This is a genomic window from Burkholderia sp. BCC1993, assembly GCF_905339865.1.
Taxonomy (GTDB): Bacteria; Pseudomonadota; Gammaproteobacteria; order Burkholderiales; family Burkholderiaceae; genus Burkholderia.
In genome coordinates, this window is sequence record NZ_CAJPGZ010000015.1 from 1 (window position 1) to 57,671 (window position 57,671).

The 57,671-nt window shown below is 65.8% G+C and carries 46 protein-coding genes (1 of these 46 running past the window's edge); 22 read left to right on the forward strand and 24 right to left on the reverse strand.

Features of this window, described 5'->3' with window-relative positions; all coding sequences use genetic code 11:
• The 5 genes from U4Y91_RS24465 to U4Y91_RS24485 all read right to left on the reverse strand — a co-directional run.
• Positions 1-126 (reverse strand): porin (locus U4Y91_RS24465; RefSeq protein WP_156429891.1); only part of this gene is annotated, 126 nt, incomplete at its 3' end.
• Between the two features lie 66 nt (positions 127-192).
• The gene (locus tag U4Y91_RS24470) at positions 193-612 is read right to left on the reverse strand and encodes a DoxX family protein (protein WP_321807232.1); all 420 of its coding nucleotides are present in this window, start codon (positions 610-612) and stop codon (positions 193-195) included.
• A gap of 178 nt (positions 613-790) precedes the next feature.
• Complete coding sequence (locus U4Y91_RS24475) at positions 791-2,068, reverse strand: cytochrome c (protein ID WP_321807233.1); 1,278 nt, start codon at positions 2,066-2,068, stop codon at positions 791-793.
• A gap of 2 nt (positions 2,069-2,070) precedes the next feature.
• Complete coding sequence (locus U4Y91_RS24480) at positions 2,071-3,690, reverse strand: GMC family oxidoreductase (RefSeq protein WP_321807234.1); 1,620 nt, start codon at positions 3,688-3,690, stop codon at positions 2,071-2,073.
• Entirely contained in the window at positions 3,690-4,196 is a 507-nt protein-coding gene (locus U4Y91_RS24485) for a sugar dehydrogenase complex small subunit (RefSeq protein ID WP_044843286.1), read from the reverse strand. The genes U4Y91_RS24480 and U4Y91_RS24485 overlap by 1 nt, the downstream gene beginning before the upstream one ends.
• Before the next feature lie 304 nt (positions 4,197-4,500).
• Between U4Y91_RS24485 and U4Y91_RS24490 the strand changes: the two genes are divergently transcribed.
• The 3 genes from U4Y91_RS24490 (at position 4,501) to U4Y91_RS24500 (ending at position 13,635) form a co-directional block, all read left to right on the forward strand.
• Positions 4,501-10,539: an alpha-2-macroglobulin family protein gene (locus tag U4Y91_RS24490; RefSeq protein WP_321807235.1), complete on the forward strand. Its 6,039-nt coding sequence runs from the start codon at positions 4,501-4,503 to the stop codon at positions 10,537-10,539.
• A gap of 10 nt (positions 10,540-10,549) precedes the next feature.
• Entirely contained in the window at positions 10,550-12,799 is a 2,250-nt protein-coding gene (pbpC, locus tag U4Y91_RS24495; RefSeq protein ID WP_321807236.1) for a penicillin-binding protein 1C, read from the forward strand.
• 143 nt (positions 12,800-12,942) lie between these two features.
• The gene (locus U4Y91_RS24500; protein ID WP_321807237.1) at positions 12,943-13,635 is read left to right on the forward strand and encodes a hypothetical protein; all 693 of its coding nucleotides are present in this window, start codon (positions 12,943-12,945) and stop codon (positions 13,633-13,635) included.
• 37 nt (positions 13,636-13,672) lie between these two features.
• On the opposite strand, the gene U4Y91_RS24505 is transcribed toward U4Y91_RS24500, so the two are convergent.
• On the reverse strand, positions 13,673-14,920 hold the full coding sequence (locus tag U4Y91_RS24505; RefSeq protein WP_321807238.1) for a multidrug effflux MFS transporter: 1,248 nt from the start codon (positions 14,918-14,920) through the stop codon (positions 13,673-13,675).
• Between the two features lie 461 nt (positions 14,921-15,381).
• On the opposite strand from U4Y91_RS24505, the gene U4Y91_RS24510 reads away from it, so the two are divergent.
• On the forward strand, positions 15,382-16,242 hold the full coding sequence (locus U4Y91_RS24510; protein WP_321807239.1) for an urea carboxylase-associated family protein: 861 nt from the start codon (positions 15,382-15,384) through the stop codon (positions 16,240-16,242).
• An 85-nt stretch (positions 16,243-16,327) separates the two neighbouring features.
• Positions 16,328-17,002, forward strand: a complete 675-nt coding sequence (locus U4Y91_RS24515; protein WP_321807240.1) for a GntR family transcriptional regulator — start codon at positions 16,328-16,330, stop codon at positions 17,000-17,002.
• A 90-nt stretch (positions 17,003-17,092) separates the two neighbouring features.
• Here U4Y91_RS24515 and U4Y91_RS24520 read toward each other — a convergent pair whose 3' ends face one another.
• The 4 genes from U4Y91_RS24520 to U4Y91_RS24535 form a co-directional block, all read right to left on the reverse strand.
• Entirely contained in the window at positions 17,093-17,488 is a 396-nt protein-coding gene (locus tag U4Y91_RS24520; protein ID WP_044843279.1) for an ectoine synthase, read from the reverse strand.
• Between the two features lie 61 nt (positions 17,489-17,549).
• Positions 17,550-18,893 (reverse strand): amidase family protein, encoded by a 1,344-nt coding sequence (locus tag U4Y91_RS24525; protein ID WP_321807241.1) that lies wholly within the window; start codon positions 18,891-18,893, stop codon positions 17,550-17,552.
• A gap of 23 nt (positions 18,894-18,916) precedes the next feature.
• Positions 18,917-20,419 (reverse strand): amino acid ABC transporter permease/ATP-binding protein, encoded by a 1,503-nt coding sequence (locus U4Y91_RS24530; RefSeq protein WP_321807242.1) that lies wholly within the window; start codon positions 20,417-20,419, stop codon positions 18,917-18,919.
• A gap of 72 nt (positions 20,420-20,491) precedes the next feature.
• The gene (locus tag U4Y91_RS24535; RefSeq protein WP_321807243.1) at positions 20,492-21,334 is read right to left on the reverse strand and encodes an ABC transporter substrate-binding protein; all 843 of its coding nucleotides are present in this window, start codon (positions 21,332-21,334) and stop codon (positions 20,492-20,494) included.
• Here U4Y91_RS24535 and U4Y91_RS24540 point away from each other — a divergent pair.
• On the forward strand, positions 21,333-21,470 hold the full coding sequence (locus U4Y91_RS24540) for a hypothetical protein (RefSeq protein ID WP_321807244.1): 138 nt from the start codon (positions 21,333-21,335) through the stop codon (positions 21,468-21,470). The two genes, U4Y91_RS24535 and U4Y91_RS24540, sit on opposite strands and share 2 nt — an antisense overlap.
• A gap of 335 nt (positions 21,471-21,805) precedes the next feature.
• Here U4Y91_RS24540 and U4Y91_RS24545 read toward each other — a convergent pair whose 3' ends face one another.
• A complete protein-coding gene (locus U4Y91_RS24545; protein ID WP_321807245.1) occupies positions 21,806-22,702 on the reverse strand; it encodes a glutamate/aspartate ABC transporter substrate-binding protein in 897 nt (298 codons plus the stop codon).
• 418 nt (positions 22,703-23,120) lie between these two features.
• On the opposite strand from U4Y91_RS24545, the gene U4Y91_RS24550 reads away from it, so the two are divergent.
• The 3 genes from U4Y91_RS24550 (at position 23,121) to U4Y91_RS24560 (ending at position 29,101) form a co-directional block, all read left to right on the forward strand.
• Complete coding sequence (locus U4Y91_RS24550) at positions 23,121-24,767, forward strand: S8 family peptidase (RefSeq protein WP_321807246.1); 1,647 nt, start codon at positions 23,121-23,123, stop codon at positions 24,765-24,767.
• A 732-nt stretch (positions 24,768-25,499) separates the two neighbouring features.
• The gene (gene mgtA / locus U4Y91_RS24555) at positions 25,500-28,289 is read left to right on the forward strand and encodes a magnesium-translocating P-type ATPase (protein WP_321807247.1); all 2,790 of its coding nucleotides are present in this window, start codon (positions 25,500-25,502) and stop codon (positions 28,287-28,289) included.
• Between the two features lie 68 nt (positions 28,290-28,357).
• The gene (locus U4Y91_RS24560) at positions 28,358-29,101 is read left to right on the forward strand and encodes a transporter (RefSeq protein ID WP_321807248.1); all 744 of its coding nucleotides are present in this window, start codon (positions 28,358-28,360) and stop codon (positions 29,099-29,101) included.
• Between the two features lie 72 nt (positions 29,102-29,173).
• On the opposite strand, the gene U4Y91_RS24565 is transcribed toward U4Y91_RS24560, so the two are convergent.
• The 3 genes from U4Y91_RS24565 to U4Y91_RS36785 all read right to left on the reverse strand — a co-directional run bounded on the left by U4Y91_RS24565 (position 29,174) and on the right by U4Y91_RS36785 (position 30,884).
• Positions 29,174-29,458 carry a transcriptional regulator gene (locus U4Y91_RS24565; protein WP_321807249.1) on the reverse strand — a complete coding sequence of 95 codons (285 nt, stop codon included), beginning with the start codon at positions 29,456-29,458 and terminating at the stop codon, positions 29,174-29,176.
• A gap of 71 nt (positions 29,459-29,529) precedes the next feature.
• Positions 29,530-30,405 carry a LysR family transcriptional regulator gene (locus U4Y91_RS24570; protein WP_321807250.1) on the reverse strand — a complete coding sequence of 292 codons (876 nt, stop codon included), beginning with the start codon at positions 30,403-30,405 and terminating at the stop codon, positions 29,530-29,532.
• A 185-nt stretch (positions 30,406-30,590) separates the two neighbouring features.
• Complete coding sequence (locus tag U4Y91_RS36785; RefSeq protein WP_415750490.1) at positions 30,591-30,884, reverse strand: hypothetical protein; 294 nt, start codon at positions 30,882-30,884, stop codon at positions 30,591-30,593.
• A 391-nt stretch (positions 30,885-31,275) separates the two neighbouring features.
• Here U4Y91_RS36785 and tssF point away from each other — a divergent pair, with 391 nt between their 5' ends.
• Positions 31,276-33,087: a type VI secretion system baseplate subunit TssF gene (gene tssF / locus U4Y91_RS24580; RefSeq protein ID WP_321807251.1), complete on the forward strand. Its 1,812-nt coding sequence runs from the start codon at positions 31,276-31,278 to the stop codon at positions 33,085-33,087.
• Positions 33,088-33,137: 50 nt separating this feature from the next.
• Here tssF and U4Y91_RS24585 read toward each other — a convergent pair whose 3' ends face one another.
• Genes U4Y91_RS24585 through U4Y91_RS24615 form a run of 7 tightly spaced genes read right to left on the reverse strand, consistent with a single transcriptional unit; the run spans position 33,138 to position 42,090 of the window.
• Positions 33,138-33,389 (reverse strand): PAAR domain-containing protein, encoded by a 252-nt coding sequence (locus U4Y91_RS24585; RefSeq protein WP_321800506.1) that lies wholly within the window; start codon positions 33,387-33,389, stop codon positions 33,138-33,140.
• A gap of 11 nt (positions 33,390-33,400) precedes the next feature.
• The gene (locus U4Y91_RS24590; RefSeq protein WP_321807252.1) at positions 33,401-34,132 is read right to left on the reverse strand and encodes a putative type VI secretion system effector; all 732 of its coding nucleotides are present in this window, start codon (positions 34,130-34,132) and stop codon (positions 33,401-33,403) included.
• Positions 34,133-34,153: 21 nt separating this feature from the next.
• Entirely contained in the window at positions 34,154-34,885 is a 732-nt protein-coding gene (locus U4Y91_RS24595) for a putative type VI secretion system effector (RefSeq protein WP_321807253.1), read from the reverse strand.
• A 21-nt stretch (positions 34,886-34,906) separates the two neighbouring features.
• The gene (locus U4Y91_RS24600; protein WP_321807254.1) at positions 34,907-35,638 is read right to left on the reverse strand and encodes a putative type VI secretion system effector; all 732 of its coding nucleotides are present in this window, start codon (positions 35,636-35,638) and stop codon (positions 34,907-34,909) included.
• Positions 35,635-38,535, reverse strand: a complete 2,901-nt coding sequence (locus U4Y91_RS24605) for a T6SS effector BTH_I2691 family protein (RefSeq protein ID WP_321807255.1) — start codon at positions 38,533-38,535, stop codon at positions 35,635-35,637. The genes U4Y91_RS24600 and U4Y91_RS24605 overlap by 4 nt, the downstream gene beginning before the upstream one ends.
• A gap of 43 nt (positions 38,536-38,578) precedes the next feature.
• Positions 38,579-39,553 carry a DUF4123 domain-containing protein gene (locus U4Y91_RS24610; protein ID WP_321807256.1) on the reverse strand — a complete coding sequence of 325 codons (975 nt, stop codon included), beginning with the start codon at positions 39,551-39,553 and terminating at the stop codon, positions 38,579-38,581.
• A gap of 5 nt (positions 39,554-39,558) precedes the next feature.
• Positions 39,559-42,090: a type VI secretion system Vgr family protein gene (locus tag U4Y91_RS24615; RefSeq protein WP_321807257.1), complete on the reverse strand. Its 2,532-nt coding sequence runs from the start codon at positions 42,088-42,090 to the stop codon at positions 39,559-39,561.
• Between the two features lie 392 nt (positions 42,091-42,482).
• Here U4Y91_RS24615 and U4Y91_RS24620 point away from each other — a divergent pair, with 392 nt between their 5' ends.
• From U4Y91_RS24620 to U4Y91_RS24640, 5 genes are all read left to right on the forward strand, one after another.
• The gene (locus U4Y91_RS24620) at positions 42,483-43,562 is read left to right on the forward strand and encodes a serine hydrolase (RefSeq protein ID WP_321807258.1); all 1,080 of its coding nucleotides are present in this window, start codon (positions 42,483-42,485) and stop codon (positions 43,560-43,562) included.
• A gap of 46 nt (positions 43,563-43,608) precedes the next feature.
• Positions 43,609-43,857, forward strand: coding sequence for a hypothetical protein (locus U4Y91_RS24625; protein ID WP_321807259.1), 249 nt, complete (start codon positions 43,609-43,611; stop codon positions 43,855-43,857).
• A 193-nt stretch (positions 43,858-44,050) separates the two neighbouring features.
• Positions 44,051-44,506, forward strand: a complete 456-nt coding sequence (locus U4Y91_RS24630) for a MarR family winged helix-turn-helix transcriptional regulator (protein ID WP_321807260.1) — start codon at positions 44,051-44,053, stop codon at positions 44,504-44,506.
• A gap of 70 nt (positions 44,507-44,576) precedes the next feature.
• Positions 44,577-45,140, forward strand: coding sequence for a cysteine hydrolase (locus U4Y91_RS24635; protein WP_321807261.1), 564 nt, complete (start codon positions 44,577-44,579; stop codon positions 45,138-45,140).
• Positions 45,137-46,591 (forward strand): DHA2 family efflux MFS transporter permease subunit, encoded by a 1,455-nt coding sequence (locus U4Y91_RS24640; protein ID WP_321807262.1) that lies wholly within the window; start codon positions 45,137-45,139, stop codon positions 46,589-46,591. Before U4Y91_RS24635 ends, U4Y91_RS24640 begins: the two co-directional genes overlap by 4 nt.
• A 34-nt stretch (positions 46,592-46,625) precedes the next feature.
• Here U4Y91_RS24640 and U4Y91_RS24645 read toward each other — a convergent pair whose 3' ends face one another.
• Positions 46,626-47,222 (reverse strand): LysE family translocator, encoded by a 597-nt coding sequence (locus tag U4Y91_RS24645; protein ID WP_124489625.1) that lies wholly within the window; start codon positions 47,220-47,222, stop codon positions 46,626-46,628.
• A 95-nt stretch (positions 47,223-47,317) separates the two neighbouring features.
• On the opposite strand from U4Y91_RS24645, the gene U4Y91_RS24650 reads away from it, so the two are divergent.
• Positions 47,318-48,193, forward strand: coding sequence for a LysR substrate-binding domain-containing protein (locus tag U4Y91_RS24650; protein ID WP_321807263.1), 876 nt, complete (start codon positions 47,318-47,320; stop codon positions 48,191-48,193).
• A 43-nt stretch (positions 48,194-48,236) separates the two neighbouring features.
• Here U4Y91_RS24650 and U4Y91_RS24655 read toward each other — a convergent pair whose 3' ends face one another.
• Positions 48,237-49,955, reverse strand: coding sequence for a SulP family inorganic anion transporter (locus tag U4Y91_RS24655; protein WP_321807264.1), 1,719 nt, complete (start codon positions 49,953-49,955; stop codon positions 48,237-48,239).
• 312 nt (positions 49,956-50,267) lie between these two features.
• Between U4Y91_RS24655 and U4Y91_RS24660 the strand changes: the two genes are divergently transcribed.
• Positions 50,268-51,509: a mechanosensitive ion channel family protein gene (locus U4Y91_RS24660; RefSeq protein WP_321807265.1), complete on the forward strand. Its 1,242-nt coding sequence runs from the start codon at positions 50,268-50,270 to the stop codon at positions 51,507-51,509.
• Positions 51,510-51,576: 67 nt separating this feature from the next.
• On the opposite strand, the gene U4Y91_RS24665 is transcribed toward U4Y91_RS24660, so the two are convergent.
• Positions 51,577-52,998, reverse strand: coding sequence for a PLP-dependent aminotransferase family protein (locus U4Y91_RS24665; RefSeq protein ID WP_321807266.1), 1,422 nt, complete (start codon positions 52,996-52,998; stop codon positions 51,577-51,579).
• A gap of 153 nt (positions 52,999-53,151) precedes the next feature.
• Between U4Y91_RS24665 and U4Y91_RS24670 the strand changes: the two genes are divergently transcribed.
• From U4Y91_RS24670 to U4Y91_RS24690, 5 genes are all read left to right on the forward strand, one after another.
• Positions 53,152-55,476 carry an FdhF/YdeP family oxidoreductase gene (locus tag U4Y91_RS24670; protein ID WP_321807267.1) on the forward strand — a complete coding sequence of 775 codons (2,325 nt, stop codon included), beginning with the start codon at positions 53,152-53,154 and terminating at the stop codon, positions 55,474-55,476.
• A 12-nt stretch (positions 55,477-55,488) separates the two neighbouring features.
• Positions 55,489-56,409: a bestrophin family protein gene (locus tag U4Y91_RS24675; protein WP_321807268.1), complete on the forward strand. Its 921-nt coding sequence runs from the start codon at positions 55,489-55,491 to the stop codon at positions 56,407-56,409.
• Positions 56,410-56,573: 164 nt separating this feature from the next.
• Complete coding sequence (locus U4Y91_RS24680) at positions 56,574-56,903, forward strand: hypothetical protein (protein ID WP_044843255.1); 330 nt, start codon at positions 56,574-56,576, stop codon at positions 56,901-56,903.
• A gap of 247 nt (positions 56,904-57,150) precedes the next feature.
• Complete coding sequence (locus U4Y91_RS24685; protein WP_321807269.1) at positions 57,151-57,483, forward strand: sugar ABC transporter ATPase; 333 nt, start codon at positions 57,151-57,153, stop codon at positions 57,481-57,483.
• Between the two features lie 139 nt (positions 57,484-57,622).
• Positions 57,623-57,671: the start of an ABC transporter substrate-binding protein gene (locus U4Y91_RS24690; RefSeq protein WP_321807270.1), read on the forward strand. It continues 1,541 nt past the right edge of the window; only the first 49 of its 1,590 coding nucleotides appear in the window; the start codon lies at positions 57,623-57,625; its stop codon lies off the right edge, out of view.

Sequence of the window (57,671 nt, forward strand, 5' to 3'; positions counted from 1 at the left end):
GGTCGCGATGTGGTTCAGGTATTCGACGCCGCCGTCGATCCGGCCGTACAGCGTCACGCTCGTCTGCGCGAACGCGGCCGCCGGTGCGGCGGCCACGATCAGCCATGCGAAATGTTTGAGTCGCAAAATGATGCCCCCCCTCGAAGTCTCGACCGTCCGGCACACGCCCCATGCGCGCACCGGCGTTGCCATTTACCCGCGATCGATCGAAAAACGCCCGGGGCCCGCCGCGCAAAGCGCGAGCAGGCCGCCCGAGATCGCGATGTTCTTGTAGAAATGAATCATGTTGTTGATCTGCTCGCCGCCCGTCATCGTCCAGTAGTGGTGGCCGATGAAGCCGGTGCCGATCGTATACAGCGCAAGCAGCAGCGCGAGCGGCCGCGTCTGGAAACCGACGAGGAGCGCGATGCCGGCGAACAGCTCCATCACGACGGCGATCGCCGCCGAAATGATCGGCGCCGGCGCGCCCGCGCTTCCCATGTACGCGATCGTGCCGGAGAAGTCGGCGATCTTTTTCCAGCCGAACATCACGAACAGGATCACGAGCAGGATCCGGGACAACAGCAGCAGCACATCGCGCTGGGACGCGAGAAACGGTTGATTCGGTGTCATGGTGTGATCAACGAAAGCGGTGCGCGAACCGCGCGCACCGGATTGCCAACGAACCAGGACGGGCGGCCGCCAAAGCCGCCCACCCCGCTCTGCAACAACCGGCATCGGGGCCCGCCCGATGTGCTGTGCCTCCTCTTCTTGTCAGTGTTGCCCTGCCTTTACTGCATCGTACCCGGCCTCAACGCGCCTTCGCGACGTCCTGCTCGGTCACCTTCGCGGCCGGGTTGCCGAACTGGCCGGTCAGGTAGTTCGTCAGCGCGGCGATCTGCGCATCCGACAGCTCGTTGCGGAACGCGGGCATCCCGACATCCTCGCTGCCGGCCTTGCGCTGCACGCCGTTCAGGATCACCTGCACCAGGTTCGCCGGATTCGTCGCACCCACCGTCGAGTTGTGGAACAGCGACGGGTAATAGCCGTCCGGCGTGCCCTTGCCCTGCATCTGGTGGCACGTCGCGCAGTTGCCGAGATACAGCCGCGCCGGATCGATGCCCGACGACGCCAGTGCGACGCCACGCAGCTTCAGGCCGTCTTCCGCCGGCTTGCCCCACGACGAGCGCGACTGCTTCGCGTCGCCGCTGGCGACGGCCGGCACCGTACGGATGTACGTCGCGATCGCGCCGATGTCGGCGTCGGTCATCTTCGAGAAGCTGTGCTCGACCGCCTCGGCCATCGGACCGGCTGCCTGCGCGACACCCGGCACGCTGCCGGTACGCAGGTACTGGACGAGCTGCTGCTGCGTCCAGCCGCCGACCCCCGCGTTCGGGTCGGACGTGATGTTGTAGCCGTCCCAACCCGCCAGCACCGAGCCCGACAGGAAGCTGCCGCCGGTTTCGTCGAGCGACTTCTCCTGCATCGCAATGCCGCGCGGCGTGTGGCACGTGCTGCAGTGCGCGAGGCCCTGCACCAGATATGCGCCGCGGTTCCACTCGGCGCTCTGCGTCGGCTTCGGCTGGTATGCGCCGTCCTTCAGGAACAGCCAGTTCCAGATCTTCAGCGGCCAGCGCATGCTCAGCAGCGCGGGGATCTCGTTCTTCGGCGGCGTCTGCTTGACCGGTTCGACACCGTGCATGAAGTACGCGTACAGCGCCTGCACGTCGTCGTCGTTGAGTTTCGCGTACGACACGTACGGCATCGCCGGATACAGGTTGTCGCCGTTCTTCGACACGCCGTGACGCACCGCGCGCTCGAAGTCGTCGAACGTCCAGTTGCCGATGCCGGTATCCGGGTCGGGCGTGATGTTGCTCGTATAGATCTTGCCGAGCATCGGCACCGGCATCCCGAGGCCGCCGGCGAACGGCTTGCCGCCCTTCGCGGTATGGCAGGCCATGCAGTCGCCCGCGACCGCGAGATATTCGCCGCGCTTGACCTGCGCGGGATCGGCCGCATCAGCCGCGCGTGCGAGACCCGGCAGCGCGAGGCAGCCGGCGGCGAGGAAGGTGAGAGTAGATTTCCGCACGGTCAGACTTCCTTCTTCAGCGTGTCCGACATCCGCAGCGCCAGCGCCGCGATCGTCAGCGTCACGTTCACGGTACCGACGGTCGGCATCGTCGAGCTGCTCGAAATGAACAGGTTCGGATGGTCGAACGTGCGGCAGTCCTTGTCGACGACCGAGTCGCGCGCATCCGCGCCCATGATCGTCGCACCCGTGATGTGGTTGTTCGGCGCGAACTCGTCGTTGAACACGACGTCCGTACCGCCCAGCACCTTCGCCGCGGTCGCATAGACCTCGCGCGTATGCACGGCGCCGCGTTTCACGTAGTCGTCGATCGCATACGTGATTTCCGGGCGCGGAATGCCGACCGCGTCGGTGGCCGTCTTGCTCGGCACGATGCGGTTCTCGGGCTGCGGCAGGATTTCGTGGAAGCAGTCGAACTGCACGTAGCGCGCGGAACGGTCGCGGATCTGCGCGTCGAGCTCGTCGGCCTTCATCAGCTTGCCGGCCTTGAAGATCTTCTGCGTTTCCTGGTTGATGCGCGACATGTTCGACAGGTGGATCTTCTTCGCGGCTTCGGTCGCGCGGAACGGGCCGTCGCGGAAACCGATCAGCGACGTCATTTCCTGCGGGCCGCGGCCCGGCCACAGCTTCTCGCTCGCGTAGAACGACACGCCCGTGCCCGGGTGGTCCATCAGGTTGCGCCCGACCATGTCGGAGCTGTTCGCGACGCCGTTCGGGAAGTCGCGGTTCGCCGACATCAGCAGGATCTTCGGCGTCTCGATGCCGTTCGCGGCCACCACGAAGTACTTGCCCTCGACGCGATGGTCGGCGCCCGTCTTGTCCTTGTAGATCGCGGCGACGATGCGCTTGTCCGGACCCGTCTCGAGCTTGTAGACGACCGCGCTGTCGATCAGCTTCGCGCCGGCCTGCTCGGCCTTCTCGACGTGCACGATGCCGTTGTACATCGCACCGATCGGGCAGATCGGCATGCAGTTGTTGTTCCCGCAACAAGTGGGCCGGCCGTCGTACGGGCGGCTGTTGCGCGCGACCGGCTCGGTCACGACGTGGAACTTCGGGTCATAGCCGTTGAGCGCGCTCTTGATCGTGTGCTCGTTGAACGACAACGGCAGCGGCGGCATCGGGTACGGCTCCTTGCGCGGCGAATACAAATCTTCCTCGGGGCCCGGGCCCCACACGCCGAGCTCTTCCTCGGCGCGCTGGTAGTAATGCTCGAGATCGTCATACTGGATCGGCCAGTCGCGGCCGACGCCGTATACGGTCTTCATCTTGAAGTCGTTCGGGATGAAGCGCCACGCCGACGCGGCCCAGTGCCACGTCGTGCCGCCCACCGCGCGGATGTACTGCGAGTTGAACTTGTGCTCGCCCTTCAGGACCAGGTAGTCGTTCGGCGGGCCGTATTCCGGATGCGGTGCCCACGGGCTCGACGGGTACGGCGCCATGAAGTCCGTCTTGTCGGGCTGGTTGCGGAAGCGTTCGACGATTTCCCAGCGCGGCATGCGCGGGCCTGCCTCGAGCAGGATCACCGACTTGCCGGCCATCGCGAGCTGGTGCGCGACGATCGCGCCCGCGACACCGGACCCGACGACCACGACGTCGGCCTTTTGCGTATCGGTATCGGCCATCAGCCTTGCCTCTCGATCGGTTTTTCGGCCCAGAAGCCGGGTTTGTTCGGGCAATACGAAGGAATCACGAGCGTGTCGGACACGACGCTGAACATTAATGCTTCTTCGTAGGTAATCACGACGTTGTCGACGATGCCGAGATACCAGGCTTCGAGAATCGACAGCGCGGACGTTTGCTGATCGGGAGTCAACGAACCGGACGCGAGTGCGCCGGCGAGTTGCGACAGACCGTCGGCCGTCTTGAACGAGCCCTTCTGCAAGGCCTGCAGGAAGCGTTCGCCGAGCACGCGGCTCAGCCCCTTCTTGCCTGTCAGTGCTTCGGAGAGCGTCATGAACGTATCGAGCGGCGCGGTGCCGGGATTGTCGGCCAGGGCCCGCAACGCCAGCGAGCCGGTGAGGCCCGCCGCCGTCAGCGCCAGTGCGCCCTGCAGCCATTGACGCCGCGTGATGCCGGATGCGGCTGCGTCGCGATCGCGACGCGAGTGGGGGGTGTTGTCGTTGTGCATGTTTCCTTCTCTCGAACACCGGATTCGGGAAAACCACGCTTGATATTTCTCAAACTTTCGCGCGGCCCTGAAATGTACGCGCTCAATTCGGATTGGACAATGCTTTTATAGTCCATTTAATGTTCCGCAATCCGAGACAATCGACATTTCGTGGCATCTTTGTGTCGTCGACGCGACAATTCCGTATCGGGATGCCGGCGTGTCGCAACCCGGCGACACGCCGCTTCCCGTCATCCGCTCGCATGCCCGTCGGTTAGAATCGCGTGCAATCAAACAGAAAGCTTCCCTCCGAGGGCATCGAGCGATGAAGCAGCACGACAAGCACAACAACACACATTCAACCCATCACACCACACGGCTGCTCTGGCGCATCGGCGCGGTCGCGGCGCTCGGCAGCGCCGCCGTACTGTCGCTGCATGCAGGCGCGGCACGCACCGTGAGCGTGTCGCCGCAAGGCACGGTCACCGAAGTCCGGCAGAGCGTCGTCAAGTTCGACGAACCGATGGTCGCGTTCGGTTCGGCAGCCGCACCGAGTCCCGCGCGCATGACCTGCAACGATTCCACCGCCGCACGCGGCCAGGGCCGCTGGCTCGACGACAAGACGTGGGTCTACGATTTCGAGAACGACCTGCCGCCGGGCGTGCGCTGCTCGGTCGCGCTCAACGACACGCTGCGTTCGGTCGCCGGCAATGCGCTCAGCGGCCCGCGCCGCTTCACGTTTCAAACCGGCGGCCCGTTCCCGGTGACGGTGCGTCCCGGCTCGCGCGAGATCGAGGAGCGCCAGGTCTTCGTGCTGAAGCTGAACGGCCCGGCCGAGCCGCGCTCCGCGCTCGCGAACATCTGGTGCGAAGCGGCCGGCATCGGCAACCGCATCCCCGTCACGGCCGCCGACGACGATGCGCGCAACGCGCTGCTCGACCACTTCGGGCTGAAGAAGGACGCCGCGCGCGTGCTGACGCTGTCGTGCGCGCAGGCGCTGCCCGCGAGCGCGAAGATGCAGCTCGTCTACGGCAAGGGTGTCGCGAGCCCGAGCGGCATCGCGAACGACACCGAGCGCCGCTTCGACTTCACCGTGCGTGCACCGTTCGCCGCGAGCTTCTCGTGCGAGCGCGAGAACGCGAAGGCGCCCTGCACGCCGCTGCGTCCGCTGACGCTGTCGTTCAATGCACCGATCTCGCGCAAGAACGCCGAGGCGATCAAGCTGCGCGGTCCTGACGGTTCGCTTTCGCCGACCTTCGCGGCCGACGACCACAGCGACGAAGTGACGACCGTCACGTTCAACCCGCCGCTGCCCGCGCAGGCGAACCTGACGATCGAGCTGCCGTCCGGCCTGCGCGACGTGACCGACCGCACGCTCTCGAACGCCGACCTGTTCCCGCTCGCGACACGCACCGCGCCGATGCCGCCGCTCGCGAAATTCTCGTCGGGCACGTTCGGGATCGTCGAGCGCTTCGCCGAACCCGATACGCCGGCACTCGTGCCCGTCACGCTGCGCAACGTCGAGGCCGACCTGCGCATCGCGGGCCTCAACACGAGCGGCGCGCAATTCTCGAACCTGAAGGTCGACGACGACACCGCGATCCGTCAATGGATGCGCACCGTCGAGCGCTTCGACAACTGGTCGATGACGGCCGGCACGATCGACGAACGCGTCCCGGGCCTGCTGCGGCGCAAGGGCCAGCACCCCGTCTACGTACCGCTCGAGGCCGGCGAGAAGATGCCCGCGCCGCAGAACCGCCGCATCGACGTGCGCTCGCTGTCGCTGCTCGCCGGCGAACCCGGTGCGCAGGCGCTGACGCTGCCGAAGGCCGACCCGAAGGCGCTGCGTTCGTTCGAGGTCGTCGGCGTGCCGATCGACAAGCCCGGCTTCTACGTGCTCGAACTCGCGTCGCCCGCGCTCGGCCGCTCGCTGCTCGCGAAGCCGTCGAGCATGTACGTGCGCACCACCGTGCTCGTCACGAACCTCGGCGTGCACCTGAAACAGGGCCGCGAGAACAACCTCGTGTGGGTCACGACGCTCGACAAGGGCAAGCCCGTGCCGAACGCGCAGATCCGCGTGTCGGACTGCAATGGCGACGAAATCGCGTCCGGCAAGACCGATGCGCAAGGCCTGCTGAAGATCGACGGCCCGTTCGAGCCGAAACACGAATGCAGCCAGTCGGAACGCTTCGACGACTACTTCGTGTCGGCACGCGTCGACGATCCGAAGACGGGCCGCGACATGGCGTTCGTCAGCTCGAACTGGAACCGCGGGATCGAATCGTGGCGCTTCAACGTGCCGACCGACACCGACAGCGCGCCGACCGTGCGCGCGCATACCGTGTTCGACCGCACGCTGCTGCGGGCCGGCGAAACCGTGTCGATGAAGCACTTCCTGCGCACCGAGACGCTGCAGAGCCTCGCGTTCCCGGCACACTACCCGACGCGCGTGACGATCCGCCATCTCGGCTCGGACCAGACCTACAAGCTGCCGCTCACGTGGTCGGCCGACCACAGCGCGGACACGCAGTTCACGCTGCCGCCCGCGGCGAAGCTCGGCGAATACAGCGTATCGCTCGATGGCGGCCCGGACGATGCGCCGACCGCCAGCTACTACAGCGGCAGCTTCCGCGTCGAGGCGTTCCGCCTGCCGGTACTCAAGGGGACGATCGGCGCGCGCGACGCGCAGAAGAGCCCGCTCGTCGCGGTCAAGGAAGCGCCGCTCGCGGTGCAGATCGACTACGTGTCGGGCGGCGGCGCGTCGAACCTGCCCGTGCAGGTGTCGGCGCTGATGAAGTGGGCATCGCCGCCGTTCGCGGACCGCTTCGAGGACTTCAGCTTCACGCCGTATCGTCCGGAGCACAGCGACGGCAACGCCAACGACGATGCGCAGGACGGCGACAGCGCATCGGCCGCGAACAACGATCCCGACGCGACCAAGCTGATCGCGGACAAGCTGCCGCTCACGCTCGACCGTAACGGCGCGGGTTCCGTCACGCTCAAGGGCCTGCCCGATGTCGACGCGCCGAAGCGCATCGCGCTCGAGGCGACGTTCGCGGACCCGAACGGCGAAGTGCAGACGATCCGCGGCGACACGATCCTGTGGCCGGCCGCGGTAGTGGCCGGCATCAAGGCCGGCCGCTGGGTGTCGGTCGGCCAGCGCGTGCCGGTGCAGGCGCTCGCGGTCGACCTGCAGGGCAAGCCGCGTGCCTCGGTGTCGATCGAGATCAAGGGCGTCGCGCACATCACGACGTCGTCGCGCAAGCGGATGGTCGGCGGCTTCTATGCTTACGACAACAAGAGCGATACCCGCGACCTCGGCGTGCTGTGCTCGGGCAAGACCGACGACAAGGGCCGCATGGCCTGCGACGCGACGCTCGAACAGGCCGGCAACGTCCAGTTGATCGCGGTCGCGAAGGACGGCGACGGCCGGACGTCGAATGCGTCGACGTCCGTCTGGGTCACGCGCGAGGATCAACTCTGGTTCGGCGGCGACAACACCGACCGGATCGACGTGATCCCGGAGAAGACGTCCTACGAGCCGGGCGAAACGGCCCGCTTCCAGGTGCGCATGCCGTTCCGCTACGCGACCGCGCTCGTCGCGGTCGAACGCGGCGGTGTGATGGAAACGCACATCGTCGAGCTCAACGGCAAGAACCCGACCGTCGACCTGAAGGTCGGCGAATCGTGGGGGCCGAACGTCTACGTGTCGGTGCTCGCGTTGCGCGGCCGGATTCGCGAAGTGCCGTGGTACTCGTTCTTCACGTGGGGCTGGAAGGCGCCGGTCGAATGGGCCCGCGCGTTCTGGCGCGAAGGCCGTTACCATGAAGCGCCGACCGCGTTCGTCGACCTGTCGAAGCCCGCGTTCCGCTATGGCCTCGGCGAGATCAAGGTCGGCACCGGCGTGCATCGTCTCGGCGTGGCCGTGACGACCGACGCGACGCGCTATACGGTGCGCGGCAAGGCGCAGGCGCACGTGAAGGTCACGCTGCCGAACGGGCAGCCCGCGCCAGCCGGCACGCAGATCGCGGTCGCGGCCGTCGACGAGGCGCTGCTCGAGCTGATGCCGAACAACAGCTGGGACCTGCTCGACGCGATGCTGCAGCGACGCGCGTACGGCGTCGAGACGGCCACCGCGCAGATGGAAATCGTCGGCCGCCGCCACTTCGGCCGCAAGGCGGTGCCGGCCGGCGGCGGCGGCGGCAGCGCGCCGACGCGCGAGCTGTTCGACACGCTGCTGCTGTGGAATCCGCGCGTGACGCTCGACGCGAACGGCAGCGCGACCGTCGAGGTGCCGCTGAACGATGCGCTCACGCGCTTCCGGATCGTCGCGATCGCGGCGGTCGGCGCGGACCGCTTCGGCACGGGCAGCACGTCGATCCGCAGCACGCAGGACCTGCAGCTGATCTCCGGCCTGCCGCCGCTCGTGCGCGAAGGCGATGCGTTCCGCGCGCAGGTCACGCTGCGCAACACGACCGACCGCGCGATGCAGGTCGTCGTGACGCCGCGCGTGACGGGCCTCGACGTCGCGCCGCAAACCGTGTCGCTCGCGGCCAATGCGGCGACCGAGGTCGCGTGGACGATCACCGTGCCCGAGCAGGCGCTCGACGCGGCCGGCGCGCTGAACTGGCGCATCGAGGCGGCCGAGCAAGGCGGCAAGCGCGCATCGGACGCGCTGGCCGTCGCGCAGAAGGTCGTGCCCGCGCTGCCGGTCACCGTGCAGCAGGCCACGCTCACGCAGGTCGACGGCACGCTGACGCTGCCCGTGTCGGCCCCGGCCGGCGCCGTCAACAACGTGCAGGGCGCGCCGCGTGGCGGCATCGCCGTGTCGCTGCAGTCGAAGCTCGCCGACGGCCTGCCCGGCGTGCGGCGCTGGTTCGAGCGCTATCCGTACCGCTGCCTCGAACAGCAGACGTCGCGCGCGATCGGCCTGCACGACGCCGCGCAATGGCAGGCGCTGGTGGCGCGCATGCCCGTCTACCTCGACAGCGACGGACTCGCGAACTACTTCCCGCCGTCTTCCGACGATGCGCACTACGGCAGCCCGACGCTCTCGTCGTATCTGCTCGTGGTCGCCGACGAGGCCGGCCGCCTCGACCCGCGCTTCGCGCTGCCGGAAGACCTGCGCACGCAGCTCGAGGCCGGGCTCGCGCGTTTCGTCGACGGCCGCATCGAGCGCAACGCATGGGCCCCACGCCAGGATCGCGACCTGCGCAAGCTCGCCGCGATCGAGGCGCTGTCGCGTTACGGTGCAGCCCAGGGCCGCATGCTCGGTTCGATCGAGATCGCGCCGAACCAGTGGCCGACGTCGGCGGTGATCGACTATCACGCGATCCTCACGCGCGTGAAGGACATCCCGCAGCGCGACGCGAAACGCGCGCAGGTCGAGCAGATCCTGCGTGCGCGCCTCACGTACCAGGGCACGCAGCTCGTGTTCTCGACCGCGCGCGACGACGACCTGTGGTGGTTGATGACGAGCAACGAGACCAACGCAGCGCGTCTCGCGCTGGAGTTCGCGGGCGACCCGGCGTGGAAGGACGAGATGCCGCGCGTGGCGACCGGCCTGCTCGCGCTGCAACGCCAGGGCGCATGGCAGACGACGACGTCGAACGCACTCGGCCAGCTCGCGATCGAACGCTTCTCGCGCACCTACGAGAGCACGCCTGTGGCCGGCACGACGAAGGTCGCGCTCGGCGGCAACGAGCGCGCGATTTCGTGGTCGCAGGCACCCTCGACCGCGCCCGCCGACACCCCCGCGTCGGCCACTCCCGCGACCCGCGCCGCCGCCGCGCGCAGCGTGCTGATGCCGTGGCCGCGTGCGTCGCAGACGCCGGCCACGCTGTCCGTCACGCAGGACGGTACGGGCCGCCCGTGGGCGACCGTCGAAAGCCTCGCGGCCGTGCCGCTGCGCGCGCCGTTCGCGGCCGGCTACCGGATCACGAAGACCGTCACGCCCGTGTCGCCCGCCGTCAAGGGCGTGCTGACGCGCGGCGACGTCGTGCGCGTGCATCTCGACATCGACGCGCAGAGCGACATGACGTGGGTCGTCGTCAACGATCCGATCCCGTCCGGTGCGACGATCCTCGGCTCGGGCCTCGGCCGTGACTCGGAAGCCGCGACGCAGGGCGAGAAATCCCCGGACGGCGCCTGGCCGGCGTTCATCGAACGCGATTTCGACGGCTACCGCGCGTATTACGACTATCTGCCGAAGGGCAAGCTCTCGGTCGAGTACACGGTGCGGCTGAACAACGTCGGCACCTTCGGGCTGCCGCCGACGCGCGTCGAGGCGTTGTACGCACCGTCCGTGTACGGCCTGTGGCCGAACCCGCCGATGACCGTGAAGCCGGCCGACGCGGGCAAGTAACGGGTACGCGATGATCGATCATGGATTGCCGCGGCCGGTGCGCTTCGCCGGCCGCGTTTTCGTCGCCGTCGTGCTGGCCGCGCCGCTCGTCGCGCACGCGCTGCCCGGCTACGACGACGTGCGCCGCAACTGGCGCAGTTCCGACTGGGTGCTGCTCGCGCGCGACGGCACGCCGCTGCAGCGCACGCGCGTCGACCTCGCCGAGCGGCGCGGCGACTGGGTGTCGCTCGCCGACGTGTCGCCCGCGTTCCGCGAGGCGATCGTCGTGTCCGAGGACAAGCGTTTCTACGAACACAGCGGCGTCGACTGGCGCGGGATCGCCGGTGCGGCATGGGGCAACCTGTGGAACCAGCGCACGCGCGGCGCGTCGACCGTGACGATGCAGCTCGCCGGGCTCCTCAATGACGAGCCGCGCCGCTCGGGCCAGCGCTCGCTGCCGCAGAAGGCCACGCAGGCGATGAACGCGCTACTGCTCGAACGCGGCTGGCGCAAGGACCAGATCCTCGAGGCCTACCTGAATCTCGTGCCGTTCCGCGGCGAGACGGTCGGGCTCGCCGCGCTGTCGCAGGTGCTGTTCGGCAAGGCGCCGTCCGGCCTCGACGCGCGTGAAGCCGCGATCGCTGCGGCACTGGTGCGCGCGCCCAACGCGGCGAGCGCGAAGGTCGCCGAGCGCGCGTGCCGGATCCTGCGCGACATGCACGCGGAGCAGGCGTGCGCATCGCTCGACGGCTACGTGCAGCTCGTGATCGCGCGCCCGGCCAATGCCGTGCGTAACGACCTGACGGCGGACGGCGCCGCTCTCGCCCCGCACTTCGCGCGCCGCATCGCGGCCGAGGTCAGGCCCGCGGCCGGCGCGCAGGTGCGCACGACGCTCGATGCGCCGCTGCAGCGCTTCGCGCGCGACACGCTCACGCGCGCGCTGACCGAGCTCAACGCGCCCGCGCACCGGCGCAACGTGCAGGACGGCGCGGTCGTCGTGATCGACAACGCGACCGGCGAGATTCGCGCGTGGGTCGGTTCGTCGGGCGCATTGTCGAGCGCGCGCGACGTCGACGCCGTGCTCGCGCCGCGCCAGGCCGGCTCGACACTCAAGCCATTCCTCTATGCGCAGGCGATCAACGAGAAGCGGCTGACGGCCGCGTCGCTACTCGACGACGCGCCGATCAATCTCGCGGCCGGCGGCGGCCTCTACATTCCGCAGAACTACGACAAGGATTTCAAGGGCTGGGTGAGCGTGCGCAGCGCGCTCGGCGGCTCGCTGAACGTGCCGGCCGTGCGCACGCTCGTGCTCGTCACGCCGCATCGTTTCGCGCGCACGCTGACCGCGCTCGGCCTGCCGCTCGCGCAGGAAGGCGACTACTACGGCTTCAGCCTCGCGCTCGGCAGCGCGGACGTCACACTGCTGTCGCTGACCAATGCGTATCGCGCGCTCGCGAACGGCGGCGTCGCGCGCAAGGTCGTCGACCTGCCTGCACCGTCGCCCGCTGCCGGCGCATCGGCACCGGGGCGTGCGGACAACGGCACGCGCGTGTTCAGCGAAGCCGCCAGCTTCGTCGTCACCGACATCCTCTCCGACAACAACGCGCGCGTGCGCACGTTCGGCTTCGACAATCCGCTCGCGACGCGCTTCTTCTCGGCGGTGAAGACCGGCACGAGCAAGGACATGCGCGACAACTGGACGGTCGGCTTCACGTCGCGCTATACGGTCGGCGTGTGGGTCGGCAATGCGGACGGCTCGCCGATGTGGGATGTATCGGGGGTCACGGGCGCGTCGCCGGTGTGGTCGGCCGTCGTCGGCTACCTGCACCGCGACCTGCCGAGCCGCGCGCCGCGTCCGCCGGCCGGCGTCGAAGCACGCCGCATCACGTTCGAGCGCGACGTCGAGCCGTCGCGCAACGAGTGGTTCGTCGCGGGCACCGCGCTCGACACGATCCGGCTCGCGGCGCCCGTCGCGCCGGGCAAGGACGGTGCGCGCGCGCCGCTGACGATCGGCGCGCCGACCGACGGCACGATCTTCGCGATCGATCCGGACATTCCGCCGAAGAACCAGCGGATCTGGTTCGAGCGCTCTGCCGGGCGCGCCACGAAGTTCGCGTGGCGGCTCGACGACAAGGTGATCGGCCACGCCGACCGCATCGCGTGGATGCCGTGGCCGGGGCGGCACCGGCTGGAACTCGTCGACGCGCGCGGCAACGTGGCAGATGCGATCGGCTTCGAGGTACGCGGCGCGTTCGCGAAACCGGCCGCACGCAAGCCGTAACCGGCGCCGGCCACGCCGCACGCCGCGGCGAACAAACGGGCGAGCAACACCGCGATCGGAGACCTAGAATACGAACAGCGCGCCGAAGCGTCGGCGCGCGCCGGTTGCCCTACCGCGCTCACTTTTCCGATCCGCCCGCGACCATGAACCTTCGCCATCCGCGCTTCCTCCGCCCCGCGCTGGGCACGCTGTGCGTCGCTGCCCTCGCGACACTTGCCGGCTGCAACGGCGACGCCTGCTTCGGCGTCGACGCCTGCTTCAACGGCAACAATACGCAGCCCGTCGCGCTGTCCGGCACGGCCGCCACGGGCTCCGCGCTCGCGAGCGCGTCGGTGACGGTCAGCTGCACGCAAGGCTCGGCCACGACGCTGACCGACGGCGGCGGCAACTATCGCGTGACGGTCAACGCCGTGCTGCCGTGCGTGATCACCGTCGCATCGAGCGGCACGAGCCTGCATTCGCTCGCCTACGCGGGCGGCACCTTCAACACGACGCCCGAGACCGAGCTGATGCTCGTCTATCTCGCCGCGCAGCTCGGTACGAACACGGCCGGGCTGATCGGCAATTTTCAGGGGAATACGCACTTCCAGCAGGTGATGGGCAGCCCGAACACGGTGCAGGCCGCGCAATCGGCGGTCGTGACGAATCTGCAGCAGCGCTATGCGGTCACGCTGTCGACGGCAGCCTTCCTGACGACGCCGTTCGTGGTCGGCCAACCGGGCGTCGACAGCGACCTCGCCGCGCTGGCCAAGGCCGGCGCGATCGATTCGAACGGCATGCCGGATCCGGTTGCGGTTTCGCTGCTGGCGCAGGCGGGCGCGGCGCACCCGCTGTGAGCGGCGGGCGTGCCGCGCCCGCCCCCGTCGACCCGGCTTACGCGGCTTCCCCGCTCCCGCAAGCCACGCTCGCGGCCTGCTGCTGCGTCAGGTAGCGCAGCAGCTTCGTCACCATCCACACGACGATGAACGACAGCGCGACGAAGAATACCGCGAGCGGCGTCAGCACGTGAATCGACACGAAACCGGCCAGCCCCATCATCGCGGACGACACGAGCAGCAGCGCGCACCCGAGGATCGCGCTCGTCAGCCCCGCGATATGCGGAAACAGCGAATTGCCCTTGGCCATCAGCGTCGGATACATCGCGCCCGCGCAGAAGCCCATCACGAGCACGGGCGTCGCGAGCGTCCATACGCGCAGGCCGACGGTCAGCGCCAGCACCAGCATCGCGACCGCCGCGATCGCCATCACGCGTGCGCCGATGCGCAACCGCTGCTCGGCGCTCGGCAGCCCGCGCCCGTGAATCCGGTTCGACAGCCCGCCGAGGAAATACATCAGCCCGATCCCGAGCGCGAGATAGCCGAAGAAGGTCGGCGGCTTGTGCAGCGTGGTCTGCACCATGAACGGCCCGACGATGTTGAACACCAGCAGGATGCTGTAGCACAGCCCCTGCGCGAGGAAGCAGCTCTGGAACACCGGGCTCGCGAGCACCTTGCCCGCGTTCGCCATCAGCGTGCGCGGCTCGAGATGGACCGGCTTCGGCAAGGTCTCGCGATAGCGCCACAGCAGCGCCCACATCACCAGCGAATACACCAGCAGGAACACCAGGCACGCGCGCCAGCCGAACCATTCCTGCAGGTGCGCGCCGATCACCGGCGCGATGATCGGCGCAAGCCCCCACGCGATCGACATATAGGTAAACGCATGCATCAGCGCCTGGCCCGAGAACGAGTCGGTGATGATCGCCTTCGCGAGCAGGTTCGTGGTCGCGATCCCGAAGCCCTGCAGGCAGCGCGCCAGCACGAACGTCTCCAGGTTCGGCGCGCCGAGCGACAGCAGGCAGCCGATCGTGTAGATGACGAGCCCGAACGCGAGCACGCGCTTGCGCCCGTATGCATCGGCAACCGGGCCGAAGATCAGCTGGCCGAGCGCATAGGCGGCCATGTAACCGGAGACGCTCGACTGGATCGCCTGCGGCGTGGTCGCGAACGAACGCGCCATGTCGGGCAGCGCAGGCACGTAGATGTCGATCGCGAGCTGGCCGGCGGAGGCGAACAGGCAAATCAGAAACAACAGGAAGCGCGGCGAGTTCGATTCGCGCGCGGGTGTGAGCGAGGCGTTCATGACAACCGGGAAGGATTCGGACGGCGGCAACACGCGCCGTGCTGTTCGAACGTCGAACAGCGGTGCGCGGCGAAGCGCATATTGTGCCTGTTGTTGCGCAACGCGACAGGAATCCCATGGCGCGGGCGCGGTTGAATGCGGATTGCGTCAGGTCTCGAAACGCGTTACACGGCCCCGCTTGCTGATCATGGCGAGCCGGTCCGGCGGCCGGCACGGCCACGGTTTTGATCCATATTTCGTTTTTATTTGCGGCGCCACCCGCCTGCCTGCGTGCTTCCACGGCTCGCCGCGCCCCTCCGTACTTTCCACCGATTGACACACCTCCCGGCCTTCCCCCTATACTCGCCGAAGCGCCAATAAATTGTTGAACAATTCAGCATGGAAATTGACGCCTGACCGGCCACCACAACGGATTCCAGCCGGATCTCCGAATCTGCAAATTTCCCCGAGAGCACCGCGTCATGTCGAACTATCCCGCCGCCTACCAGGTCACCAAGGGTTCCGTCCTGAACGTCGACAAAGCCTTTTATTCCGCGATCGCCCAGCGCCAGGACGCGCGCGAACGGATCGCGTCGCACGTCGTGCCGATCCGCAGCGGCTTCGCGTGGACGGTGCCGGCAGGTCACGTGTTCCGGATCGTCACGCTCGAAGGCCCGCAAGTCGCCGACTTCAACATCTGGAACCTGCACAATCCGCGCGAGCGCATGTGGGCGTCGCGCACACGTCAGCTGCAGGCCGCGCACGTGACGACGTTCGACCGGCTCTGGTCGACGCTGCCGTACCTGCGGCCGATGGTCACGATCACCGACGACACGCTCGCCGGCTATGGCGTCGACGGCGACGGCGGTCGCGTGCACGACCTGCTCGGCACGCGCTGCGATCCGTACGTGAACAAGCTGCTGACCGGCGAGGATTTTCATTTCCACTGTCATTCGAACCTCGTGCGCGCGGTCGCGCCGTACGGGCTGACCGAATTCGACGTGCACGACGTGCTCAACGTGTTCCAGTGCACCGGCCTGAACGACGACGACAAGTACTTCATGAAGGCCTGTCCCGCGCAGCCGGGCGACTACCTCGAGTTCTTCGCGGAAATCGACGTGCTGTGCGCGATGTCCACATGTCCGGGCGGCGACCTGTCGGTGCCGATGTGGGGCCCCGACGCACGCGACCCGATCGACGTGTGCCGGCCGCTCGGCGTCGAGGTATACCGGCTCGATCCGAGCCTGCTCGAAGGCTGGTCGCAGCCGCCCGTCGCGCCGTACCGCGGCCAGCACGGGATGCAGCCGCCGCAGGCCGACTGGCAGCACGACAAGACGGCGTAACGCGGTCCGTAGCCCGTAGAATGGCGAAACGCCGCCGGCCGGCCACGCCGGCGGCGCACGACCAGGAGAGGAGCGAACGAACGGAATGGCAAGCGAAAAAGCGAGAGGACAGTCGGTCGCCGACCGGATCAGCCATCAACTGCGGGAACACATCATCAGCGGCAAGCTGCCGCCCGGCACCGCGCTGATCGAGATGGACCTCGCGGCCGAATACGACACGTCGCGCAACTCGCTTCGCGAAGTCCTGCATCAGCTCGGCCGCGAAGGGCTCGTCACGTTCGTGCGCCACAAGGGTGTCGTCGTGCGCACGCTGAATCGCCAGGATGTACGCGATCTCTACGTCGCGCGCCGCACGCTCGAGCTGCATGCGCTGAACACGGCCGAACTCGCGCAGCCGGCGCTGCTCGAAAAGATGCAGACCGCCATTCGCGCGGCCGAGCGCGAACTCGACAAGGAAAACTGGCAGGCCGTCGGCACGCACAGCCTGCGCTTTCACCAGCACATCGTCGCGCTGCAGAAGTCGGCGCTGCTCGACGAGTTCTTCCGGACCATCTCCGCACAGCTGCGGCTCGTCTTCGCCGCGGATCCCGACGAGAAACGCGTGCAAACGCCCGACTGGATCCAGCGCGAATACCAGATCTACGACCTGCTCACGCAGAACCGCCGCAGCGAAGCCGTCACCGCGCTCGCGCGCTATCTCGACGATTCCGAGCGGATGCTCGTCGAGGCAATCAAGCGCAGCCATCGCGAGGCGGCCTGACTCTGCACGCCGCGCCGCCGTTGCTTGCCGCAAGATGCGGCACGCAACGGCAGTACGAAAAGGCACGCAACGGCCCGACCGCTCGCGCCGTCAGGCTTGCTCCGTCGGCAGCGCGTAACTGCCGTCTTCCCGATGCGTCTCGAGTCCCGTCAGCGGCGGATTGAACACGCACACGAGATGCAGGTCGCCGCGCGTCGCGCGCAGGACATGCGGATCGTTCAGATTCAGCGCGTAGATCGTTCCGGGCGTGATCCGGTGCACGTTACCGGTCGCCGTGTCGACGACCTCCCCCTCTCCGGCCACGCAGTAGTTGGTCTCGAAGTGGTTCTTGTAGTGCAGATGCAGTTCGGCGCCTTCGTGCACGCGCGTCTCATGAACGGAATAGCCGACGCCGTCCTGCTTGACGATCATGCGCTTGCTGTCCCAGCCCGGGCCGCGCGCATGGCGTTCGGTATTGGCGATATCGGCCGATCTCACGACAATCATAAGTACCTCTGAATAGTTGCGATGAAAAATGGCAAGGTGATCCTTGCCGCCGGAAAATGCGTCATGCGGAATCGGCGGTCAGCGCACGCTCCACCGCTGCCGCGACATCGAGCAGCCGCGCGTCTTCGCCGCGATGCCCGGTGATCAGCAAGCCGACCGGCTGCCGGTTGCGCAGGTCGCCGGGCACGCTGATGCTCGGCAGGTCGAGCCGGCTCGCGAATTCGGTCAGCCGGAACGCACGCGCGTTCTGTGCGAGGTATGCGGCTTCGTCGGCCAGATCGGCCACCCGCGGCGGCAGCATCGGCACCGTCGGCGTCAGCACCGCATCCGCGTCGCCGAGTTCGGCGTGGTACGCGTCGGCCAGTGCAACCAGGCGCCGCAGCGCCGCAGCGTAGTCGTGCGCCCGCACCTGCTCGCCTGCAGCGATGCGCGGGCCGACCAGCGGATCGTAGCGGTCCGCCGCCGCGGCCAGCCGCGCACGATGCAGCATGAACGCCTCTACCGCGATGATGCCGCCCGCGCGGGCGACCGCGCCGGCCTCGGCCACGCAATCGAGCCGCTTGCGCCGGAGCCGCGCGCCGCGCGCGGACAGTCGGGACAGCCACGCGTCGAATGCGCGTCCGACGACCGGGTCGACGTCGTCGGCGACGAACGCCTCGGGCACGATGAACTGCAGGTCGCGGATCGCCGCCGGTCGCCGCCGCCGCGCTTCGCGGCCGTGCAGCGCCACGTCCGCCTGCCGGCACAGCCCGACCGTCGCGGCCAGCAGGCCCGGCACGTCGAAGCTCGTCGACAGAAACCGCATGCCGTCGCTCGCATAGCGCCCGCGCGACGGCTTGAATCCGGTCACGCCGCAGAATGCGGCCGGAATGCGTGCCGACCCGCTCGTATCGGAACCCAGCGACAGGTCGGCCGCACCGAGCGCCACCGACACCGCCGCGCCCGAACTCGATCCGCCGGCTACCCGCTCGCGCCGCGCATCGAGCGGCGTCGTCGGCGTCCCGTACGCACGGTTCACGCCGAGCGCGCCGTACGCGAACTCGGTCATCGCCGTCTGCGCGACCAGCACCGCGCCGGCCCGACGCAGTGCCGACACCGGCGCTGCGTCGATTCGTGCCGGCGGCTCGTCGGCCAGCACGCGCGAACCGGCATGCGTGACCCAGCCGGTGCAATCGAAGCAGGCCTTCACCGTCAGCACGGCGCCGGCCAGCGGCGCATCGATCGCGCCGCCGCGCAGCGCCGCATCCCATGCGCGCGCATCGGCAACCGCCGCGTCGTCGCGCCGCGCGAGCCACGCGGCTCCGATGTCGCCGGGATGCGCGTCGGCACGCGCAAGGCACGCACGCAACCGCTCCGCACACGCGTGTTCGTTCACGTCGCCCAGCCGGAAATCCGTCGGATCCATTCCCGCTCCTATCCAGTCATTCGTCATGCGAAGTGAACGTGCTTCAGAAAGTCCTTCACGCGCGCGTCCGCGCTGCCGCGAATCCGGTCCGGCGGCACGTCGTACAGGATGCGTCCGTTCTCCATGAACACGATCCGGTCGGATACCTTGAACGCGAAATTCATCTCATGCGTCACGATGATCATCGTCATCCCTTCTTTCGCCAGCGTCTCGACGACCTTCAGCACTTCGCCGACGAGCTCCGGATCGAGCGCCGACGTCGGCTCGTCGAACAGCATGATCGACGGCCGCGTCGCGAGTGCGCGCGCAATGGCGACGCGCTGCTGCTGGCCGCCCGACAGCTGATGCGGATACTTGTTCGCATGGTCGAGCATCCCGACCTTCGACAACAGCGACAGCGCCTGCAGCCGGATCGCCGCCGCATCGGCCTGCCGGTGATAGCACGGCGCCATCATCACGTTCTGCAGCGCGGTGCGATGCGGGAACAGGTTGAAGCTCTGGAACACCATGCCGATGTCGAGGATGCGCTCGTGCGACACGCGCGGCGGATGCGAACCCGACGCGCGGATGAACGGCTCGCCGTACAGGTCGATCTCGCCCGCGTTCACCGGCGCGAGGCCGTTGACGGTGCGGATCAGCGACGTCTTGCCGGAGCCGGACGGACCGATGATCGACACGACCTGCCCGGGCGCGACGTCGAGATGAATGTCCTTCAACACTTCATGGCGGCCGTAGCGCTGCTGCACGCCTTTCAGGCGCAGCGCGAATTCGGCGTTCGCCCGCGGCCTCGGCGCGACGGCCGGCGCCGACGGCGGCAGCGCAAGATCGACGTGGCCGCCCTGAGCAGGCGTACGGCGGCTGACGTCGAGGTACCGCTCGAGATAGCCGAGCAGCCGGCTGAACACGGTCACGATCAGCACGTAGTAGAACGCCACGGCCAGCATCGTTTCGAACACCAGGAAATTCTGCGTGTACAGCCGCTGGCCGACGAGCAGGATCTCGGCCAGCGAAATCACCGACACCAGCGACGTGAGCTTCACGATCGTGATGAACTCGTTCGCCAGCGCCGGCAGCGCAATGCGGATCGCCTGCGGCATCACGATCATCCGCTGGATGCCGGTGAAGCGGATGCCCAGCGCGCGGCCGGCTTCGAGCTGCCCGCGCGGCACCGACAGGATCCCGCCGCGATGGATTTCCGCGAAATAGGCGGTCTCGCTCAGCACCATCGCGATCAGGCCGGCCATGAACGGATCGGACAGCACCGCGCTCGTCGCCGGAAAGACCTGCGGCAGGTTGTAGATGAAGACCAGCAGCACGAGCAGCGGCAGGCTGCGGAAGAACCAGATGTAGACCGCCGCCGCCCGCTTCAGCAACGGCTGGTGCGACTGTCTCGCGAGCGCCACCGGAAAGCCGAGCAACACGCCGAGCAGCCACGCGGCGACGCTGAGCTCGACGACCACGACGCAGGCGCGCCAGAAATCCTGGTCCCGCAAGAGCTGAAACGCATAGTGCCAATCGAACTGCATCGAAGACTCCTCAACCGCGGATGGTGATGCGGCCGCGCGGCGCGCGGTGGTCAGATCGTGCTTGCTGCGCGCTTACTTCGCCGTGCCGAGCGCGTTGGCGACGTCGGCGGGTGTCGGCTCCTGCAACCCGTATTTCTTCACCAGGCTGCCGTATTCGCCGCTGCGCCTCGCATCGTTCAACGCACCCTCGAGCGCACCCTGCAATCCGCTATCGCCCTTCGTCACGCCCAGGCCGATCACGATCGGATACAGCAGCGTGGTTGAACTGATGTCGACGCGCCCGTTCGTCTGCTTCGGAATCTCCTGCGCGACGGCCGCGTCCTCGATCTGGACGTCGACCGCCTTCGACATCAGCGCGGACGTCGCTTCCGGCGACGTCGGGAACTCGAGGATCGCGATCTCGCCGCGCCCGGCCGCCTTGCACGTGTCCTGCGACACCGCACGCAGCTTCGGCGTCCACGACGCTCCCTTGATCGAGCCGACCCGCTTGCCGCACAGGTCCTGCGGCGTCTTCGGCAGGAACGCGCCGCCCTTCGCGACGAGCAGCGACGCGCCCGTCTTCAGGTACGGCACGAAATCGACCTGCTTCACGCGGTCGGGCGTCACGTACAGCGCGGATGCGACGACGTCGAAGCGGCGCGCCTTCATCCCGAGAATCAGGTCCGGGAAGCGCGTATCGAGAAATACCGGCTCCAGTTTCAGGTGACGTGCCAGCAGCCGCGAGAACTCGGCGTCGAAACCGGCAGGCTTGCCGGCGTCCAGGTACGCGTATGGCGGATACGTGAGGTCGGAGCCCACCAGCAGCGTGCCGGGCCGCACCGTCTGCAGCGGCGCCGCCGACGCGAGCGAGCATGCGAAGGCCAGCGGCACGAGCACGCCGCGGAGGAAATGTCGAACCGGGAAACGAGCGGACATGGTGAAGCTCCTGGGTTGTTCGGCTCTCGCGCTGAAACGTCTCAACGCCTCCCGGACGCCGCCACACGCGGCTTCCCGGGATTTTCCGCCGAAAATTGTTGAACAATTTCGGCCGATTCTGACCAGTTCAAATTGAAATCTGAATTCGGGTTTACGCGGCAAACGGCGTAGCCGGACGTGCGTCGGGCGCGCATCCGCCAACCCCGCTTCGGTACGGGGCACGTGTTCAGGCAAAGGGGGAAAGACCGGGCGGGACGACGCGTGGACGGCGGGCCGTCGAGGTGCGGCGCCATAAACGCGCCGCACGCGATGGAGGATCAGGACACGGGGTTCAGCATCGGACGCGACGGGTCCGGCTGGCGCTTACGGCTGCGGGATGCGCGCCGCGACGCCGACCCGAAGGCCGGCGGATTCGATCGTGCAGGCCCGAGCACGCAACGTGTCGGCCCGCACGCCACTGCGACGCTTCGATCAGTACTGCGCCTGATCCGTCGGATTCCTGAACAGCTGCTTCATCTCCGGCGACAGCGGATAGTTGAGGCTCACGCCCTTCGGCGGAATCGGCTGCATGAACCACTGGTCGTAGAGCTTCTCGGCCGCGCCCGAGGTCTGCAGCTTCGCGATCACGCCGTCGACCACGTGCTTGAACGCGGGATCGTCCTTGCGCATCATGCACGCGTAGTTCTCGTGGACGAGCGGCGTGCCCGCCACCGTGTACGCGCCCGGATTGCGGTCCTTCGCGATCTCGCCGTACAGCAGCGGCTCGTCCATCACGAACGCGACCGCGCGCCCGGTCGTGACGTTCATGAACGCTTCGGCATGGTCCTTCGCGCTGATGATCGTCATGTTCATCCCTTTCTCTTCGTTGAGCTTGCGCAGCAGCCGCTCGTCGGACGTGCCGGCCGTCGTCGCGACCGTCTTGCCGGCCAGGTCCGGGAAGTCCTTCACGCCCGAATCCTTGCGCGTGCTGAAACGGATCCCGTACAGAAAGATGCTGTTCGAGAACGCGGCCTGCTTCTGGCGCTCCAGCGTGTTCGTCGTCGAGCCGCACTCGAAGTCGATCGTGCCGTTCTGCAGCAGCGGAATCCGGTTCTGCGACGTGATCGGGATTTCCTTCACCGTCAGGTTCGGCGCCTTCAACTCGGCCTTGAGCGCGTCGATGATGCGCGCCGCGATGTCGCGCGAGTAACCGATGTTCTTCTGCTGGTTGTCCGAATACGAGAACGGCACCGACGATTCGCGGATGCCGAGCGACACGACGCCCGTGTCCTTGATCTTCTTCAGCGTGCCGGTGAGCGCCTGCGCGTGCGCGGCGCCCGCCAGCGCGCAGGACAACGCGACAGCCAGCCAACGGAAGCGGTGATCCATGCTTTTCTCCTGACGAAACCTTGATCGAATCGCGATCCTACGCCCGAAAAATTCGCACCGCATCGGGGAAAGCGTCAAGCGCCCTCCGTCAACGGCCACACCGCGCGCAATCGTTTCCGTGGCGCGCAAAAGCGCCCATGCCGCACGTTTCGCCGGGTCGGCCGCCTGCAATCTTGCACCCCATGAACGAATCACCCGTTCCAAACGCGTGTTCGTGCTGCAACCCAGCAACGCAATCGTTTGCGTCTCGCACCTTTTTCACACAAAACATATTCAAGAAGCCGCCTCATCAGCCGTTACCCAATGCATGGCGCGTCGCAGGAGCCCTGCGCGCGCCCGACAAAAAACAAGGTCCGGTGTGCGCCGGACCAGGCACCACCGCCGGCACGACGGTTATCTCCGAGGATCGACTTTCAACATGAAAGCCAAACGTTTCAATTTCGCGCTGGCCCGTTCGGCCCATGCGCGCATGCTCGCCGGCATGCTGTCCGCCGCCGCCCTACTCCCGATCGCCGGCTGCGGCGGAGGCGGCGGCGGCGGCGACGGCAGCAACCCGTCGCCGACCAACACGGCACCGGCCCCGACGCCGGCCCCCGCGCCCGCTCCGACGACCCCGCCCACCAATTCCGGCAGCAACGCGTGTACGTCGCAGCAGGCCGCCACGCAAATGGCCGCCCAGACCACGCCCGACGAGCCGCCGGTCGATCACCTGATCGTCAGGCTGAAGACGCTGACGGCCACGAACGCAAGAGCGGCCATCGACGACGGCATGCGGCTCGACGCGGTAATCCAGCGTTCGTTGACACGCTGGACGGCGCCGACGGCAACCGGCGCCGCGCGTGCGTATGCGGCCGCGCCGACGCCGCTGAACGTGCAGGTCGAGCGGACGGCCTCGAACGGCGCGGCCGTGCTTTCGCTCGGCCAGCGCGTCGCTGCCGCCGACGCGGCGGCGCTCGCGGAGGCCTTCGCCGCCGACGCCGACGTCGACTATGCGGAACCGGATCATCCGATGAAGGTCCGCGACACGCCGAGCGACCCGAGCTACGGCCAGCAGTGGTATCTGTCCGACCCGACCGCCGGCGCCGATCTGCCGCCCGCGTGGAACCAGACCAATGGCTCGCCGACCGTCGTGACGGCCGTGCTCGACACCGGCTATCGGCCGCACCCCGACCTCGTCGGCAACCTGCTGCCCGGCTACAGCTTCATCACCAGCGTCAACACCAGCAACAACGGCCTGTCGCGCGGCCCCGACGCGAGCGACCCGGGCGACTGGGTCACGCAACAGGAACTCGACAACGCGAGCGGCCCGTACTACCACTGCGAAAGCGAACCGAACACCAGCAGTTGGCACGGCACGCGCGTGATGGGCGTGATCGGCGCGACCGCCAACAACGGCATCGGCATCGCCGGCGTATCGTGGCTCGGCAAGATTCTGCCGGTGCGCGTGCTCGGCAAATGCGGCGGCGTGACGAGCGACATTGCCGACGCAATGCGCTGGGCGGCCGGCATTCCCGTCACCGGGGTACCGAACAACCCGACGCCGGCGAAAATCATCAACCTCAGCCTCGGCGGCGTCGGCACCTGCAGCAAGACGTTCCAGCAGGCGATCGACGACGTGAACGCGAAGGGCGTCACCGTCGTCGTCGCCGCCGGCAACGACGGCCTGTCGACCGGGCTCGACCAGCCCGCGAACTGCAGCGGCGTGATCAGCGTCGGTGCCAACGACGCAGCCGGCCGCCGCGCCTCGTTCAGCAACTTCGGCACCAACATCACGCTCAGCGCACCGGGCGTCAACATCCTGTCGACGGCCAACAGCGGCACGACGACGCCGGACGGCGACACCTACGGCCTGGCGAGCGGCACGAGCCTCGCGACGCCGCAGGTGACGGGCGTCGCCGCGCTGATGCTCGCGGTGAACGGCAACCTGACGCCCACGCAGATCCAGCAGAAGCTGAAGAGCGGCACGCACGCGGCGAAACTGGCGGCCAGTACGCCGTGCACCGCGTTGCCGGCAGGCTCGGGCATTCTCGATGCAGGAACCGCGGTCGCGTCGGCCACGCAGTAAGGTAAGCGGCCCGTTCTCGACGCAGGCAGCCGCGCGCAGGCCAATATGGCATGCGCGCGGCTTGTACGTTTTCTGCAGTCCGGCGGCCCGACTGTCCAGCATCGCGCCGATAACATTTCGCAAACATCTCCCGACAAAAGGGTTGACGCTTCGCACAACGAGCCTTTACCATCGCCCCCGTCTGATTACATGGAGTGTTCTGTGAACACCGATGCGAGTTGTAGTTGGTCCTCGACCAACTTGACTGCTGCCTGAGGAAACCGCGCAGAGCCTCGTCTTCTGCCGCATCCCGGGAAGCAGGATGCGGCGTCCTTCCGGCCTGACCGGCCAGAATCCCCCGCCGAATTTTTTCGATATCGCCGAATGTCCGCGCTGCGCAACCCTGCGTTGCAGCGTGCGTACGTTCGTGCTGCGCGCAGCGCAAGCTGCGTGCGTGTTCCGTTCGCGTGCCGGCCGGCCGCGCGCCCTCGTGCGTGCGCGGCTGCCGATCGCCCGTGCCGCCTACTCGCAACCGACAGGAGTGCAGATGAACTCGGACGACAGTAGTCGATTACCGCTCGCCGGTGCGACGCCGCGCATCGATCCTTCGGCCGCACTCCGCGCGCCGGCGAGCGTTCCCCCCTTCACCGATCCACAGCCGATCGCGCCTGACGCGACGCGGCGGGGAGCGCTCGTGCGTCGCTGACGTCACGGTCGCTCCCCGCCCGCCGCCTCGTGCGCAAGGAGCGACTCATGACACAACACAACACTTCGCAAACATCGCAAAAGAAACAGCGCGGCTTCATCAACGCCGGCCCCGGTCAGCAGAACGAACCGCGCAACATGCGCGCCGCGCAGGAAGCGGCCCGCCCGCTCGAAGAAACCTTCAAGTCGCTGCGCACCAGCACGCGCGGCCTCACCTACGACCAGGCCGCCGACCGCCTGCAGCACAACGGTCCGAACGAGATCGCGCACGACAAGCCGCCGCACTGGACGCGCCAGCTGCTGCACGCGTTCCACAATCCGTTCGTTTACGTGCTGCTGGTGCTGGCCACGATCAGCTTCTGCACCGACGTCTACTTCGCAGCGCCCGGCGATCGCGACTTCGTCGGGATGACGATCCTGCTGACGATGGTCACGATCAGCGCGCTGCTGCGCTTCGTGCAGGAGTTCCGGTCGCTGCGCGCGGCCGAAAAGCTCAAGGCGATGGTCCGTACGACGGCGACCGTGCAGCGCGCGGTGACCGACGTGTCCGAGCCCGCGCGCCGCGAGGTGCCGATGCGCGAAGTGGTGGTCGGCGACATCGTGTACCTGTCGGCCGGCGACATGATCCCCGCCGACGTGCGCCTGCTCGCGTCGCGCGACCTGTTCATCAGCCAGGCCGTGCTGACCGGCGAAGCGCTGCCGGTCGAGAAATACGACACGCTCGGCGCGGTCGCCGGCAAGTCGGCCGGCACGGGCAGCGCAGGCGCGACGGGCACGCCAGCCGCCGCGAACGGCGCGTCGAAGTCGCTGCTCGATCTCGAGAACGTGTGCTTCATGGGCACCAACGTGGTGAGCGGCACCGCGACGGCCGTGGTCGTCGCGACCGGCGAAGACACCTACTTCGGTTCGCTCGCGCGCAACGTCGTGAGCCACAAGCGCATCGAAACGAGCTTCGACCGCGGCGTCGCGAGCGTGAGCTGGCTGCTGATCAAGTTCATGTTCGTGATGGTGCCGATCGTGTTCATGATCAACGGCCTGACCAAGGGCGACTGGCTGAGCGCGCTCACGTTCGCGCTCGCGGTGGCCGTCGGCCTCACGCCCGAGATGCTGCCGATGATCGTCAGCGCGAACCTCGCGCGCGGGGCGATCGCGATGGCGCGTCGCAAGGTCGTCGTGAAGCGGCTGAACTCGGTGCAGAACTTCGGCGCGATGGACGTGCTGTGCACCGACAAGACCGGCACGCTCACGCAGGACAAGATCATCCTCGAGCATCATCTCGACCTGTCCGGCCACAAGAACGAGGACATCCTGCGGCTCGGCTGGCTGAACAGCTTTCATCAGAGCGGCCAGAAGAACCTGATCGACCTCGCGGTGGTCGCGCGCGCCGACGAGATCGGCGAGCGCGTGAAGCCGCAAGGCTACAAGAAGATCGACGAACTGCCGTTCGACTTCGTGCGGCGTCGCCTGTCGGTCGTGGTCGAGGACACGCACGGCACGCACCAGCTGATCTGCAAGGGCGCGGTCGAGGAAATGCTCGCGGTGTCGACCCACGTGCAGGACGAGGACGGCGTGCGCCCGCTCGACTTCGTCGCACGCAAGCGGCTGCTCGAACAGGCGAACGCGTACAACGAGGACGGCTTCCGCGTGCTGGTGCTCGCGACGCGCACGATCCCGCGCGGCGACGAACGCGAACAATACCGCACCGCCGACGAGCGCGATCTCGTCGTGCGCGGCTTCCTGACCTTCCTCGATCCGCCGAAGGAATCGGCCGCGCCGGCACTCGCCGCGCTGCGCGAGAACGGCGTGTCGGTGAAGGTGCTGACGGGCGACAACCCGACCGTCACGATGAAGGTCTGCCGCCAGGTCGGCCTCGAACCGGGCAAACCGATGCTCGGCGCCGAAATCGAGGCCCTCGACGACGCGACGCTCGCCGAGGTCGTCGAACGCACGACGGTGTTCGCGAAGCTCACGCCGCTTCAGAAGGCGCGCATCGTGAAGGCGCTGCAGGCGAACGGCCACACGGTCGGCTTCCTCGGCGACGGCATCAACGACGCACCGGCGCTGCGCGACGCCGACGTCGGCATCTCGGTCGACAGCGGCGCCGACATCGCGAAGGAAACGGCCGACATCATCCTGCTCGAAAAGAGCCTGATGGTGCTCGAGGAAGGCGTGATCAAGGGCCGCGAGACGTTCGGCAACATCCTGAAGTACCTGAACATGACCGCGAGCTCGAACTTCGGCAACGTGTTCTCGGTGCTCGTCGCCAGCGCGTTCCTGCCGTGGGAGCCGATGCTCGCGACCCAGTTGCTCGTGCTGAACCTGATCTACGACACGTCGCAGATGCTGCTGCCGTGGGACAAGATGGATCCGGAGTTCCTGAAGAAGCCGCGCAAGTGGGAAGCCGGCAACATCGGCCGCTTCATGCTGTGGGTCGGGCCGACGTCGTCGGTGTTCGACATCACGACCTACGTGCTGATGTGGACCGTGTTCGGCGCGGGCGCGATGTATCACCTGCACGGCGGTTCGGGCGGCCAGATCGTGATGAACTCGGGCTGGTTCATCGAGAGCCTCGTGTCGCAGACGCTCGTCGTGCACCTGCTGCGCACGCAGAAGATCCCGTTCCTGCAGAGCACGGCCGCGCTGCCGGTGCTGCTGTCGACGTTCACCGCGATCGCGATCGGCTGCTGGCTGCCGTTCTCGCCGTTCGCGGATTCGCTTGGCTTCATGCACCTGCCGGGCACCTACTGGCTGTGGCTCGCGGCGACGATGGTCGGCTACATCCTGCTCGCGCAGATCGTCAAGACGATCTATGTGCGTCGCTACAAGCAGTGGTTCTGATTGCCTCCGAAACGACGGCGTGCCGGCCCGCGCGGGCCGGCCGCCCACGACGCAACAACGGTGACTTCATGAAAAGAATGCTTTCGCTCGCGGCCGCGAGCACCCTCCTCGCGCCGTTGTACGCGTACGCGGCCCATCCGCTCGTAAGCGACGACACGGGTACGCAGGGCGACGCGAACTGGCAGTTCGAGTTCAACGGCGAGGAAACCTCGAAACAGGATGAAAACGGCCGCCATCAATTGTGGAACGCGACGCTCACGCGCGGGTTCGGCGAGCACGTCGATCTCTACGTGAACGCGCCTTACACGCATCTGCAAACGCGCACCGACGAACACGGCGCAGGCATCGGCGACGTCGAGATCGGCATGAAGTGGCGCTTCGTCGAACGCGGGCCGCTATCGCTTGCGCTGAAACCGACGGTGACGATGCCGACCGGCAACGACAGTCGCGGGCTCGGCACAGGACGCGTCGGCACCGGCGCCACGCTGCTCGCGCAAGCCGACGTCGCGCGCTTCTCGCTGCTCGCGAATGCGGGCCTCGCGTACCAGCCGAACCGCCAGGGCGACCTGCGCTCGGTCTGGGCCGTGTCGGCCGCGGCGCTCTACAAGGCGACCGACAAGGTGCAGCTCGTGGCCGACATCGGCCTGTCGCGCAACACCGAAAGCACGGCTGGCGCGAATCCGGCGTTCGTGATTGCGGGCGCGATCTACTCGCCGAAGCCCTGGCTCGATCTCGACGTCGGCTACCGGCATGGGCTGAACGACCAGACCTACCGTCATTCCGTCATGGGTGGGGTGACGGCGCGGTGGTGATGCCGTGCCGCTGCGGCCGACGCAGCATGTCGAACCGCAATATCACGGGTCGCCTTCGGGCGACCCGTTTTTTCATCCGCGGTCGCTCGCACCGAACAGTTGCGTGCACACGGCGCGCCCCTCTTCGGTCAAGGCGGCGCTGCCGGTGCCGTCGTCGTTCAGCGTCGTCGCGCTCAGGCCGGCGGCGTCGAGCTGCGTCAGCACGCGGCGCAGCGTGCTCATCGGCAATTGCGTGCGCTTCGCGATCTTCGGCAGCGACCACGTTTTGCCGGACGGATCGGTCGCGGCTTCATGCAGCGTCGCGAGCGTCGCAACGAGTGCGGGATCGAGCGGGGAGTCATCGGGTTCTGAAGTCATCGGTTCGGGTTCGTGAGCCGGCGCCGGGCCGGCATTCGGGCGGAAGGCGATCGCGGACACTATACGCCCGGTCATGCGCCCTTGATCGCGGCGCGCATGAACGACACGAAACGCGTGGTCACGGGATCGTCGCGGCCGGACAGCCACGCGAGCCCGACGCGCCATTTCGCGTCCCTGCCGGCGAGCGGCAACACGGTCGCGTCGCGCAGCAGGTACTGCGCGTGCGACGGAATGAACGCGACGCCGACCCCGGCCGCGACCGACGTGAGCACCGATTGCACGTCCTCCGCCTGCTGCGTGACCTGCGGCACGAAGTGCCGCTCGACGCACCACCGGTCGATCTGCGCGGCGAGCCCGGGGCCGCGTGCGCGCTGCAGCGCGATGAAGCCGATCTCGTTGAGCACGTCGAGATCGGCCGGCACCCGCTTGAAGCCGAGGTGCGGCGGAACCGCGAGCGCGAGCGCCTCGTCGATCACCTTGAACGACGACAACCCTTCATCCGACGGCAAACGCAGGAACCCGGCGTCGAGCTTGCCGGCGCGCAGCCGACGGGTTTGCTCGGACGATGACAGGTCGCTCAGCGTGACCGCGACACCCGGATTGCGGCGCCGGAATTCCGCGACGAGTTTCGGCACGAGCGTCAGCACGGACAGGCAGATGCCGAGCCGCAGATGGCCGCGTTGCCCGCTGGTCGCCTCCCGTGCACGCGCGAGGATTTCGTCGGCATCGCGCACGAGCGCCTGTGCGTCGGGCAGGAAGCGTTCACCGAACGGGGTCAGCTCCGCGCCATGCCTGCCGCGTTCGAACAGCTTGCCGCCGAGGCTCGCCTCGAGCGCGCCGATCTGCTTGCTCAGCGCCGGCTGGCTCATGTGCAACGTGTCGGCCGCGCGGCTGAAATGGCTGAGCTCGGTGACCGTCAGGAAGGTGCGCAGCAGTTTCAATTCCATTCTTAAAAGGAATCGTATCGATCGAAACATTCATTTTACTGATCGAATGGCGTAACGTTCAATACGGACATGCCCTTCCCGGAATTCACTGTCATGTCTCTTGATCAAGCGGCCGAGTGCTCGGCTGATACATCGTGCGATGCCGTCGTCACGGCCGATGCACGCGCAACGAAGCATCGTGCCGGTCACAGCGACGGACGCAGCCGCCGTTTTCGCATCGGCGATGCGATCGAAGACGCGCCGGCACGCACCGTGACGGGTTCGATCGCGATCAGCTTTGCGGTAGTGTCGCGGCGGAACTGGCCGCGCTGAACCACGCCACCTACTGCGGTGTGCCCCCGTCGAACATTCATCGTCATCGGTTTGTAGCGTCGTACCGCCATCTCCAGCGTTGCGCGGCAACGACGACATTCGGCCACGTGCATCGCGATCCCCTCAAGGTTCTCTTGATGGATGCTGATCTGCTCGTCGGTCGACACGAACGGTGAATTCGGGCCGCCGTCCTGCCCGCGACCGGTAGTCACCGGCGAAGCGGTGCTTCGTCTTCAATCCGCGATGGGTCGAATCCAGGCAAACCGGTCCATGCTTTCGACTGCGTCGCGCAAAGCGCGACTACGGCCCGGCACCGCATGTAATTCGTCATGTTGGGACATGTACGACAAAGATATGTGACCGGCAGTACGAAATCGAGAAAGCCGTTTCGGATTCACCGATCGTGGAATTGGAATTCCCCGAGTCGATCGACGGTTTTTTTCGTCAAGCGGTTATCATGGCAACGTCAGACGTTAGCGTGCCCGACACCATTCAGCGCAACCGAAACAGTCGGCGAATATATCGGTTCGCCGCCTTGCAGGTTCATCACTTCACGCAATGGATCAACTGCTTCCGCACTACGAACGAGAACTCGCGCTACTGCGCCGATCGATTGGAACCTTCGCGACACGCTATCCCAAAATTGCCGTTCGCCTGGGGATTTCCGGCGACCATTCCGAAGATCCCCATATCGAACGGATGTTGCAGTCGTTCGCCCTCCTCGCCGCGGATATAGGCAATCGGCTCGACGACAACTATCCTGAATTTGCCGAAGCGCTCCTCGGCATGCTGTATCCCCAGTATCTTCGAGCGGTTCCGGCATGCGCAGTTGCCCAGTTCGATGTCTCGGACATGTTCGACAAGCTCACCGAACCATCGCTTATTGCCCGCGACACGGAACTCGCAAGCAAGGTAGAAGACTGCCGTTTCCGCACCGTATATGACGTCACGCTGGCGCCTGTGCGCATTTCGGCAGCGCGCTACGCATCGGCTACGGCGGCTCCCTCCGACGTCGTGCTGCCTCCCGGTACGACCGGCCTGCTCTCCATCACCTTCGAGGTTGCGCGGCCCGACTTTCGCATCGAAGCCGTCCCCAGCCCGTTGCGCATCCATGTCAACGGCACCCGCGAGGTCGTCGGTGCAGTAATGGACACGATGACGATGCGCACGGTTGCGGCCTTCGTCGAAAACATCGAACGTCGCTGGTCAATGCTGCCCACACCGCCGCTCACCGCCGTAGGCTTCGATGGCGCCGAGAAACTGATCGACGAAGACGACGGGCCGCCGGCCCTGCGGCTACTGAGCGAATATTTTGCGTTTCCGAAGAAATTCGATTTCATTGACGTCGACCTCGCCGCGCTCGCGCATGCGGCAGGTTCCGGCCAGCAGCTCACATTGCATCTCGCGATTTGTGGCGTTCATCCGGATTCGTGGACGGCACAGCGACTGAAAAATCTGTCGGCGGACAATCTGAAGCTCTTTTGCACGCCGATCGTCAACCTGTTTCGGCTTACGTCGCTACCAGTCAAGCGGAATCCGATCACGGACACGTACCCCGTGCAATCCCAGAATACGGATGCCGCCGGCGTCGAAATCTGGTCCGTCGACGCGGTCCGCACCACCACGAGCCGATCCGGTGCGAACATCATTCATCCGTTCACGTCGCTCATGCACGGCAGTTCCGCCAAACCGGCCGGTCCCTATTGGGTTCTCAAGCAACACAACGCCGCCTCGCCATCGGGAAAAAAGGAAACCGCGCTGAGCCTGGTCGAACTCGACGGCCAACCGGCGACCGACACCGGGATCGAGCAGATAACGGCGGATGTCTCCTGCTCGAATGGCAGTCTCCCTCGCGCGATGCGGGCCGGAGCCGAGGACGGTGATCTGGTGAACGAACAGGGAACGATGGTTTCACGCATCGTGATGCTGGACGCACCGACGGAAGTCGCACGATTGTCGAAGGAAGGTGATGCGGCTTGGCGGCTCATCACGCAGTTCGCCCCGCACTCGATCGAATTGACCCGCACCGGGCTCGTGGAACTAAAGCGCCTGTTCCGCCAATTCGCTGCTCACTCTGCGGGATACGCGAACCTGCTCGACGGACTGACGAATCTGAGCCATCGCGTCAAGCGGCTCTGGCTTCCGGGAGAGCCGATGCCGAGCTTCGTGCGAGGTCTCGAAGTGACGTTGACGGTCGATGAGCAAGCGTTTGCCGCCGCCAGTCTCAGCACATTCATCGTCGTGATGGATCACTTCTTCGCCGTACATGCGCCAGTGACGAGTTTCGTCCAACTTGTCGTGATGTCGGCTAACACAGGCGCGGAAATTCGACGTTGCACGCCGCGGCCAGGCACAATCATGCTCGCCTGACTGCCTGCCCCGAAGCCTCAACGATCAAGTCGCGCCGCAATTCGTCCAGGTCACGTAAGGCTCGAAATCAGGTGACAGCCGCAGGTCGCCCGGTGACCGTGCCGGGCAATCGGAACACCGTTATCTGTCATCGATTCGTCACCCTCCTCGATCAAATTCGGTTTGACGTCTGGGTGTTGGGGGCAGGATACCTCGTCGCCCTTGCGAGCAACGAAACGGCCGTCGAAACGCATCGTCGATGAACCGGTGATCACCTTGCCGCCGTGGTCGGTGTCGTCACCGATGCGGATGAGATTCATCATCGTCGATTGCCTTACGGGCGGTAGCGAAAGTAGTGAATGCCATATTCGAGGTCTCGAGTCTCCGGCTTCATCTGCTTCGACGAGCGCACGAGATTGATCCTACGTACATCGCTCCAGCCGTAGCACGAGAAAATGACCTCAGCCAGTCTAGCAACGTGCTTCATCTTCAGATAGGCGCGATAAAACAAGATCCAGAATATCAATAGAGAAAAGGCACCTGCACCCCCCAAGACTATTATGAGAGTCGCCCTATCGATACCATCGGCGTCACGTGACAACATGAAGCACATTAGGGTGTATATCGGCACAAAAAACCACATCATAATCTTCATCAGCCACCGATAAAGGGCCGTCCTCCCCCTCGTCGCATGCGGATACACTGCCACCACATCGTCCCGAACTCTCCGTATTGAATAGGTAAAGTACCTGCCACACGGCCTCAATTCGGCAACTATCTCGACCTCATCACCCTCTTTCATCGGCATTTTCCAGAGCCATCCCTCGACCAGCTTGCCGTCCAGTTCAAACTCCACCCAGTCCGCCTCTTCTTCTGAGTTCGCTGAAGACTGAATCAACCCGATTGCATATGCACCAATGCCAGCCAACGCTGCACCGGCCGCCGTCGCTTGTATGTAGGCGTGCTGTGCTTCACTCAAGACGAAGTCTTGCTGGCGACGCCGGCACTTCAGCTTGCTGATCGTGCCTCGCAGCACCTGGACCGCATATTCTCGCTCAGAACTCATGCCATCTCCGCCATCCACCCCTCAAGGCCGATAACGAAAGTAGTGAATGCCATATTCGAGGTCTCGAGTCTCCGGCTTCATCTGCTTCGACGAACGCACGAGATTGATCCTACGTACATCGCCCCAGCCGTAGCACGAGAAAATGACTTCGGCCAATTTAGCAAAGTGCCTCATCTTCATATAAGCACGGTGAAATAGTATCCAGAAAATCATTAGAGCGGCGACGCCGGTTACGCCGAGGAATATTACAAGCGTCGTTCGCTCAACACCATCGGCGTCGCGGAATAGTAGAATGCACAACAACCCAAAAATAGGGACAAATAGACTCAGCATGATCTTCATCAGCCATCGATAAAGTGCTGACCTCCCTCTCGCTGCGTGCGGATACACTGCCACCACATCATCACTGATCCGTCGGACGGAGTAGGCAAAGTATCGATCCCGTGGCCTCAACTCAGCAACAATCTCGACCTCATCACCCTCTTTCATCGGCATTTTCCAGAGCCATCCCTCGACCAGCTTGCCGTCCAGCTCAAACTCCACCCAGTCCGCCTCTTCTTCAGAGTCTGCTGAAGACTGAATCAACCCGATTGCAAATGCCCCCATGCCCGCCAACGCCGCACCGGCCGCCGTCGCTTGTATGTAGGCGTGCTGTGCTTCATTCAAGACGAAGTCCTGCTGGCGACGCCGGCACTTCAGCTTGCTGATCGTGCCTCGCAGCACCTGGACCGCATATTCTCGCTCAGAACTCATGCCATCTCCGCCGTCCGCACCTCAAGGCCGATAGCGGAAGTAGTGAATGCCATAGTCGAGATCTCGCTTCTCCGGCTTCATCTGTTTCGACGAACGCACAAGATTGATCCCGCGCACATCGCTCCAGCCATAGCATGAGAAAATGACTTCAGCCAGTCTAGCAAAGCGTTTCATCTTCAGATAGGCACGGTGAAATAATATCCAAAAAACAAGTAACGAAAAAATCCATGCGGCGGCCATTACTAAGATATGCGTATTTAAATCAACTCCCGCGTGATCGCGGGACATCAGGACCGTTACAATGCCACTGCAAAACACCCACGTAGTCAACATGATCGTCATCAGCCATCGATAGAGTGCTGACCTACCTTTTGTCGCGTGCGGATAAACCGCGACAACATCATCATTGACCCTTCGGATCGAGTAGGCGAAGTAGCGATCACGCGGCCTCGGTTCGGCTACGATCTCCACCTCGTCACCCTCTTTCATTGGCATCTTCCAGAGCCATCCCTCGATCTGCTTGCCGTCGAGTTCAAACTCCACCCAGTCCGCCTCTTCTTCGGAGTTCGCTGAAGACTGAATCAACCCGATTGCATATGCACCCATGCCAGCCAACGCTGCACCGGCCGCCGTCGCTTGTATGTAGGCGTGCTGTGCTTCACTCAAGACGAAGTCTTGCTGGCGACGCCGGCATCTCAACTTGCTGATCGTGCCTTGAAGCTTCTGAACTGCATATTCACGCTCCAGACTCATGCCATCTCCGTCATTGCCTTATCGAAGTCTTTTTCCTGCTGCGTCATGCCCGAATATCTCTCCACACTGTGATCTTTCACCCGCAGAATAGCCTCCCGCCCGGTGCCAAATGCGCATCGAGAGCACCACGACTCCAATTCGTCCGGAGTGAGGGCATCAGCAAGTATTTGCAGTGCAAACAACCCAATCGCCGCTTCCCACGTAATCAACATGCTAACCGCTCGGAGCGAAGCAAGCATTGCCACTCGCGGCGCAACGGTCTCAACCGCCATGATGACGACTCGACTCCCGGACCGGGCTGCCAGTTTCTTGAACAGCGGCGCAGCAGTACTAATAGCGTCGATCACAAAGGCCGTACCGCTCGCTACCCCGATTCCCGCCTTCACGAACAACACTGCCATCACATCGTATTGACCGGCCTTTTCCTTCTTGCTACCTGCTCCAGCATCCAACCAAGCCGCCGCAAACGCCCCAGCTCCCGACAAAAAGCCCCCCACCATCTTCCAACTCATCGTCCGAACAGCCTTCTTCAGCGCCCCGTAATACGGAGTCATCGTGATTGTGATGATCGATGCACTGAGCGATGCGCCCGACTTGATCAGCTTGGTGTTGGTATCTTCGTCCTTGGACTCCGACAACAGATGCCAGAAGTTCACCAACTCACACAGCGCAGCAATCACCGCGATGCGACCGAGACGAAGTTCCTTCATCGCGTTCGCGTCCTTGTCGGCCTTCAACTTTTCCCATACCTCATACAACTCGGTGGCCGGGTTTGGCCCCGCCTTCGTCGACGCCGTTAACACGGTTCGCGCCGTACGAAAGCGCTGCAAAATTTCGCTTCGACTCACTTTGTCATACAGGGCTTGCTTGCGGACGAGTGTCAGCGCGTCTTCGACAGGTATGCCCGCTCGCTGGAGAAACAGCGTCTGAACAATCTTCTCACCGACAAAATCGCCCAACTTATTGATTCGGAGTTTTTCGAAGACTCGATCACCAATATTCATGAGCAGAACGTCACGCCCTTGCTCCTTGTACATTGCTCCCAAGTACGAGATCTTCGCCGGGTTTGTCTCGAGCGCCAATTTCGAATATTTCTTATAGTAGTCGGTCAGTTTGCCGATGTACTTCACTGCCGTTACGACATATTTGACACCATCGTCTTCCAGCGGCTTATCCTTGTGCTCCAACGCGCTGGCGAGCAGTTTCTCAAGCTCCTCGCGCCCAGCTGGATGGTTCATGGCAACCGCCCGCCACACTATGCTTTCCTTGTCCGTCGGCTTCCAGCGCCCGACCAGATCATCGAGAATCGTAAGTCCTTTGGGCGTTGACCCCAGCCCGTCGATTGCCATTGCAACCACAACCTCGAATTCGAAGCTGTCACTAAGATCGTCGCAGTAATAGTCCTCCAGCGTGTCCGAAAGAAGTTTCGCCCGCAACCATTTTCCGACATCGTTGCTGCGCGTTTCCTGCAATTGGAACACCGTGTCTTGCAATTTCTTGTATGGCTTGCGGAAGTCCTCGATCCGCTTGCGCTGAAGCCGGGCTTCGTACCTAGACCATTCGGACTTCTGCATTCTGTCCAGATTGCGATCATGGAACCCGGGTTGCGCTTTCGCATACTCACGCGCTTCGTCCATGATCTCATCGCGGTACTTGCCAAGGTAGGGCGCGCTTGAACTCGCGCTGCCCGCGCGACTAAATCGGCCAATCTGGATAAGACGCGTCTGATAGCTCCCCGGAATGTTATTGACAGCCATCCAGTCAAGATCGTCATAATACGCATTGATCTCTTGGGCACGCGCCGCATCCGCGCCCGCCAGCGCTCTGGTGCGTTGCGCGGCCAAACCCGCGCGGGCTGTCGCCGAGCCGAGCGGTGTCATCGCATGCGCCTCTTTCGCCATGGCCTCCTGAGTGGCGAGGTTCTGTTTCGTACGCGAATCGACGATACGTTTGGCCGTGTCGATGTCGTTCAGGGCCATCACTTTCATGCCGAGTTCCTGCTGCGACCCATATCGGTCAAGCCAGGACACCGGGTCGTTTCGAAAGCCGTTCAGTTCGTGAACGTTGCCAACCGCATCCCACAAAGCGAACAGCATTGGGGGATAGGTCGACGAAGTAGCCCCGCCTCCACCTGCATCCGTTTTTCCAACGTGGCCCATCATTTTCACAAGCGACTGGCTCGCCGATGCTGGCGATGCCTGCCGAATGTTCAAAGGATAACGCGACACCTCACGGGCAAGCAGATCTTCTCGATAGCTACCATCGTCTGCAGTAAAGCGCTGCTTGTCGTCAAACAGGCCCAACTGTTTTGCATCCAGGCCCGGCATGTATTCGAGTACATCGTTAACTGACGACTCCGTTGCAACGACCGCGTGGCCTGTCCCATCCTTTCCGGTAGCGATCCATTTTGACGGCTCGATCCATTGCATGCGTTGTTCACGCAAGTCTACGTAAACCTCGTATTTATCGAAAGTTCGTGGATGCCATGCAAGTTGCGAGAATGCGATATAGACCTTGCCCGTACACAGTTCGGGTTGCTCGATCGCGATGACGTCCATCGGTACGGCGATGGCACACTGTGCACAGTTCGGATGGGTCGTCGGAACCGACGGCAGCGGTCGCGACTGCTTCCATAACCTACCGTCTTCAGTCACCTTGTATGCCTCCCAGTAATTGGTACCACGTGCACCTACCGGGTAGAAAAGATAGAGCCAACCGTCGCGCAAAGTCCGGAGGCCATACTGATGCTCGGTGAGGCTGACGTTCGTCACACGGTCGCCGACGATGCCGGCGGGCATCTTGGCCTTTACCGTTTTGGGCAGGACGGTGTACCGCACCGGCAAGATCGGCAGCCCCGTTTTCTCACAGTTGGCACATTTCTGGTTATTTGCTGCCATACGCTCTCTTCGTATCGAATTCAGGCAATTTTGCCAACACCAATCAACGGAACGACGAAGCGCTCAATCGCTCGTACCAGGCACCGTCTCGAATTTCCGCGACATCTTGTTCTGTCAATACACCAACGGCTGCCGTATAAAACTTATCTGGCGCTCTCGCGCCCAAAAGCTGCAGCACTTTCGGATGTAGATCGAACTGCGGATGCCATGTCAGCGCATTCTCAATGAATGCCACGCGATCGTCCCGGTCAAAGAGTCCATAGTGCTCCGCACGCTCGGCGGCAGCGACTGCCGCAGCAACTTCGGATGATTCCGGTTGACGTTCAACCTTCATGGCATACAACGCAAGCGCTCTATTGACCAATCCGTGACGATGAATCTGCTGCCATTGCTCCGTCGTCAACGAAAGATCAGCACGTGACCCTGCCGACACACTGTACGTGCGAGGTTTGGCGCCCGCGTCGAGCGCATGCCATACCGTTACCGGCCCCAGCAGCGCCTGCTGTTGCTCTTGTGAAAGCACTGGCCAGATCAAACTGAGTGCTCGCGTATCATAGAAGCGCAGCACAGACGGCAGCCCGTCCTCGTTGTACTGTAGAACGTGGCGGCCCCAATGCTCGGCGACCGCATCCAACGATGCCTCACTGGCGAGCCATCCACCGACACGCTGCCCCAGTCCTTCGGCCATTGACATCGGGCGACGATCCTCGAAGGCAATCTTCACACTCTCCGCCAAAACTCCAGCGCCTTCGGGCGTAGCAAGGTCCAAGTCGACAAGATATGGCCGGTGACTGTCGGGAAACGCGTCGTGCCTGATCTCCACGATCGCACGCGTCAATTCCCGGAACCGCTCGGCTTCCTCGTCGTCATTTGTGAAATCCCGCTGGCTCGGATCGACGACGAGATAACAGTGCATCTCCGGCCGCTTGCTGAAATATGTGCGCAAGCTGCTGACAGCCGCAGCTATCGCGGCGGCCTCCCGGGATTCGTCCACACCTGGCGCGTCTGAGTTGTCCATATCCATTACTCCAGCACAACGCTCGATGCGCTATCTGCGGACGCCGAAGCTGTCTTCCAGGCACACCCCTTCGGCACGCTGGCAATCGGCGAAGGAAGGCGCATCGACGATGCGCCCGGCTTATCCCACGACGCACACTTTTCCAGAATCTGGCCACTGGTGCCGTTCTCGATCAGGTCAGGCGTGATCTTGATATACGAGCCGCCTGCACCGATCCAGATTTCTTTCTCTGCCGAGATAACAACTTTCCCGTTCGAACTGGTAATCGTCACGTCATTGAGCGCCGAGAGCTTCATTTCGTCGCTCTGCGCCTGGATCTCGACCTTTCCCTTGGACGCAAACAGCTTGATCCCAGCGTTCTGCGCAAACAGACTGATCTTCTCCATCACGCTCGCGATCAGCGATTTTCCCGCCGCCACGTGCACGCTCTTGCCACTGACGATATTGACCTGCTGGTTCGCCGTGACCTGCGCCGACTCTTGCGTCGACAGCCCCACACCTGCAGGACTCGCCATCAGCATGATCGGCGTCGAAAAGCCATTCGCATTGCCCGTGCCGCCACCGCCCGTGCGACCGCCGCTGCCAGCGCCGCCGCTCACGCTATAGTGCGTCGCGTCGGTGAACTTTTTAAGCGCATCCTGCCCCTCTTGCAGGCTCTCAGCCTGGTTCGCCGAACTCGCCTGCGACGTCAAATCAACAACGGTTTCCGCGCTGGCTAACTGCTCGGACGCAGCCGTTACGTTCAACGGCTGGTTCGTCGCTGTCGGATGGGTAGATACGAACAAGCCCTGCCCCGCCCGAATGGCACCGTAGGCGTCCGATTTGAGATCGAAACCACTGCCGAGGAACGCGCCGCGCGTATTGTCCGTCTGCTGGATCAGGTATCCGAGGTGCAAGTGAGACTGATAACTGCTCGAGTAAAGGTGGACCCGATTCTGCTGCGTCGAGTCGTCCATTACGAGCTGGTTGTAGCCGGTGCCGCCATACTCGCGCGAGCGTTGACCGGACAGCAAGCCGTTCGTGTGCCACACCGGCTGCGTCGCGCCCCCGTACATCCTCGCGATAATGACAGGCCTGTCACAGTCGCCTTCCATGAAACCGACGACCACTTCGTCGCCCTTGCGTAGCGGTTGAATCCCCCCACGGTTCGAACCCGCATCAAGGAAGGTCGGGCGCACCCAACACGACGCACGTTCATCCTGGCCGTTGCGGCGGTTCCAGTGGAACCACACCTTCACGCGGTTCAGCGAATCCGTATAAACCTCTTCTCCGCCGGGCCCCGCGACGATCGCGTTCTGCAACTGCATGACCGGCTTCTTGTGCTCGAACGGGCTGCGGAACGGCACGTTGCGTGGCTGCGCTTCAACAGTCACCTGAAAGAAACCTTCGCCACCATCCGCGTGGCTCACCGTCGCACCCACCTTCGCTTCCGCGATTTCCGCAGCCAGGCCGTCGGGAAAATCCCCCACCTCATCCAGACCGGGCAGATTATTGCGAATCAGCCAGTCCACCCCGAGCAACACGAATTCACGATCCGGCTGGCTTCCGGCGTCATGGACCGGATGGCCGTGCAATTCGAAGCGCCGCCCGGGCATCGCGCAGCGCAAGCCGCCCACTCCGTGGAAGCGCTTCATTCGCGACTTCCTCTCCTCGAGTCGGATCTGCGCGAGGCGCTCGCCCTGCTCACGGTCCGACCACATGTATGCGCCCGGGTAGTCGTAGACCTCGCCATCCGTCGGCAACTCGCTCTGCGTATCGGTGACGCCTTGAACCTGCCGCGGAAGATCAGGTCGCTTGTAGTCGAACGAGCGCGATGTCAGTTGAGCACTTTCGATCTGAAGCTGCTCCTTCCACTGCACGAATCCGTCCATTTCACCACTGAACCCGGTGTGACTGAACTCGACAATGGACTGCCTCAGTTGCGGGACGAAATAGACGTCGTCCGTCAGGACCATCATGTGCGACCGGCCGTTGTCCGCCTGCTCGAAGTACGGAAACACGCCTACTTCTTCGAGGCTGCGGTGGACGAAGTTCAGGTCATATTCCCACTGCACTCGATTCGAATAAGACGGCAGCGGCTTGTGAAGATCGTAGCGGAACGCGCCGCGCGCTTGAGGATGCTCGTTGAAGACGTCGCTCAGAATCTGCTCGCCGTTCTGCTCCTGCCAGTCGCGCATATCGCGACGCAGCCGCAAGAAATAGAGCCAGGACGAGAATGCCAGCTTGTAATAGGTCAACGTCCCATCGAATCCCAACCGGCTGAATCTGTGAACGTAACCGTGGATCGGCATGTACGTGCCGTCGGTCTGTTGAATCCAAAGCGTGACGGGTTTGCCAAGCAGCGCGTTGAGTTCGATCTGACTGCCGCGCGGCGAAACCGCATCAACCACGAATTCATAATCGCGGCCCAGCTCGGCCGTTCCTTTTACGTAGAGCGGCAATAACCAATCGACGCCAAGCGGCGTGTCGAGTTTGACTAGACGATTGTATTGCGCGTTGCCCAGACGCAACGTCTTATAAAGTACGGTGTGGCCCATGCAGCTTGCCCTTGGTTTGGTATTCAGGTGGGGTTTCTGCCGAGGGCTGATTATAAATGTCTTTCCGAACAACACGACAGTGCTGAGCGCCTACCCACTAATCTCAATAAATTTACAGCTCAAAAAGGTAACATTTACCAACACAATCCAATTAGGTAATTATTGCCATTCGGTGTAGTCCATAACTTTGAGTCACATATCATTTCCCTGAGCATGGCCCGGATACGGCTGCTCCGCTGACAGCCAAGGAACAGCATGAATCCACGTGCATCACGCATCATTGCGCGCACATCCATCGTCATCGCCACGCGATCGACCTTATAATTTCCCGCACCCGCTGACCGCCCACGCATTTCGCGCCGCCGCAACGCGCGTGAAAAGGAGACTTTCGCTTGACCGGCCTCATCGCGCGCCTGCCTCGTGCCCGGACCACCCTGCTCATCGCCCTCTCGTTCCTGACACTTGCGTTCGCAACGAACGCGTCGGCGCAGCGTGCGCAGCCGCATCGCACAGCGGCGCCCCATGCGCATGAGAAAGTCATCAAGAAACAACCCGCCCACCGCAAGCACAAGGCCGTCAAGCACCGCCGCCCGCGCGTGACGCATCATGCGGTCAAGCGTCACGCGGCGCCCGCACCGCAGCACAAGCGCGCGAAACGCACGAACGCGGTTCGCCCGCGCCCCGCCGCGCAGCCGCGCCTGCTCGCGAGCTGCGGCTACAGCCCGCGCGCGGTGAGCTCGCTACATTCGCGCGCAGCCTACGTGCTCGACGTCGACTCCGGCACGCCGCTGCTGGCCCGCAACGCAAGCACGGTGCGGCCGATCGCGTCGATCTCGAAGCTGATGACCGCCGTCGTCGCACGCGACGCGGACCGGCCGCTGAACGGCGTGCTGCGCGTCACCTCTCGCGATCGCGACACGATCAAGTTCACCGGTTCGCGGCTGCCGATCGGCGCCGAACTGTCGCGCCGCCAGATGTTCCATATCGCGCTGATGTCGTCGGAAAATCGCGCGGCCGCCGCGCTGAGCCGCGACTATCCGGGCGGCCGTGCCGCGTTCGTAAAGGCGATGAACCGCGAGGCGCGCCGGCTCGGGATGCGCCATACGCATTTCCGCGAGCCGACCGGCCTGTCGCCGCACAACGTGTCGACCGCCGAGGATCTCGCACGGCTCGTCGGCGCGGCCGCGCAGGATCCGCTGATCCGCTTTTTCTCGACGGACACGTCGACCACCGTGCAGGCCGGCGACGGCGAGCTGCTGTACGTGAACTCCGATCCGCTCGTGCGTAACGGCCGCCTGCCGATCCGGCTGCAGAAAACCGGCTTCATCAACGAATCGGGGCACGGCGTCGTGATGCGCATGCGCGTGAAGGGCCGCCGCGAAACGATCGTGCTGCTCGGCGCGCCGACCCGCGCCGGCGTGTCGAGCGATGCGCTGAAGATCCATCGCTGGCTCACCTGCTCGATCCAGTAAACGCGACGCGCGCGGCCGGCACATTCATCCACGAAGGAGCAATGCCATGCAGGACGAATACCGTTTCAACGCGTTCGGACGCCTGCTCGCCGTCGTGCGGACGAACGGCCGCTGGACCGTGTTCGATCTCGGCGCCGAAGGCAAGCGGCGACCGGCCAACCTGCACGTTCCGTCCGCGCTCGCCGCGGACGAACTCGCGCAATATCTCGGCGACCTGCTGCACGAGAATGCGTCGCCGAAGTACAACGACGTCGTGCCGGTGCCGGTGCCGGTTCCGTTGCCGCGCCGCACGTAGCGTCCGGCCGTACACCGCCCACGGTCCGACAATCGGCGGTTGCCGAGCCTCCGCCCGCGGTTCCTCCCCCCGGCCTCGCCGACGCATCGTGCGTCGGTGCGTCGATGCGTGGTGCGTCGTACGTCATGCGCCGCGCATCACGAACGCCCGCCAAACTAGACAGTTAAACTTGCAAGTTTAACTGTCGTGTTCTATGATCCGCCGCATGACTCCGCCACGCACACCCCGCATTTCCGCCGACACCGTCGCCGCCGACTTGACCCTCGCGGTCGGCCAGCTGATTCGGCGGCTGCGCGCCGAGATCGAATCCGAAGGGCTCGGCATGTCGCAGACGAGTGCGCTCGCGCGGCTCGAACGACAGGGGCCGATGACGACCGCCGATCTCGCGCGCGCCGAGGCGATGAAGCCGCAGTCGATGAAGGCGATTCTCGCGAGTCTCGAGGAAGACGGGCTCGTCGAACGCGAGCCGCATCCGACCGACGGCCGCCAGATCCTGTTCCTGCTGACCGCGGCCGGCCTGGCGGCACGGCGCAAGCGCGACACCGCGAAGCACAAGTGGCTCGGCACCGCGATCGAGAAGCTCGACCCCGAAGACATCCGCACACTCGCCGCCGCGATTCCGCTGATCCGACGCATCGGCGAGCAGTGACCCCGCATGCGTGCCGCGCGGCATCCGTGCGGCACGCGTCCCCTCTCCCTATGCACGGAGCATCCGCATCATGAGCACAACCCGTCTCGACACGCATACGGCACTCGTCGTCATCGACCTGCAAAAGGGCATCGTCGCGTTGCCCACCGCCCACCCGGTCGCACCGGTGATCGAGCGCACGCGCGAACTGCTCGACGCCTTCCGCAGCCGCGGCCTGCCGGTCGTGCTCGTCAACGTCGCCGGCGGCGCACCGGGCCGGACGCAACTGCCGCCGCGCAAGGATCCGTTCCCGGCCGACTGGGCCGAGCTCGTGCCCGAACTGAACCGCCAGCCGGGCGACCACGTCGTGACGAAGAAAACCTGGGGCGCGTTCACGGGCACCGATCTCGACGCGCACCTGAAGGCGGCCGGCGTCACGCAGATCGTGCTGGCCGGCATCGCGACCAGCATCGGCGTCGAATCGACGGCCCGCCAGGCGCACGAACTCGGCTACAACGTGACGCTTGCGGTCGACGCGATGACCGACCTCAACGCGGACGCGCACACGAACAGCGTCGATCGGCTGTTCCCGCGTCTCGGCGAGACGGGCTTGGCGCACGAGATCCTCGCGCTGCTCGACCGGCGCGGCGCGTGAGCGACCAACGCGCACGGCCGGCGCCGGGCCATGCGGCCGGACGGCTCGGTCCGTCGATCTGGAAAGTCAGCGCGGTCGCGACGCTCGGCTCGCTGCTGTCGCAACTCGACGCGACGATCGTCAACGTCTCGCTGTCGAGCCTCGCGACCGACCTGCACGCGAGCCTGTCGACGATCCAGTGGGTGACGAGCGGCTACCTGCTCGCGCTCACGCTGGTGTTGCCGCTGAACGGCTGGCTGGTCGATCGCATCGGCGCGAAGGCGCTGTACCTGTGGTGTTTCTCCGCATTCACGCTGACGTCGGCGCTGTGCGGGCTCGCGTGGTCCGCGCCGTCGCTGATCGCGTTCCGCGTGCTGCAAGGCGTCAGCGGCGGGCTGCTCGCGCCGATGGCGCAGATGATGATCGCGCGCGTGGCCGGCCAGCAGATGGCGCGCGTGATCGGCTATGCAGCGGTACCCGTGCTGATCGCACCGATCCTGGGGCCGGTCGTCGCCGGTGCGATCCTGCAGTACGCGTCGTGGCGCTGGCTGTTTCTCGTGAACCTGCCGGTCGGCGCGCTGGCGCTGGCACTGGCCGTGTGGTTCCTGCCCGGCGACCGCGAGGAAACGCAGCGGCGCGAACTCGACTGGGTCGGCCTCGCGCTGCTGTCGCCGGCGCTCGTGCTGTTCCTGTATGGCGCGGAACGCATCGACGCGGTGCCCGGCATCGCCGCGATCGCGGGTTCGGTGCTGCTGCTCGCCGCGTTCCTGCGCGTCGAGCGGCGCAAAGGCGAGCGTGCGCTGATCGACCTCGCGCTGTTTCGCTCGCGTGTGTTCGGCGCGGCGGCGGCCACGCAGTTCCTGTCGAACGGCGCGATCTACGCGGGCCAGATGCTGATTCCGGTGTTCCTGATCGAAGCGTGCGGCCGCTCGCCCGGCGAGATGGGCTGGCTGCTGGCGCCGCTCGGGCTCGGCATGCTCGTCACCTATCCGTCGATGGGCGCGCTGACCAGCCGGTTCGGCGTGCGCCGGCTGGCCGCCGCCGGCGCGCTGCTCGCGCTCGCCGCGACGCTGCCGTTCGTGTATCTCGCGCTGGCCGGCTACGATCCCGCCGTGCTGGTGCCCGCACTGTTTCTGCGCGGGATGGGCCAGAGCGCGATCGGCGCGCCGTCGATTTCCGCCGCGTATGCGTCGGTCGAGCGGCACAACCTGCCGATGGCGACGACGTCGCTCAATATCGTCCAGCGCCTCGGCGGCCCGACGTTCACGACGATGTGCACGCTGTTTCTCGCGTGGCGGCTGCAGACCGAATCCGCGTCGACGGGCGGCACGCACGGGGCCGCCTACGCGTGGACGTTCGGCCTGCTTTGCGCGCTGCATGCGGCGAGCTTCGCGACGACGCTGCGGCTGCCGCGATGGTCGAGCGGCGCGGGCGGACGGCCGGCGGGGGCCACGCGGGCCGGTTCGCGCTGAGTGCCGGGGCTGCGCCGTGCGCGCAGCGCCGCTACTACAACCACATCGGCACGATCGACGCCGCGAGCAGGATCCCCAACCCCGCATTCACGCAACGCCACTGCCGCTCCGTGCGGAGCACGCGCGCGAACAGCAGTCCGGCACAACACCAGAGCGACAGCGACGCCATCGCCGCCACACCGAACGCCAGCCCGAGCAAGGCGCCGAGCCGCACGGGGCCGGACGCGAGCGCGGCGAACGACGCGGCCGCGCCGAGCGTCATCGCCCAGCCCTTCGGGTTGTGCCACAGCATCCATACGCCGCTGACGAATCCTTGCGGCCGCTGCACGGCCGCGTCGACGCCGGGCTTGCCGCCACGCGCGATGCGCGTGGCCAGCCACAGCAGATACAGCGAGCCGAGCACCTTCATCCCGAGCTGCAGCGCGGGCAGGGCCAGCAACACGCTGCCGAGCCCGGCCGCGGCGGCGGCCGCCATCGATGCCAGGCCGGCCGCGATGCCCGTCATCATCGGCAGCGAGCGCCGATAGCCGAAATGCGCGCCCGATGCGGTTGCGAGGGTCGTCGCGCCACCCGGTGTCACCGTGGACACGATCACGAACAGCAGCAGCGGCAAATAGTCTTGAAGCGGCACACGGGCTCCCGGTTCGGGTCGTCGAAGCTCCGTTTTACCCGCGATCCATGCATTACGACAGCGAAAGCTTTTTATGCCAGTCATTAGCATTCATAATGCGAACCATGGCACGCAACCTCGACATCGCCCTGCTTCGCGCCTTCGTCACGGTCGCCGATCACGGCAGCATGACGGCGGCGAGCCGCGCGCTGCACCTGACGCAAGGCGCGGTCAGCCAGCAGGTCGCGCGGCTCGAAACGCTGTCCGGCCCGCTGTTCGTGCGCGAGCATCGCAACCTGCTGCTCACGGCGGACGGCGAGCGTCTGCTCGCGCAGGCGCGCCGGCTGCTCGCCGCGCACGACGCGCTGCTGACCGACCTGACGGCCGGTGCGATGGAAGGCGCCGTGCGTATCGGCGCGCCGCAGGATCTCGTCGGCAGCTGTCTCGCGCCGATCCTGAAAGGCTATGCGCACGCGCATCCGCAAGTCGCGCTGTCGCTCGTGTGCGCGGCGTCGCCCGCCCTGCGCAAGGCGCTCAGGCAAGGCGAGATCGATGTCGCGTTGATCGAGGCGCCGGTCGGGCCGTCGCGCGGCGAATGCATCGCCGTCGACCGTCTGGTCTGGGTCGGCGCGAAAGGCGGGAGCGCCCATCTGCAGACGCCGCTGCCCGTGTCGATGGTCGACCAGACCTGTGCGTTCCGCCCGACCGTGCTCGACGCGCTGCGGGCCTGCGATCGCGCGTGGCGCACCGTGTTCGAGAACGGCAGCATCGACGCGACGGCCGCGACCGTGCGCTCCGATCTCGCGGTGACCGTCTGGCTCGCGTCCACCGTGCCCGCCGATCTCGACATCCTGCCGGCCGACAGCGGCCTGCCCGCCCTGCCGAACTTCGCGATCAATCTCCATCTGCCGCGCGGCCAGCACGCGCCGGCCGCGGCGGAACTGGCCCGCCATTTGCGCAACGGCTTCGCGCGCGTGCGCGCAGCCGCCTAGCTGTGAAGCTTTCCGCGTTCCACTTCCCGCTTTCCGCTTCCCACTACGTGACACCCGGCTCCTGCTGCGCCGGCGTCACGCCTGCCGCTTCCAGCGCCTGGTGCAACGTCGGGAAAATGCACGACGCGCCGACGATCTCCGTGATCCGGTGGCGCTCCATATCGGCGTGCAGGTAGCGGTTCACGCGCCCGAACAGCACACCGATCCGGCGCGCGTGCAGCGCCTTGACGAGATCGGTGATCGTCCGTGCGGCCGAGTAATCGAGATCGGTGATCGCGCCCGCATCGACGATGAACCAGCGCAGCGGTACCGGCGACGCGTCGACGAGTTCGGTCACTTCGGCGGCGAACCGATGGTCGTTCGCGAAGAACAGGTCGGAGCCGAACCGGTAGACGATCAGCCCCGGCGCCGTCATCGCGCCCGGTCGGGCCGGCACCGGCAGCCACCGCCCGTTGCCGTCGGCGGCTTCGAGCACCATCGTGTGCGGCTGATAGCTGTGGCGCACGTGCCGCATCAGCGACAGCGCGACGGCCAGCAGGATCCCGTGCTCGACGCCGACCGTCACGACGGCCGCGGCGGTGACGAGCGCGAGCGTGAATTCGCCGGGGCTTTCCCTGCGGATCGCCGCGAGGCTGCGCACGTTGATCAGCCCGAGCGCGATCGTGAACACGATGCCGGCCAGCACCGCATGCGGCAGGTACTGCAGATACGCACTCAGGAACAGCAGCACCGCCGCGACGACCGCGGCGAACGCCAGATGCCCGATCTGGCTGCGCACGCCCGCGCCGTCGGCCATCGCGGTCTGCGTCGGGCTGCCGTTGACGACGAACGCGCCGCCCACCGCCGCCGCCGCGTTCGCGGCCGCGAGCCCGAGGATGTCGGCGTTGGTGTCGACGTCCTCGCCGTACTGCTGCGCGAACACGCGGGCCGCCGCCGCGCTCTGCGCGACGATCATCACGAAGCACGACGCGGCGACCGGCACGAGATCGAGGAACTGCTGCCACGTGACGGACGGCCAGCGCAGCGGCGGCAAGCCGCCCGCGACGGGCCCGAGCACGGCGATGCCCTGCGCGGCGAAGCCGAACCAGTCGCTCGCGGCGATGCTGCCCGCCACCGCGATCATCGGCATCGGCACGCGCGGCAGAAAGCGCTTGCACGCGAGAATCGCGACGACGACGAGCGCCGCGAGTGCGAGCGTCGGCCGATGCGCGTGGATCGCATGCGTGACGACGTAGTCGAGCTGGGCGACGCTGCGCGATGCCGGATACGGCACGGACAAGCCGAGCATGTCGCCGAGCATCGCGATCGACACCTGCACGCCGACGCCGGCCAGGAAGCCGACCAGCACCGTGCGCGACAGGAAATCGGCGAGAAAGCCGAGCTTGAAGATGCGCGCGAGCAGCAGCATCGCGGCGGTCAGCAGCGCGACCATGCCGGCCAGCGCGACGTACTCGGCGCTGCCCGCCGGCGCCATCGACGACAGGCGGCTCGCGAAAATGGTCGCGGTCGCGGAGTCGGCGGCGACCACCAGATGGCGCGACGCGCCGAAGCACGCGAACGCGATCAGCGGCAGGAACACGGTATAGAGGCCCGTCACGGCCGGCATGCCGGCGATGCGCGCATAGCCGAGCACCTGCGGGATATCCATCGACGCGAGCGAGATGCCCGCGAACACGTCGCGGATGGCCGACGCGCGGCGAATCGGCAGAATGCCCTTCAGCAGCCGCACGCGTGACGGCTGGCTTTCATTGGAATCTTGCATGCATGAAATGCGTGGTTGACCGGAACGACGTGGAAGCGGGGTTCGCGAAGCCGTTCGCGCATCGTGCCCCGAGCGGGCGATGCGTGGCAAGTGCACAGTATGTTGCGCTGCGTGAACACACGGATTCAAGGACGCAAGGCCACAAGGAAAATCCGCGCAACGGTGAGAATGTTGAGGAGCCCTGCGTCACGCATTCGCGGCATCCGGCCGGAACCCGATGGCACAATCACGGTCCCTTTCATGTGCCCTTCACCGGGCGCGCGCCGCGTCGCGGCGCAGATTCAACGCACGAGAAGGCCCCTGTCCGCCCTTATGACCCTGAACGAATCCTGGTTTGCACCGCTCGTCGGCATCCTCATCCTGCTCGCGGCCGCCGGCGCGATCGCCGCCGCCGTCCATTTCCTGCTGTTCCGCGTGGTCGCGCGCCTCGCGCGGCTGTCAGCCACCCGCATCGACGACGCGCTGTTCGAGTTCGGCGCATTCAAATGGCTGAACCGCATCGTGCCGTTCGTCGTGATCAAGCTCGGGCTCGGCGCGGTGCCCGGCATTCCCGCCGTGGCCGCGCAGGCCGCCGACAAGGTGCTGTTCGCGCTGATCGTGCTCCTGGTGTCGATGACGATCAGCGCGACGCTGTCCGCGCTCGAACACTCGCATCGCACGAGCCGGCGCGACCAGCCGCGCCTGTCGCTGAAAGGCGCGATGCAGCTCGTCAAGCTCGTGATGTTCATCACGGCCGCGCTCGTCGTGATCGGCGACGCGACCGGCAAGCAGATCGGCCTGCTGCTGTCGGGCATCGGCGCGATGTCGGCGGTGCTGATGCTGATCTTCAAGGACACGCTGCTCGGCCTCGTCGCCGGCGTGCAGCTGTCGTCGAACGACATGCTGCGGATCGGCGACTGGATCACGATGCCGTCGGCCGGCGCGGACGGCACCGTCATCGACATCACGCTGAACACGGTCAAGGTCGCGAACTTCGATCACACGATCATCACGGTGCCGACCTGGAAGCTGATCACCGAGAGCTACCAGAACTGGCGCGGGATGACCGAGGCCGGCGGGCGCCGCATCAAGCGTGCGCTGTTCATCGACGCGACGAGCGTGCGCTTTCTCGGCAACGACGAGATCGAACGGCTCGAACGCCTGACGCTCCTGAAGGACTACCTGGCAGACAAGGTCGACGCGATCGCGCAATGGAACGGCACGCTCGGCGCGGCCGGCGATTGCCCGGCGAACCGCCGCCAGCTGACGAATCTCGGCACCTTCCGCGCGTACGTCGCGAACTACCTGAAGGGCCATCCGCACATTCGCCGCGACATGACGTGCATGGCGCGCCAGCTGCCGCTGACGGCCGAAGGCATTCCGCTCGAACTGTACTGCTTCACCGACACGACGACCTGGGTCGATTACGAGGCGATCCAGTCCGACCTGTTCGATCACCTGATCGCGGTGCTGCCGGAGTTCGGGCTGCGCGTGTACCAGCATCCGTCGGGCTTCGACATGCGCCGGATGGTCGACACGGCGCAAGCCGGACTGCCCGCGCCGTCCGCGCGGTGACGCTTGCCTGCGCGGCCGGCAACGGGTCGCCGCCGGCAACGCGGTGTCGCGGCGGGCGCCGCGCTGCTCACCGCCCCGCGCACTCGGATGCGAGCCGCCCCACCACCTTCAGCGCCTCCTCGATCTGCCGCGACCACGAATAGCTGTAGTTGAGCCGGATGAAGTGCCGATAATCGGCGGTTGCCGAGAACATGTGGCCGGGCCCGATCGTGATCCCTTGCGCGAGCGCGAGCGCATACAGCTTCATCGCATCGACCTGCCGCGGCAGCTCGACCCACAGCACGTACCCGCCCTGCGGCTGCGACAGCCGCGTGCCTGCCGGGAAGAAGCGCCGCACCATCGCGCTCATCAGGCTCGCCTGCTGCGCATACTGCTTGCGCATCCGCCGCAGGTGAAAATCGTAGCCGTCGTGCTTCAGGTATTCGGCGATCGCGAGCTGCTCGATCGCGGGCGTCGCGAGCGTATTCAGGAATTTCAGCTTCTCGACCTGGTCGCGGTAGCGGCCGGGCATCGCCCAGCCGATCCGGTAGCGCGGCGACAGGCTCTTCGTGAACGATGCGCAATGCAGCACGAGCCCGTCGCGGTCGTACGACTTCAGCGCGCTCGGCGTCGTGTCGCCGAAATGCAGCTCGTGATAGACGTCGCTCTCGATCGCGGGGACGCCGTGCTTCACGAGCAGCTCGACGAGCGCGCGCTTGCGCGCATCGGGCATCTGGAAGCCCAGCGGATTCTGGAAATTCGGCATCACCATGCACGCGGCGATGCGCTCGCGCGCGAGGACCCGTTCGAGCGCGTCGAGATCGATGCCGTCGCCCGGATGGGTCGCCACCTCCAGCGCGCGCATGCCCATCCGCTCGATCGCGTGCAGCATCGCGTAGAACGTCGGCGACTCCACCGCGATCGTGTCGCCGGGCTTGGCGACCGCCTGCAGGCACAGGTTGATCGCCTCGGTCGCGCCGATCGTCATCACGATCTCGCCCGGCTCGACCGGAATTCCGCGCTCCGCGTAGCGCCGCGCGATCTGGCGGATCAGCTCCGGGTTGCCGGGCGGCAGGTCGTCGATCACGCCCCAGCGCGTGCGGCGCCGCCCGATCGCCTGCGCGTAGCGCGCGAGACGCTGCACCGGGAACTGCGACGCGTCGGGATACGGCGAGCCGAGCGGCACCGCGTCGTCGCGTGAGATCGAGCGCAGCGTCGACAGCACGAGCCGGCTCACATCCACCGCCGACGGCTCGGCGGCCGGCGCCGACATGTGCAGCTCTGCCTCGGCCGGCGCCGCGGCGCGCGCCCGCACGAAGTAGCCCGACTGCGGCCGGCTCTCGATCAGGCCGCGGCTCTCCAGCACGAGATACGCGCGCAGCACGGTCGTGACGCTGAGCTGCTGCTGCCGGCTCGCCTGGCGCACCGACGGAATCCGCTCGCCGGGCCGGTACACGGCGCGCTCGATCTGCGCCTGCAGATCGTCGGCCAGTTGTTCGTAACGCTTCACGCGCCTCCCTTTCAACTTCCCTTCAACAACACAGTTGCGGTCCGCACTGCCCGGATGGCCGAAACTGTACTCTTTTTTGAAGACGAAAGGTGTACACACAGCGGCCGGAGCGCCGCGCGTACTCTGCGTGCATCGCCCCCGACACCCTGCATCATGAAAAAGAAATCCGCCGCCGCACGCATCGAACCGTACACCCACCCGGCTGCCGGCTGGGGCGCGCTGAAAGCCGTCACGATCAACCTGATCAAGGAAAAGGTCACCGGCGGCAACTACCGCACGCTGCTGCGCCAGAACCAGCCCGACGGCTTCGACTGCCCGGGCTGCGCGTGGCCGGACCGCCAACACGCATCGACGTTCGAATTCTGCGAGAACGGCGTGAAGGCCGTGGCCGCCGAAGCGACGAGCAAGCGCGTGACGCCCGAATTCTTCGCCGCGCATACGGTCGCCGAACTGCTCGAACAGTCGGATTTCGAACTCGAACAGCACGGCCGCCTGACCGACCCGATGGTGTACGACGCGCAGACCGACCGCTACGTGCCGATCGCGTGGGACGACGCGTTCGAGCTGATCGCGCGCCACCTGCGCGCGCTGCCGGACCCGAACCAGGCCGCGTTCTACACGTCCGGCCGCGCGAGCAACGAGGCGGCGTTCCTGTACCAGCTGCTGGTGCGGCTGTACGGCACGAACAACTTCCCCGACTGCTCGAACATGTGCCACGAGGCGACGAGCCGCGGGCTGCCGGGGTCGGTCGGCGTCGGCAAGGGCACCGTCACGCTCGACGATTTCGAGCATGCGGACATGCTGCTGATCTTCGGCCAGAACCCGGCGACCAACCATCCGCGGATGATGGGCGAGCTGCGCGAATGCGCGAAGCGCGGCGCGACGATCGTGTCGATCAACCCGCTGAAGGAACGCGGGCTCGAGCGTTTCGCCGATCCGCAAAGCCCGCTCGAGATGCTGACGATGTCGGGCACGAAGATCGCGTCGACCTTCATCCAGCCGACGATCGGCGGCGATTTCGCGCTGATCAAGGGGATGGCGAAGCGCGTGCTGGAGCTCGACGATGCCGCGCGCGCCGCCGGCGCGCCGCGCGTGCTCGACACCGCGTTCATCGGCGAGCACACGGCCGGCTTCGACGCGTTCGCCGACGATCTGCGCAACGAAAGCTGGTCCGCGCTGACGGCCGAAAGCGGCGTGCCGTACGAGCAGATCGACGGCCTTGCGCAGCGCTATGCGCGCAGCGAGCGCGTGATCGCGACGTGGGGCATGGGCATCACGCAGCACAAGCATTCGGTCGCGACCGTGCAGATGCTGACGAACCTGATGCTGATGCGCGGCAACATCGGCCGCCCCGGCGCGGGCCTGTGCCCGGTGCGCGGCCACTCGAACGTGCAGGGCAACCGCACGGTCGGGATCGAGGAAAAGCCGTCGCAGGCGTTCCTCGACCGGCTCGGCCAGGTGTTCGACTTCGAGCCGCCGCGTCACCACGGCTACGACGTCGTCGAAACCATCGAAGGGATGCTCGAAGGCCACGTGAAGGTGCTGATCGGCCTCGGCGGCAACTTCGCGATGGCGACGCCCGACACGCCGCGCACGTGGGCAGGCATGCGCCGCTGCGACCTCTCCGTGCACATCACGACGAAGCTGAACCGCAGCCACCTGATCCACGGCCGCGACGCGCTGATCCTGCCGACGCTCGGCCGCACCGAGATCGACCTGCAGGACAACGTCGCGCAGGGCTTGACGGTCGAGGATTCGATGAGCATGGTCCACGTGTCGTACGGGATGAACAAGCCGGCGTCCGCGAACCTGATGTCGGAACCGGCGATCGTCGCGCACATGGGCCATGCGCTGTTCGGCAGCGGCAAGATCGACTGGCTCGCGTACAAGGACGACTACGCGAAGATCCGCGACGCGATCGAGGCGACCTTCGACGACTTCTACGACTACAACACCCGCATCGCGCGGCCGGGCGGCTTCCACCTGCGCGTCGCGTCGCGCGACCGCGAATGGCTGACGCCGACGGGCAAGGCGAACTTCATCGCACACGCCTTGCCGACCGACACGCCGATCCAGCGCGCCCGCGCACTGCACGGCGAGCGCCTGATGACGCTGATGACGACGCGCTCGCACGACCAGTACAACACGACCGTCTACGGGCTCGACGACCGCTATCGCGGCGTGTACGGCCAGCGCCGCGTGGTGTTCGTCAACCGCGACGACCTCGCGATGCTCGGCCTGAAGGCCGGCGACTGGGTCGACATGGAAACCGTGTGGCACGACGGCATCGAGCGGCGCGCGGACGGCTTCCTGCTCGTCGAATACGACATCCCGCGCGGCTGCATCGGCGCGTACTACCCGGAAACGAATCCGCTGGTGCCGCTCGACAGCGTCGGCGACGTGTGCAACACACCGACGTCGAAGTCGGTGCCGGTGCTGCTGCATCGCGCGGCCGCGCCGGCGTCGGCTGCCGCCTGACGGAGCGCCGCGATGATCGTCCGGCCGCGCGAGCACTGGCTGCGGATGCTGCTCGTCTGGAACGGGTCGGTGCTGCCGACCATCCTGCCGCAGCTCGTGCTGACGCTCGCGATCAGCCTCGTCGCGGTGTGGGGCGGCGGCCGCGTGCTCGGCGAGAAGGTGCCGCTGAACCCGACGCCGTTCACGCTGATCGGCCTCACGCTCGCGATCTTCGCGGGGTTTCGCAACAACGCGAGCTACGAACGCTATCGCGAGGGCCGGCAGCTGTGGGGTGGCGTGCTGACCGCCACGCGCACGCTGGTGTCCCAGGCGCTCTGCTACGGCGCGATCGACGGCGACGATGCCGCACGGCAGGCGTTCGTGCGCAAGGTCGTCGCGTTCGTCTACGCGCTGAAGCATCAACTGCGCGGCACCGATCCGGCGCCGGACCTGCGCACGCTGCTCGACGGCGCGACCTATGCGCGCATCGTCGCCGCCCGGTTTGCGCCGATCGCGATCGTTCATGAATTGCGCGAAGCCTTCGCCGCGCGCGCCGATGCGGGCCATCTCGCCGATACGCGGCTGTGGATGCTCGACGCGCGCCTCGACGATCTGGTGTCGATGGTGAGCGGCTGCGAGCGCATCGCGTCGACGCCGATCCCGTTTTCGTACGACGTGCTGCTGCACCGGACCATCTACGCGTACTGCGTGCTGCTGCCGTTCGGCCTCGTCGATTCGATCGGCGCGGCGACGCCGTTCGTCACCGTGTTCGTCGCCTATACGCTGATCGCGCTCGACGCGATCGCGCATGCGATCGCCGAGCCGTTCGGCGACGGGCCGAACCATCTCGCGCTCGATGCGATGACGCGCACGATCGAGCGCACGCTGCTCGAACTGAACCGCGAGCCGCTGCCGGCGGAAGTGACGCCGGGCCCGGCGTATCGGCTCACCTGACGAGCCGCCGATACGGCCGACGCGCGATGGACGCCCGGCCGGCCTGAGCGCTGTAATAAAGACTTGCAAGCGATACAGCCGGAAACGTCAACAGCCGGGGCCCGCACAGCGTTTTTTCGACAAGCGCGCACGTTTCGTGACGCGCAACGACAGGAGAAAACGTCATGCGAGCCCTTACCCGCCATCTCGCGATCGCCGCCACCCTGATGTCGGTGCTGACCGGCACCGCGTTCGCCGAAACGCCGTGGCAGCAGGCGCATCCGCGCCGCGAGGAGGTCAACCAGCGTCTCGCCAACCAGAATCGCCGGATCCGTCACGAAGTGAAGGAAGGCGAGATGTCGCACGCCCGGGCCGCGCGCCTGCACCGTGACGACCGCAGGATCCGCCGGGAAGAGCGGGACATGGCCGCGCAGGATCGCGGCCACATTACGCAGAGCGAAAAGCACGTGCTGAACCAGCAGGAAAATGCGGTCAGCCACAAGATCGGCCAATAACGCCGGCAAACGTCGATTCGCCATCGCTTGAAACGCCCGCTGCCGCCGCGCGACAGCGGGCGCTTGTTGTTGTATCGAATCGTTTCAGCAGGCCTTGCGTGTCAAGTGCCGCGGGTATACTCCGACGTCATCCGCCGCCCGTATCGACCGTCAAAAACGGCACGATCGCGGCGGTTTCGTCGCGAAGCTCCGCGTTTCGCGTACCCCGCGCCCCAGCCTCGACACGAGACACACGACGATTCCGATCATGAAACGATTCCTGCTGCTCCTTCCCGCCGCCCTGCTCGCCGCCTGCGGTTCTGCGCCCTCGCCCGACTCGGCCGCGTCCGGCTCGGCGCCGATAATCTACGTGTCGTCGGCGCGCCCGGCCCACGCGATCGCCAACTGCCTCGACAGCCGCCTGTCCGGCACCGAGCAGTCGCAGCACAACGGCGTGACCGACATCACCGTCGGGTCGCGCTCGTACTTCGTCACGCTCACGCCGTCGGGCAACGGTTCGGTCGTCAAGGTCGTGCGCGGCTCGGGCAGCGAGCCGGCCGAGGAAGCGATGCGCTTCGCGATCGCGCGCTGCGTGATCTGACCGCCGCCGCTGCCGGGCACCTCGCCCGGCACGCAAGCCGCTTCCCTGCGGGCGCCGTTCCGCGCGCCCATCGAATATTTTCATCCGGGCGGCCGTCGATGAGAGAATCGCACCACGATTCCCTTTCCACGGAGCCCGCATGAAGCATCTGCTGTCCCGGCTGTTCGTCAGCGCCGCGCTCGTCGCGC

Bases quoted from the DNA above. Each gene is read 5' to 3' on its own strand.
- U4Y91_RS24470 (WP_321807232.1), bottom strand. From the start codon at position 612: ATGACACCGAATCAACCGTTTCTCGCGTCCCAGCGCGATGTGCTGCTG.
- U4Y91_RS24480 (WP_321807234.1), bottom strand. From the start codon at position 3,690: ATGGCCGATACCGATACGCAAAAGGCCGACGTCGTGGTCGTCGGGTCC.
- U4Y91_RS24485 (WP_044843286.1), bottom strand. From the start codon at position 4,196: ATGCACAACGACAACACCCCCCACTCGCGTCGCGATCGCGACGCAGCC.
- U4Y91_RS24490 (WP_321807235.1), top strand. From the start codon at position 4,501: ATGAAGCAGCACGACAAGCACAACAACACACATTCAACCCATCACACC.
- pbpC (WP_321807236.1), top strand. From the start codon at position 10,550: ATGATCGATCATGGATTGCCGCGGCCGGTGCGCTTCGCCGGCCGCGTT.
- U4Y91_RS24500 (WP_321807237.1), top strand. From the start codon at position 12,943: ATGAACCTTCGCCATCCGCGCTTCCTCCGCCCCGCGCTGGGCACGCTG.
- U4Y91_RS24505 (WP_321807238.1), bottom strand. From the start codon at position 14,920: ATGAACGCCTCGCTCACACCCGCGCGCGAATCGAACTCGCCGCGCTTC.
- U4Y91_RS24510 (WP_321807239.1), top strand. From the start codon at position 15,382: ATGTCGAACTATCCCGCCGCCTACCAGGTCACCAAGGGTTCCGTCCTG.
- U4Y91_RS24515 (WP_321807240.1), top strand. From the start codon at position 16,328: ATGGCAAGCGAAAAAGCGAGAGGACAGTCGGTCGCCGACCGGATCAGC.
- U4Y91_RS24520 (WP_044843279.1), bottom strand. From the start codon at position 17,488: ATGATTGTCGTGAGATCGGCCGATATCGCCAATACCGAACGCCATGCG.
- U4Y91_RS24525 (WP_321807241.1), bottom strand. From the start codon at position 18,893: ATGGATCCGACGGATTTCCGGCTGGGCGACGTGAACGAACACGCGTGT.
- U4Y91_RS24530 (WP_321807242.1), bottom strand. From the start codon at position 20,419: ATGCAGTTCGATTGGCACTATGCGTTTCAGCTCTTGCGGGACCAGGAT.
- U4Y91_RS24540 (WP_321807244.1), top strand. From the start codon at position 21,333: ATGGTGAAGCTCCTGGGTTGTTCGGCTCTCGCGCTGAAACGTCTCAAC.
- U4Y91_RS24535 (WP_321807243.1), bottom strand. From the start codon at position 21,334: ATGTCCGCTCGTTTCCCGGTTCGACATTTCCTCCGCGGCGTGCTCGTG.
- U4Y91_RS24545 (WP_321807245.1), bottom strand. From the start codon at position 22,702: ATGGATCACCGCTTCCGTTGGCTGGCTGTCGCGTTGTCCTGCGCGCTG.
- U4Y91_RS24550 (WP_321807246.1), top strand. From the start codon at position 23,121: ATGAAAGCCAAACGTTTCAATTTCGCGCTGGCCCGTTCGGCCCATGCG.
- mgtA (WP_321807247.1), top strand. From the start codon at position 25,500: ATGACACAACACAACACTTCGCAAACATCGCAAAAGAAACAGCGCGGC.
- U4Y91_RS24560 (WP_321807248.1), top strand. From the start codon at position 28,358: ATGAAAAGAATGCTTTCGCTCGCGGCCGCGAGCACCCTCCTCGCGCCG.
- U4Y91_RS24565 (WP_321807249.1), bottom strand. From the start codon at position 29,458: ATGACTTCAGAACCCGATGACTCCCCGCTCGATCCCGCACTCGTTGCG.
- U4Y91_RS24570 (WP_321807250.1), bottom strand. From the start codon at position 30,405: ATGGAATTGAAACTGCTGCGCACCTTCCTGACGGTCACCGAGCTCAGC.
- tssF (WP_321807251.1), top strand. From the start codon at position 31,276: ATGGATCAACTGCTTCCGCACTACGAACGAGAACTCGCGCTACTGCGC.
- U4Y91_RS24585 (WP_321800506.1), bottom strand. From the start codon at position 33,389: ATGATGAATCTCATCCGCATCGGTGACGACACCGACCACGGCGGCAAG.
- U4Y91_RS24590 (WP_321807252.1), bottom strand. From the start codon at position 34,132: ATGAGTTCTGAGCGAGAATATGCGGTCCAGGTGCTGCGAGGCACGATC.
- U4Y91_RS24595 (WP_321807253.1), bottom strand. From the start codon at position 34,885: ATGAGTTCTGAGCGAGAATATGCGGTCCAGGTGCTGCGAGGCACGATC.
- U4Y91_RS24600 (WP_321807254.1), bottom strand. From the start codon at position 35,638: ATGAGTCTGGAGCGTGAATATGCAGTTCAGAAGCTTCAAGGCACGATC.
- U4Y91_RS24605 (WP_321807255.1), bottom strand. From the start codon at position 38,535: ATGGCAGCAAATAACCAGAAATGTGCCAACTGTGAGAAAACGGGGCTG.
- U4Y91_RS24610 (WP_321807256.1), bottom strand. From the start codon at position 39,553: ATGGACAACTCAGACGCGCCAGGTGTGGACGAATCCCGGGAGGCCGCC.
- U4Y91_RS24615 (WP_321807257.1), bottom strand. From the start codon at position 42,090: ATGGGCCACACCGTACTTTATAAGACGTTGCGTCTGGGCAACGCGCAA.
- U4Y91_RS24625 (WP_321807259.1), top strand. From the start codon at position 43,609: ATGCAGGACGAATACCGTTTCAACGCGTTCGGACGCCTGCTCGCCGTC.
- U4Y91_RS24630 (WP_321807260.1), top strand. From the start codon at position 44,051: ATGATCCGCCGCATGACTCCGCCACGCACACCCCGCATTTCCGCCGAC.
- U4Y91_RS24635 (WP_321807261.1), top strand. From the start codon at position 44,577: ATGAGCACAACCCGTCTCGACACGCATACGGCACTCGTCGTCATCGAC.
- U4Y91_RS24650 (WP_321807263.1), top strand. From the start codon at position 47,318: ATGCGAACCATGGCACGCAACCTCGACATCGCCCTGCTTCGCGCCTTC.
- U4Y91_RS24655 (WP_321807264.1), bottom strand. From the start codon at position 49,955: ATGCAAGATTCCAATGAAAGCCAGCCGTCACGCGTGCGGCTGCTGAAG.
- U4Y91_RS24660 (WP_321807265.1), top strand. From the start codon at position 50,268: ATGACCCTGAACGAATCCTGGTTTGCACCGCTCGTCGGCATCCTCATC.
- U4Y91_RS24670 (WP_321807267.1), top strand. From the start codon at position 53,152: ATGAAAAAGAAATCCGCCGCCGCACGCATCGAACCGTACACCCACCCG.
- U4Y91_RS24675 (WP_321807268.1), top strand. From the start codon at position 55,489: ATGATCGTCCGGCCGCGCGAGCACTGGCTGCGGATGCTGCTCGTCTGG.
- U4Y91_RS24680 (WP_044843255.1), top strand. From the start codon at position 56,574: ATGCGAGCCCTTACCCGCCATCTCGCGATCGCCGCCACCCTGATGTCG.
- U4Y91_RS24685 (WP_321807269.1), top strand. From the start codon at position 57,151: ATGAAACGATTCCTGCTGCTCCTTCCCGCCGCCCTGCTCGCCGCCTGC.